The 57671-nt window shown below is 67.0% G+C and carries 46 protein-coding genes and 2 pseudogenes (2 of these 48 cut by a window edge); 20 read left to right on the forward strand and 28 right to left on the reverse strand.

Annotation, left to right across the window (positions count from 1 at the left end; all coding sequences use genetic code 11):
• Both ACYQ5L_RS26950 and ACYQ5L_RS26955 read right to left on the reverse strand, forming a co-directional pair.
• Positions 1-488, reverse strand: partial view of an NADAR family protein gene (locus ACYQ5L_RS26950; RefSeq protein WP_459961058.1) — the 5' portion only. It extends 67 nt beyond the left edge of the window; only the first 488 of its 555 coding nucleotides appear in the window; its start codon is at positions 486-488; its stop codon lies beyond the left edge, outside the window.
• 117 nt (positions 489-605) lie between these two features.
• Positions 606-1814: a DUF1444 domain-containing protein gene (locus ACYQ5L_RS26955; protein ID WP_459961059.1), complete on the reverse strand. Its 1209-nt coding sequence runs from the start codon at positions 1812-1814 to the stop codon at positions 606-608.
• Positions 1815-1952: 138 nt separating this feature from the next.
• Between ACYQ5L_RS26955 and ACYQ5L_RS26960 the strand changes: the two genes are divergently transcribed.
• From ACYQ5L_RS26960 to ACYQ5L_RS26970, 3 genes are all read left to right on the forward strand, one after another.
• The gene (locus tag ACYQ5L_RS26960; RefSeq protein WP_459961060.1) at positions 1953-3494 is read left to right on the forward strand and encodes an alkaline phosphatase D family protein; all 1542 of its coding nucleotides are present in this window, start codon (positions 1953-1955) and stop codon (positions 3492-3494) included.
• Between the two features lie 54 nt (positions 3495-3548).
• The gene (locus tag ACYQ5L_RS26965; RefSeq protein ID WP_459961061.1) at positions 3549-4808 is read left to right on the forward strand and encodes an FAD-binding oxidoreductase; all 1260 of its coding nucleotides are present in this window, start codon (positions 3549-3551) and stop codon (positions 4806-4808) included.
• Between the two features lie 135 nt (positions 4809-4943).
• Positions 4944-5747: an SDR family NAD(P)-dependent oxidoreductase gene (locus ACYQ5L_RS26970; RefSeq protein ID WP_459961062.1), complete on the forward strand. Its 804-nt coding sequence runs from the start codon at positions 4944-4946 to the stop codon at positions 5745-5747.
• Between the two features lie 343 nt (positions 5748-6090).
• Here ACYQ5L_RS26970 and ACYQ5L_RS26975 read toward each other — a convergent pair whose 3' ends face one another.
• Together ACYQ5L_RS26975 and ctaC are read right to left on the reverse strand one after the other, a co-directional pair.
• Complete coding sequence (locus tag ACYQ5L_RS26975; RefSeq protein ID WP_459961063.1) at positions 6091-6507, reverse strand: cytochrome c oxidase subunit 4; 417 nt, start codon at positions 6505-6507, stop codon at positions 6091-6093.
• Between the two features lie 13 nt (positions 6508-6520).
• Positions 6521-7519, reverse strand: a complete 999-nt coding sequence (ctaC, locus tag ACYQ5L_RS26980) for an aa3-type cytochrome oxidase subunit II (RefSeq protein WP_459961064.1) — start codon at positions 7517-7519, stop codon at positions 6521-6523.
• 437 nt (positions 7520-7956) lie between these two features.
• On the opposite strand from ctaC, the gene asnB reads away from it, so the two are divergent.
• Positions 7957-9924 carry an asparagine synthase (glutamine-hydrolyzing) gene (gene asnB, locus ACYQ5L_RS26985; protein WP_459961065.1) on the forward strand — a complete coding sequence of 656 codons (1968 nt, stop codon included), beginning with the start codon at positions 7957-7959 and terminating at the stop codon, positions 9922-9924.
• A gap of 74 nt (positions 9925-9998) precedes the next feature.
• Here asnB and ACYQ5L_RS26990 read toward each other — a convergent pair whose 3' ends face one another.
• A complete protein-coding gene (locus tag ACYQ5L_RS26990; protein WP_379204475.1) occupies positions 9999-10388 on the reverse strand; it encodes an ankyrin repeat domain-containing protein in 390 nt (129 codons plus the stop codon).
• Between the two features lie 180 nt (positions 10389-10568).
• Between ACYQ5L_RS26990 and ACYQ5L_RS26995 the strand changes: the two genes are divergently transcribed.
• The gene (locus ACYQ5L_RS26995) at positions 10569-12014 is read left to right on the forward strand and encodes an amino acid permease (protein WP_459961066.1); all 1446 of its coding nucleotides are present in this window, start codon (positions 10569-10571) and stop codon (positions 12012-12014) included.
• Here the strand turns inward: ACYQ5L_RS26995 and ACYQ5L_RS27000 are convergent.
• From ACYQ5L_RS27000 to ACYQ5L_RS27015, 4 genes and pseudogenes are all read right to left on the reverse strand, one after another.
• Positions 11989-12996, reverse strand: coding sequence for a DMT family transporter (locus tag ACYQ5L_RS27000; protein ID WP_459961067.1), 1008 nt, complete (start codon positions 12994-12996; stop codon positions 11989-11991). The two genes, ACYQ5L_RS26995 and ACYQ5L_RS27000, sit on opposite strands and share 26 nt — an antisense overlap.
• A gap of 272 nt (positions 12997-13268) precedes the next feature.
• Positions 13269-13946, reverse strand: coding sequence for a methionine ABC transporter permease (locus ACYQ5L_RS27005; RefSeq protein WP_459961068.1), 678 nt, complete (start codon positions 13944-13946; stop codon positions 13269-13271).
• Between the two features lie 401 nt (positions 13947-14347).
• A pseudogene (locus ACYQ5L_RS27010) lies at positions 14348-15355 on the reverse strand (methionine ABC transporter ATP-binding protein); the annotation flags it as partial.
• Positions 15352-16227, reverse strand: a complete 876-nt coding sequence (locus ACYQ5L_RS27015) for a MetQ/NlpA family ABC transporter substrate-binding protein (protein ID WP_459961069.1) — start codon at positions 16225-16227, stop codon at positions 15352-15354. The pseudogene ACYQ5L_RS27010 and the gene ACYQ5L_RS27015, both read right to left, overlap by 4 nt.
• A gap of 129 nt (positions 16228-16356) precedes the next feature.
• Between ACYQ5L_RS27015 and ACYQ5L_RS27020 the strand changes: the two genes are divergently transcribed.
• Positions 16357-17220 (forward strand): MetQ/NlpA family ABC transporter substrate-binding protein, encoded by an 864-nt coding sequence (locus ACYQ5L_RS27020; RefSeq protein WP_459961070.1) that lies wholly within the window; start codon positions 16357-16359, stop codon positions 17218-17220.
• Between the two features lie 7 nt (positions 17221-17227).
• On the opposite strand, the gene ACYQ5L_RS27025 is transcribed toward ACYQ5L_RS27020, so the two are convergent.
• The 8 genes and pseudogenes from ACYQ5L_RS27025 to ACYQ5L_RS27060 form a co-directional block, all read right to left on the reverse strand.
• Positions 17228-18106, reverse strand: a complete 879-nt coding sequence (locus tag ACYQ5L_RS27025; RefSeq protein WP_459961071.1) for a hypothetical protein — start codon at positions 18104-18106, stop codon at positions 17228-17230.
• A gap of 83 nt (positions 18107-18189) precedes the next feature.
• The gene (locus tag ACYQ5L_RS27030; protein ID WP_459961072.1) at positions 18190-18984 is read right to left on the reverse strand and encodes a bestrophin-like domain; all 795 of its coding nucleotides are present in this window, start codon (positions 18982-18984) and stop codon (positions 18190-18192) included.
• Positions 18985-19138: 154 nt separating this feature from the next.
• Positions 19139-19981, reverse strand: a complete 843-nt coding sequence (erm, locus tag ACYQ5L_RS27035) for an ErmE/ErmH/ErmO/ErmR family 23S rRNA (adenine(2058)-N(6))-methyltransferase (protein ID WP_459961073.1) — start codon at positions 19979-19981, stop codon at positions 19139-19141.
• 221 nt (positions 19982-20202) lie between these two features.
• Positions 20203-20949, reverse strand: a complete 747-nt coding sequence (locus tag ACYQ5L_RS27040) for an adenosylcobinamide-GDP ribazoletransferase (protein ID WP_459961074.1) — start codon at positions 20947-20949, stop codon at positions 20203-20205.
• Positions 20950-21450: 501 nt separating this feature from the next.
• Entirely contained in the window at positions 21451-22542 is a 1092-nt protein-coding gene (gene cobT, locus ACYQ5L_RS27045) for a nicotinate-nucleotide--dimethylbenzimidazole phosphoribosyltransferase (RefSeq protein WP_459963559.1), read from the reverse strand.
• Between the two features lie 684 nt (positions 22543-23226).
• A pseudogene (locus tag ACYQ5L_RS27050) lies at positions 23227-23748 on the reverse strand (bifunctional adenosylcobinamide kinase/adenosylcobinamide-phosphate guanylyltransferase); the annotation flags it as partial.
• A 54-nt stretch (positions 23749-23802) separates the two neighbouring features.
• The gene (locus tag ACYQ5L_RS27055) at positions 23803-24420 is read right to left on the reverse strand and encodes a LysE family translocator (protein WP_459961075.1); all 618 of its coding nucleotides are present in this window, start codon (positions 24418-24420) and stop codon (positions 23803-23805) included.
• A 315-nt stretch (positions 24421-24735) separates the two neighbouring features.
• Positions 24736-25713, reverse strand: coding sequence for a helix-turn-helix domain-containing protein (locus ACYQ5L_RS27060; RefSeq protein ID WP_459961076.1), 978 nt, complete (start codon positions 25711-25713; stop codon positions 24736-24738).
• A 203-nt stretch (positions 25714-25916) separates the two neighbouring features.
• Here ACYQ5L_RS27060 and ACYQ5L_RS27065 point away from each other — a divergent pair, with 203 nt between their 5' ends.
• Positions 25917-26192 (forward strand): hypothetical protein, encoded by a 276-nt coding sequence (locus ACYQ5L_RS27065; protein WP_459961077.1) that lies wholly within the window; start codon positions 25917-25919, stop codon positions 26190-26192.
• Between the two features lie 64 nt (positions 26193-26256).
• Positions 26257-26703, forward strand: a complete 447-nt coding sequence (locus ACYQ5L_RS27070) for an SgcJ/EcaC family oxidoreductase (protein WP_459961078.1) — start codon at positions 26257-26259, stop codon at positions 26701-26703.
• 417 nt (positions 26704-27120) lie between these two features.
• On the opposite strand, the gene ACYQ5L_RS27075 is transcribed toward ACYQ5L_RS27070, so the two are convergent.
• Positions 27121-27774 (reverse strand): DUF3043 domain-containing protein, encoded by a 654-nt coding sequence (locus tag ACYQ5L_RS27075; protein WP_459961079.1) that lies wholly within the window; start codon positions 27772-27774, stop codon positions 27121-27123.
• Between the two features lie 220 nt (positions 27775-27994).
• Between ACYQ5L_RS27075 and erpA the strand changes: the two genes are divergently transcribed.
• The 4 genes from erpA (at position 27995) to ACYQ5L_RS27095 (ending at position 32246) form a co-directional block, all read left to right on the forward strand.
• A complete protein-coding gene (gene erpA / locus ACYQ5L_RS27080) occupies positions 27995-28345 on the forward strand; it encodes an iron-sulfur cluster insertion protein ErpA (RefSeq protein ID WP_379204445.1) in 351 nt (116 codons plus the stop codon).
• A gap of 269 nt (positions 28346-28614) precedes the next feature.
• On the forward strand, positions 28615-29589 hold the full coding sequence (locus ACYQ5L_RS27085) for a carbohydrate kinase family protein (RefSeq protein WP_459961080.1): 975 nt from the start codon (positions 28615-28617) through the stop codon (positions 29587-29589).
• 493 nt (positions 29590-30082) lie between these two features.
• The gene (locus ACYQ5L_RS27090) at positions 30083-31351 is read left to right on the forward strand and encodes a homoserine O-acetyltransferase/O-succinyltransferase family protein (protein ID WP_459961081.1); all 1269 of its coding nucleotides are present in this window, start codon (positions 30083-30085) and stop codon (positions 31349-31351) included.
• A gap of 181 nt (positions 31352-31532) precedes the next feature.
• Positions 31533-32246, forward strand: coding sequence for an MBL fold metallo-hydrolase (locus ACYQ5L_RS27095; RefSeq protein ID WP_459961082.1), 714 nt, complete (start codon positions 31533-31535; stop codon positions 32244-32246).
• Positions 32247-32425: 179 nt separating this feature from the next.
• Here the strand turns inward: ACYQ5L_RS27095 and ACYQ5L_RS27100 are convergent, their stop codons facing one another.
• Complete coding sequence (locus ACYQ5L_RS27100) at positions 32426-33526, reverse strand: branched-chain amino acid aminotransferase (RefSeq protein WP_459961083.1); 1101 nt, start codon at positions 33524-33526, stop codon at positions 32426-32428.
• Between the two features lie 323 nt (positions 33527-33849).
• Positions 33850-34380: a cupin domain-containing protein gene (locus ACYQ5L_RS27105; RefSeq protein ID WP_459961084.1), complete on the reverse strand. Its 531-nt coding sequence runs from the start codon at positions 34378-34380 to the stop codon at positions 33850-33852.
• A 29-nt stretch (positions 34381-34409) separates the two neighbouring features.
• Here ACYQ5L_RS27105 and ACYQ5L_RS27110 point away from each other — a divergent pair, with 29 nt between their 5' ends.
• Positions 34410-34859, forward strand: coding sequence for a MarR family winged helix-turn-helix transcriptional regulator (locus ACYQ5L_RS27110; RefSeq protein ID WP_459961085.1), 450 nt, complete (start codon positions 34410-34412; stop codon positions 34857-34859).
• A gap of 4 nt (positions 34860-34863) precedes the next feature.
• Here ACYQ5L_RS27110 and gcvT read toward each other — a convergent pair whose 3' ends face one another.
• Positions 34864-35964 carry a glycine cleavage system aminomethyltransferase GcvT gene (gene gcvT / locus ACYQ5L_RS27115; RefSeq protein ID WP_459961086.1) on the reverse strand — a complete coding sequence of 367 codons (1101 nt, stop codon included), beginning with the start codon at positions 35962-35964 and terminating at the stop codon, positions 34864-34866.
• Positions 35965-36152: 188 nt separating this feature from the next.
• Here gcvT and ACYQ5L_RS27120 point away from each other — a divergent pair, with 188 nt between their 5' ends.
• The 5 genes from ACYQ5L_RS27120 (at position 36153) to ACYQ5L_RS27140 (ending at position 39393) form a co-directional block, all read left to right on the forward strand.
• Positions 36153-36440: a hypothetical protein gene (locus ACYQ5L_RS27120; protein ID WP_459961087.1), complete on the forward strand. Its 288-nt coding sequence runs from the start codon at positions 36153-36155 to the stop codon at positions 36438-36440.
• Complete coding sequence (locus ACYQ5L_RS27125) at positions 36437-38047, forward strand: hypothetical protein (protein WP_459961088.1); 1611 nt, start codon at positions 36437-36439, stop codon at positions 38045-38047. The genes ACYQ5L_RS27120 and ACYQ5L_RS27125 overlap by 4 nt, the downstream gene beginning before the upstream one ends.
• Positions 38044-38703 (forward strand): hypothetical protein, encoded by a 660-nt coding sequence (locus ACYQ5L_RS27130; RefSeq protein ID WP_459961089.1) that lies wholly within the window; start codon positions 38044-38046, stop codon positions 38701-38703. The genes ACYQ5L_RS27125 and ACYQ5L_RS27130 overlap by 4 nt, the downstream gene beginning before the upstream one ends.
• A 142-nt stretch (positions 38704-38845) precedes the next feature.
• Positions 38846-39091 (forward strand): hypothetical protein, encoded by a 246-nt coding sequence (locus tag ACYQ5L_RS27135; protein WP_459961090.1) that lies wholly within the window; start codon positions 38846-38848, stop codon positions 39089-39091.
• Entirely contained in the window at positions 39085-39393 is a 309-nt protein-coding gene (locus tag ACYQ5L_RS27140; protein WP_459961091.1) for a hypothetical protein, read from the forward strand. Before ACYQ5L_RS27135 ends, ACYQ5L_RS27140 begins: the two co-directional genes overlap by 7 nt.
• On the opposite strand, the gene ACYQ5L_RS27145 is transcribed toward ACYQ5L_RS27140, so the two are convergent.
• The gene (locus tag ACYQ5L_RS27145) at positions 39390-40361 is read right to left on the reverse strand and encodes an exonuclease domain-containing protein (RefSeq protein ID WP_459961092.1); all 972 of its coding nucleotides are present in this window, start codon (positions 40359-40361) and stop codon (positions 39390-39392) included. The two genes, ACYQ5L_RS27140 and ACYQ5L_RS27145, sit on opposite strands and share 4 nt — an antisense overlap.
• Positions 40362-40363: 2 nt before the next feature.
• On the reverse strand, positions 40364-40912 hold the full coding sequence (locus ACYQ5L_RS27150) for a hypothetical protein (protein ID WP_459961093.1): 549 nt from the start codon (positions 40910-40912) through the stop codon (positions 40364-40366).
• Positions 40913-41097: 185 nt separating this feature from the next.
• Between ACYQ5L_RS27150 and ACYQ5L_RS27155 the strand changes: the two genes are divergently transcribed.
• Complete coding sequence (locus ACYQ5L_RS27155; protein ID WP_459961094.1) at positions 41098-43416, forward strand: GmrSD restriction endonuclease domain-containing protein; 2319 nt, start codon at positions 41098-41100, stop codon at positions 43414-43416.
• 57 nt (positions 43417-43473) lie between these two features.
• Here ACYQ5L_RS27155 and ACYQ5L_RS27160 read toward each other — a convergent pair whose 3' ends face one another.
• Positions 43474-45444, reverse strand: a complete 1971-nt coding sequence (locus tag ACYQ5L_RS27160) for a P-loop NTPase family protein (RefSeq protein ID WP_459961095.1) — start codon at positions 45442-45444, stop codon at positions 43474-43476.
• A gap of 311 nt (positions 45445-45755) precedes the next feature.
• On the opposite strand from ACYQ5L_RS27160, the gene ACYQ5L_RS27165 reads away from it, so the two are divergent.
• Positions 45756-47954 (forward strand): DEAD/DEAH box helicase, encoded by a 2199-nt coding sequence (locus ACYQ5L_RS27165; RefSeq protein ID WP_459963560.1) that lies wholly within the window; start codon positions 45756-45758, stop codon positions 47952-47954.
• Between the two features lie 28 nt (positions 47955-47982).
• On the opposite strand, the gene ACYQ5L_RS27170 is transcribed toward ACYQ5L_RS27165, so the two are convergent.
• The 4 genes from ACYQ5L_RS27170 to ACYQ5L_RS27185 all read right to left on the reverse strand — a co-directional run.
• On the reverse strand, positions 47983-53577 hold the full coding sequence (locus ACYQ5L_RS27170) for an AAA domain-containing protein (protein ID WP_459961096.1): 5595 nt from the start codon (positions 53575-53577) through the stop codon (positions 47983-47985).
• Between the two features lie 115 nt (positions 53578-53692).
• Positions 53693-55156, reverse strand: coding sequence for a serine/threonine-protein kinase (locus tag ACYQ5L_RS27175; protein WP_459961097.1), 1464 nt, complete (start codon positions 55154-55156; stop codon positions 53693-53695).
• A gap of 41 nt (positions 55157-55197) precedes the next feature.
• On the reverse strand, positions 55198-56331 hold the full coding sequence (locus ACYQ5L_RS27180) for a hypothetical protein (RefSeq protein ID WP_459961098.1): 1134 nt from the start codon (positions 56329-56331) through the stop codon (positions 55198-55200).
• A gap of 115 nt (positions 56332-56446) precedes the next feature.
• On the reverse strand, positions 56447-57671 hold the 3' portion of the coding sequence (locus ACYQ5L_RS27185) for an N-6 DNA methylase (RefSeq protein WP_459961099.1). Its footprint extends 773 nt past the window's final position; the window shows 1225 of its 1998 coding nt (coding positions 774-1998); its start codon lies beyond the right edge, outside the window; the stop codon is at positions 56447-56449.

Raw genomic sequence — 57671 nt, forward strand, 5'->3', positions numbered from 1 at the left:
CCGCGCCACCGGGCGGGGTCCTGGGCGGCGGGATTGTCGGCGCCCAGGCCGATGCCCCAGATGGTGTCGCCGGGAGCGGCTTCCACCAGGACCTTGCCGGCGGTGGCGAGCAGGAAGTCCCGGAGTTCGTCGTGCTGGCCGAATTTGGCGATGCTGCCGCGGACCACGATGTCGTAGCGGTGCGCCACCCAGGCGTCCTGGTCGAAGCCGCGGACGGCGCGGCCGATGCGTTTGGCGTCGGCGGGGGTTTCGCTGTCCAGGACGCGGGCGCGCATCTCCTCGTCGCCGAAGAGGCGGGCCTTCTCGGCCATCATGAAATGCTCTGCGCTGCGGTAGGTCTGGCCGTCCACGGTGAACTCGACCGGCCACCACTGGCTCAGGACCCATTTGCCGACCGCGTGGCCGGGGGTGCGGGTGTGGCCCCAGAAGAAAAGGAACTCCGGTCTGGAACCGTCTGCCATCTCAGCTGTCAGCTGCGCCCTGTCCACGACTCCGGACGATAGCCCACACCTCTGACAGCGTCCGCTGATTATCCGGCGCGTCACACGACCCGCCGCGGGGCTGTGTCGCGCGGCCCGTCGGGTCGGCTCGACGGTCGCGGCCGGTCAGCTGGCCAGGTCCCGCAGGCGCGCCATGACCGACGGCGCGGGATGGTCGTCCACGCGATACCGCGGCGGATCGTATCCGGGTGCGGGCGTGAGGGTTACGAGCGCGGCCACATCGGACCAGGCGACGCGGAAGGCATTGGTTTCGGTGATGACGAACAGGATGTAGTCGGCGTGCGGAAGCAGCGTGGGCGTGCCGCCGGTCCAGGGCGTCATGGTGTGCTCGGTGCCGTCGGGCGCGCGCAGGTGCATGAGGGCGCTGATGGCCTCCTCGCGATTGTCGTCGGCGCGCAGCTTGTCGGTCTGCCCGCCGTAGACGGCGGCGGCCAGGCGCGTCTCGGCGTGCCGGATGGACTGCCAGGCCGGGTGCCCGGCGGGGACCCGGTAGGGAATGAGCTCGCCGTCGTCGTCAATGGTGTAGGGCACGGGTGAGAGCGGCCGCAACGCCTCGTCGTAGCGTTCCTCGGCCAGCGCGAGCACCTGGTCGAAGGTATCGGGATCGCCGCCCAGGATCACCAGCATCCCGGCATGCCCGGGCAGGAAAACCACTGGGCGCGTACCGCTCCGGGCCTCCGCGCCCGCCAGCCAGCCGCCGACCAGCGGTAGCGAACCGACATAGGAATCACCGTCCTCGTCGGCGAAATCGAGCACCTGGGCACCCGCGGCCGGTTCGAACGCCGACAGCGTGCTCATGGCGATATCGGACAGGTTGTAGTGCGCGGTGCTGAAGACCTCGTCGGCCTCCACACCCCAGGCGGTGAGGTCGGCGGTGGTGACGAAGCGCATGGTGGACGGATTGTCCACCACCACCATCTCGCTCAGGAACGGCAGCACGGGACGGGTGAGCAGCACATCGCGGGCGCGGATGCCCGCCATGCCGAACTGGCTCCGGTCCGCGGGCCGCAGCACCGGCCGCAGCCGTTTGGCCGCCTCCCCCCAGGGTTCGGCCTGCTGATCGGTCAGGAACGGCTCCACCAGATCCGCCACCCGCTGCACCCGCTCGTGCTCGGGCCGGCCCTCACACCGCTTGAACAGCGCCTCCAGGCTCAGTTTGGCGTAGCTGTCGCTGCCCCGCCGCCGCACCACGACCTCGAACGCCTCCTCGTCGAACTCTGCCGATTCCACGGCGTCGTACGCCAGCACCTGGGCAAGAACCTTGTTGCCGAACCGATTTCGCGCCGACCCGAAGACACCACCGAGAAAGCCCATGAATCGGACTATACGCACGGCGGATGACAGTCCGGCTACACCGAATGCGCATCCGACACACCGCGCTCGTACCCGGAATTCGCGGACGTGTCCGGCACAGTTCAGCTGATGTTGAGCTCGCTGATGAAAGGTCGGCGCATGGCTACATTCTCGCGACGCACCCTGTTGCGCACGTCCGCCGCCGGGCTGGTCATCGCCCCCGGCCTGGCGGCGTGCTCGTCCGATAACGGTCCCGGGCTGGTGCGCGAACGGCCGATAGTGACGCACGGGGTCGCGGTCGGCGATCCGCGCAGTGACGGCGCGCTGATCTGGGCGCGCTCGGACCGGCCCGCGAAGCTCATTGTCGAGACCGCCGCCACCGAATCCTTCAAGGACGCCAAGCGTTTCGAGGGCCCCATGCTCACCCCGGCCTCGGACGGCACCGGGCGGATTCGCGTCAACGGCCTGCCCGCCGGGCAGCAGGTGCACTACCGGGTGACCCTGGAAGGCGAGGGCGGGGCGGTCTCCGAGGCCGTCACCGGCGTCTTCCGCACCGTGCCCACCGCGAACTCGGATATCAAGCTGCTGTGGTCCGGCGATACGGCCGGGCAGGGTTTCGGCATCAACCCGGATCTGGGCGGTATGAAGATCTTCTCCGCCATGGCCGCGCGCGATCCGCACCTGTTCCTGCACTCCGGCGACTGCATCTACGCCGATAACGCCCTGAAGGAATCGGTCACCCTCCCGGACGGCCGGATCTGGCGCAATACCGTCACCGAGGCCAAGAGCGCCGTGGCGCAGACCCTCGACCAGTTCCGCGGCAACTACGCCTACAACCTCAGCGACGAGAACTACCGCCGCTTCAATGCCTCGGTCGCGCAGCTGGTGCAGTGGGACGACCACGAGACCGTGAACAACTGGTTCCCCGGCGGCACGGTCGCCGACGGCAAGGGCTACACCGAGCGCAGCATGGACACCCTCGCCCTGCGGTCCTGGCAGGCCTTCCACGAGTGGATGCCGGTGGAGCCCAAGGAGGCCGTGGACGGCCGCCTGTTCCGCAAGGTGTCCTACGGTCCCCTGCTGGACGTGTTCGTGCTCGATATGCGCACCTACAAGGACGCGAACAACGCCAATACCGCCCCGGACGGCCGCATCCTCGGCCAGGCGCAGACCCAGTGGCTCATCGACGGCCTGCGCGAGTCCCGGGCCACCTGGAAGATCGTCGCCAATGATCTGCCGCTGGGCCTGATCGTCAAGGACGGCGACACCGCCTTCGAAGGCGTCGCCAATGCCGACCCGGGCGCCCCCTCCGGCCGCGAATCCGAGATCGCCAAGGTGCTGTCCGCCATCAAGGCGAACAAGGTGACCGGCGTCGTCTGGCTGACCGCCGACGTGCATTACACCGCCGCGCACCGCTATTCGCCCGAGCGGGCCGCCTTCACCGATTTCGATGAATTCTGGGAGTTCGTCTCGGGCCCGCTGAACGCCGGCGCGTTCGGTCCGAACAATCTGGACGGAACCTTCGGCCCGGAGGCCGTTTTCGTGCACGCGCCGCCCGCGCAGAACACGTCTCCGCTGGATGCGGCGTACCAGCATTTCGGCGAATTGACCATCGACGGCAAGTCCCGCGAACTCACGGTGAACCTGTGCGACGCGACCGGAAACGTGCTGTTCACACAGCGTCTGAACCCCGCTCGCTGAGACGCCGGTCCAACCACGAGCACGATCGGCGCGACTGTGGTTAGCTGTAGCGCCATGAGCACGCCCGTCTCCACCCACCCGGATGAATTCCTGCCCCGCGACACCGCGGATGTCGTTCGTACCGTTCGGGATTCGCGCAAGTCGACGAAACCGCTGATCATCCGCGGTGGGGAGCGGCCGGACGAGGAGCTGGCGCCGCCCGAGCAGGGTGCGGTGCTGTCCATGCGGAAGATGAACCGCGTGCAGGTGGTCGACGCGGACGCCCGGACCGTCCGGGTGCAGGCGGGGGCGCGATTGTCCGATATCGACCGCACCCTCGCGGCGCACGGGCTGGGACTGCCCATTGTCGGCGACCATCGGGATATCACGGCGGGCGGATTCGCGGCGGTGGGCGGGCTCAGCGCCGCCTCACACCGGTTCGGCATGTTCTCCGACAATGTGGTGGAGCTCGAATACGTCGATCAGGACGGGCGATTCGGCACCTGCGGGCGCACCCATCACACCGAGCGGTTCCGGCGGATCCTGGGCGGGGGCGGGCGCACCGGGATCATCACCGCGCTCACCCTCGAGGTCGCGGATATGGACAAGGACCGCATCTGGCTGACCACCGACGCGCACCGGTTCCTGGATTTCGATACCTGGGTGGAGCATTCGTTCAAGGAGATCCAGTCGCCGGGCGATTCCATGCTCCAGGTGGGCCGCTGGGTGGATACCGCACCGCTGAAAGTGGCGCGACCGGTCGGTACGGGAACCGTCCAGCTGGGCACCGTCCGCTTCGGCCAGTGGTCGAGCCTGCACCCCACCACCCCGAACCTGTCGCTGCGCGCCCGCCGCGAGGTCGGCGCCCGCGCCCGAAAGTCCCTGGGCGCCATTGCCGCCTCCGCGGGCGGCCGCGCCGGTATGCCGGTCCGCAATGCCGCCGCCGGTGCGCTCATGTTCGCTCCGAAGGTGCTGACGCTGCGCGATGCGGAGTATCTGGCCGATACCGTCATCTCCTCCTCGGAACGCGGTCCGGCCTACCGCATCTCGGTGTTCGCGCCGCTGACGAACTACACCCGGGTCTTCCACGGCCTGCACGACCTGTTCGCCGGGCATCGGGAGAAGACCGGCTGCTTCACCGTCATCTCCGCCATGACCTATGGCGTGCGGTCCCGCTACCTGCACGAACTCGATAACGAGGACCACGGGTTCATTACCTTCACCTGCCGTTTGCGCCCGGCCGCGCTGCCGTCGGAGTTGTTGCGCGACATCGTGTCCGGAATCGACGAGATCTGCGTCGCCGAACGCGCCCGGCGTTATGACCCAACCGATTAGAATGTGTTCCGCCGCACTTCCAGCAACGGGCTAGCAGCCTGACCGGCCGCGAGCCCTGGGGAGTGCGGCGCAGTATCGGTACTGTCGGCGGGGCGCCGGTGCCATCATCGTTCGTGAGTGAAGGTTGCCTGTCCCATGATCGAATTCCGTGCTGCCCGCCGTCCCCGCCCCGCCGGCTCCATATCCGGAAAACGCATAGTCATCACCGATGCGTGCTCCGATATCGGTCGCGCCAGCGCCCGACTACTCGCCTCCCACGGCGCCGAGGTTCTGCTCGTCGCGCGCCGCGGGAGTCAACTCGTCGAAGACTGCGCCGCCATTATCGAATCCGGCGGCCGCGCCCACTGGCATCGCTGTGACATCTCCGCCCTCGGCGATGTCGACCAGCTGATCGAATGGCTGCTCACCGAATTCGACAGCATCGACGTCCTGATCAACAATGCCGGCCGCCCCGCCCGCCGCCCGGTCCTGCAATCGCTGGACCGCTTCGCCGACTACCAGCGCATGATGGCCGCCAACTACTTCGGCCCTCTGCGCCTCACCCTCGGCCTGCTCCCCGCCATGCTGGCCGGCGGCTCCGGTCACGTGGTCAATGTCGGCCCCTGGTCCCTGGCCACCGGCGCCGCCCCCAATTTCGCCTCCTACGCCAGCTCCCAAGCCGCCTGGACCACCTTCGGCCAATGCGCCGACGCCGAACTCTCCCCCCGCGGCATCCACATCACCGCCGTCCACTACCCCGCCTTCCGCATAGACCCCACCGCCCCCACCTACTACACCGAGAACCCCCTCCTCGACCCCGCCGAAGCCGCCCGCTGGATAGAAACCGCAATCCGCACCCGCCCCACCCAAATCCACCCCCGCTTCCCCCGAGCCCTCCTCGGCCTGGCCGGCATGGCCCCCCGCTCCACCACCCGCCTCAAACACGCCCTAGGCATCTGAACTCGCCCGCCGATGAGGGGAAGGCGGGGCCGTACCCCTTGCGGCCCCGCCTTTCACACCTGGACAAACGATCACCGGGAACTGGTGGCGGCATCGACCGAGTAGACCCCGCCACCAGTTCCCGGTCGATGGTGTTTCAAATTTGTGCTCGATGCGCGACCCGCCTCCGCTCCCCTCGCCTGCGGCGGCAGCCGTCATCTCCCCGGGGCGCCCCGTCTCCTTCCTCTCCTCTGCCTCCCGGCCCCTTCCTCTCCTCTGCCTCCCGGCCCCGCTGCCCTAGCAGCGGGGCCGGGCACAGCAAAGCGCCCCATCCAAATCCGGATGGGGCGCTTGGTTGCTCGGCTCAGTGCTTCTCGGGTCCGAGGTGGTACTCGAACACCAGACCGCCGGCGGCGATCAGCACGCAGATGACGCCGACGCCGATCAGCCACGGCTCGAAGAACGCGAAGCCGAGCGCGGTCACGGAGCCCGCGGCCGCCAGCGTGATGGGCCAGAACGAACCGGGCGAGAAGAAGCCCAGATCGCCGGCGCCGTCGACGATCTCCGCCTCCTCGTAGTCCTCCGGGCGGAGGTCGAGGCGGCGCGCCACGAAGCGGAAGTAGGTCGCCACGATGAGCGACAGACCCGCGGACAGCACGATGGCGGTGGTGCCCGCCCATTCGACGCCGGTGCGCGACTGGGCGGTGAAGTAGCCGTAGACCACAGCCACGATCACGAAGAAGACCGTGATCAGTTCGAAGATGCGAGCTTCGACCTTCATGTCAGTTCAGTCCTCACTTGGCGTACGACGCTTCGACCCCACGGCCGGTGCGGTCGGTGTTGAAGGGCTTGGTGGAGGTGGCCACCGGCGACTCGTTGATGGCCTCCAGCGCCTGGGCGTTGGTCCTGCCGGCCTCGCGAGCCTCCAGGTACGTGCGGAACTTCTCCGGGGAAACGACCCGGACCTCGAAGTTCATCATGGAGTGGAAGGTGCCGCACATTTCGGCGCAGCGGCCGACGAACGCGCCGGTCTTGTCGATCGGGCCGACCTGGAAGACGTTGTCGGAGTTGTTCTCCTTGGGGTTGGGCATGACGTCCCGCTTGAACAGGAACTCCGGCACCCAGAAGGAGTGGATGACGTCCGCGGCGGCGAGCTGGAACTCGACGATCTGGCCGGACGGGATGACCAGCACCGGGATCTCGTTGGAGGTGCCGACGGTCTCGACCTTGTCGTAGTTCAGGTACGAGATGTCATTGGCCGGCAGGCCGTTGTTCGGGCCGGGCTGCGGGTGGCCCTCCTCGTTCTTGCGCTCCTTGTACTCCTCGCGCAAGTCGGTGTTCATGGCCTGCCGGGTCTGGTCCACGCCGTCGTACTTCCAGCCGGACATGTCGACCTTCTGGTAACCGAACTTCCAGTTCCACTGGAATGCGGTCACGTCGACCACGACATTCGGGTTCTCCACCTTCTCGTGCACGTAGTTCTGCACGACCACGGTGAAGTAGAACAGCACCGCGATGATGACGAACGGCACGGCCGTGTAGGTCAGCTCAAGCGGCACGTTGTAGCCGGTCTGCCGGGGGAACTCCGGCGAGTTGGGCTTCTTGCGGTGGAAGGCCACGGTCCAGAAGGTCAGACCCCACACCAGCACGCCCATCGCCAGCGCGGCGACCACGGACCAGGTCCACAGCTCACGCATCCGGGTGGCCTGCGGCGTGATGCCCGAGGGCCAGCCGAACCGCAGCCACGGATTGTCGATCGAGCAGCCGGAGACGAGCATCGCGGTGATCCCCATGGACACCGCCAGCCCGGCCCGCCGAAGGATGCGGCCCCGCCGACCCTGGGCGGGTCGTGCCCCTATCGCTTCGCTCGCCTTGTGCGCCACGCTCAACGCCTTCCTGGTCGTCTCTCCGACTCGGCGCCGCCCGGACTCCCTTCCGCCGGACGACCCAATTTCAGCTCTTCTGGGCCCTCGGATCGACCGCGTGGGAACGCGTGATCAACCCTGAGAGTTTCCCAAGTACTACGGAGCGTAGACCAAACCGGGCGTCGCGTTGTGATCGGGTCGCATTCGACACTCCGGAAACTCCATAAGCCGTGGATACGGGCTCTCGCGCACGATCCGCGCGCGTGCGGCATACTCGGACAGAAGGTTTCGCGTTCCACGCGCCCGGCCGCTCACCGCGGGCCGGGCCGCCATCCCCCGACTCCGGAAACGAGGTTCTCCCCGCAGTGTGTGGTCTGCTCGGATTTCTGACAGCTGACACGGCTCCAAGCAAGGATGGGCGGACGGTCGAGACCACCGCGGCACAGGTCTACGAGGCCCTGCACTGCCAGCGGCACCGCGGCCCCGATGAGAAGGGGACCTGGCACGACGAGCGCATGATCTTCGGCTTCAACCGCCTGTCGATCATCGATATCGAGCATTCGCATCAGCCGCTGCGCTGGGGCCCGCCGGAGAACCGGGAGCGTTATGCGCTCACCTTCAACGGTGAGATCTACAACTACCTGGAGCTGCGCGAGGAGCTGCGGGCCGAGCACGGCGCGGAATTCGGCGACGAGCCCATGTTCGCGACCGAGGGCGACTCGGAGACCATTGTCGCGGCCTTCCACTACTGGGGAGCCAAGGTGCCCAGCCGTTTGCGCGGCATGTTCGCCTTCGCGATCTGGGACACCGAGCTGAACAAGCTGTTCATCGCGCGCGATCCGTTCGGCATCAAGCCGCTGTTCACGGCCACCGGTCCGGGCGGCACCGCCTTCTCCAGCGAGAAGAAGAGCCTGCTGGAACTGCTGCCGGAGCTGGAGCTTTCGGATGGGCTGGATCCGCGGGCGCTGGAGCACTACACGGTGCTGCAGTACGTGCCGGAGCCGGAGACGCTGCACAAGGACATCCGGCGGCTGGAGTCGGGCTGCTACGCCTGGATCGAGCCGGGACAGGCGCCGCAGATCACCCGGTATTTCAACCCGCAGTTCCGGGTGTCGCCGTTCGCGCCGGGCACCGCGGACAAGCGATACCGGGAGATCGCCGAGGCCCTGGAGGACTCGGTCGCCAAGCACATGCGCGCGGATGTGACCGTCGGCGCGTTCCTGTCCGGCGGCATCGATTCCACCGCCACCGCGGCGCTGGCCATGCGGCACAACCCGAACCTGATCACCTTCACCACCGGCTTCGAGCGCGAGGGCTATTCCGAGGTCGATGTGGCCGCGGAGAGCGCGGCCGCCATCGGCGCGCGGCACATCGTGCGCGTGGTCGGCCCGGAGGAGTACGCGGCCTCGATTCCCGAGATCATCTGGTACCTCGACGATCCCGTCGCCGACCCGGCGCTGGTGCCGCTGTACTTCGTGGCCAAGGAGGCCCGCAAGCACGTCAAGGTGGTGCTCTCCGGTGAGGGCGCCGACGAGCTGTTCGGCGGCTACACCATCTACCGGGAGCCGTTGTCGCTCAAGCCGTTCGAGTACCTGCCCAAGGGGCTGCGCAAGCTGGCCGGGAAGCTGTCGGAGCGGATTCCGGAGGGCACTCGCGGCAAGAGCCTGCTCAACCGCGGCTCGCTCACCCTGGAAGAGCGCTACTACGGCAATGCCCGCAGCTTCAACGACGCCCAATTGCGTTCGGTGCTGCGGGAATTCCGCCCCGAGTGGACCCATCGGGACGTGACCGGCCGCATCTACGGCATGCAGGGCAATCACTGGGATCCGGTGGCGCGCATGCAGCATCTGGACCTGTTCACCTGGCTGCGCGGCGACATCCTGGTCAAGGCCGACAAGATGACCATGGCCAACTCCCTGGAACTGCGCGTGCCGTTCCTGGATCCGGAGGTCTTCAAGGTGGCCGAGAAGCTGCCCTACGACCAGAAGATCACCAAGGAAACCACCAAATACGCGCTGCGCCAGGCCCTGGAGGGCATTGTTCCGCCGCATGTGCTGCACCGCGCCAAGCTCGGTTTCCCGGTCCCGCTGCGGCATTGGCTGCGCGGCCCGGAGCTCTACGACTGGGCCCGCACCCAGATCGCCGAATCCGGCACCGATCACCTCCTCGACAAGGCCGCCATCTCCGCCATGCTGGAGGCGCACCGCACCGGCCCGGTGGATCACAGCCGCCGGCTGTGGACGCTGCTGTGCTTCATGATCTGGCACGGCATCTTCGTCGAGCACCGCATCAAGCCGGAGATCCAGGAACCGGTCTACCCGGTCAACCTGTAACCCAAGGGTTTTCGACACAGCACGGCCCCCGCGCTCACCAGCGCGGGGGCCGTTCGGCATTCATCCGAGCCGGATCACTTCTCGTCGAAGATCTTCAGGGCCTCGGTCACATCGAACATGGTGGCGGTTTCCCGGGCCGAGGGCGAGCCCGCGTCCGGATCGGCGCCCGCCGCCAGCAGGGTGCGCAGGATACCGGGTTCGCCCTTGAAGACCGCGCCGGAGAGCGGGGTCTGACCGGCGGCATTGAGCAGGTTGGGGTCCGCGCCGTGCTGGAGCAGCGTGGCCACGGCGGGCTCGTGGCCGTAGTAGGCCGCGAGCATGAGGAGGGTGTCGCCGCGGCCATTGGTGAGGTTCGGCGGGACACCCTCGTCCAGGTAGGCGGCTAGTTGGTCGGCGTCGCCTTGGCGGGCCAGGTCGAAGACCTTGGTTGCCAGTTCGATGACCTTGTCGTCGTCAGCGTCCACGGTTCATTCCTACCAGGGTCGGCGGAGCGGCGATACGCGCGAACTTTATTTACAAAACTCCGCGAGATACACAAAACTCCGCGAGCCGATCGGCGGGCGTGGTCGGATTACCGGCATAGATCGACACTGTGGCCTGCGCCTCGGCCTCGGCTGCCGGGCGCGGCGGACGGGAGTACAGCGATGACACTGGCAGAGGTACGCGGCCAGATGTTACGGCGCAAGCCGATCACCGAGGTGGAGGAGGACGTCCGGCCGGATGAACGGCTGGCCAAACGCCTGGGTCTGTGGCAGCTGACGGCCATCGGCGTGGGCGGAATCATCGGCGCGGGGATCTTCGCGCTCGCGGGCAGCGTGGCGAATCAGACGACCGGGCCGGCGGTGCTGCTGTCGTTCCTGGTCGCCGGCATCGCCAGCGCGGCGGCGGCGCTGTGTTACGCGGAGTTCGCGGGCATGGTGCCCAAGGCCGGCTCGGCCTACACCTACGGGTACGTGTCGCTGGGCGAGATCGTCGGGTGGTTCATCGGATGGGATCTGCTGCTGGAGTACATCGCGGTGGCGGCGGTGGTGGCCATCGGCGTGTCCGGGTATTTCGGATTCCTGCTCGACCAGATCGGAATCACCTTGCCGCAGTGGATGCTCGGCGCGCCCGGCACCGGTGACGGGAATGTGGTGGACGTGTTCGCGGTGCTGTTCTGCCTGGGTTCGGCCTGGGTGCTGACGCGCGGCATCCGCAGCGTCGGGCGCTTCGAGATGGTGACCGTGGGCATCAAGGTGGCGCTGGTGCTGCTGATCATCGTGCTCGGCGTCTTCCACATCGACAGCGCCAACTACTCGCCGTATTTCCCGTACGGCACCGGCGCGGTCATGACCGGTGCCGCCACGGTGTTCTTCGCCGTGTTCGGTTACGACGCCATGAGCACCGCGGCCGAGGAGTCGGTGGACGGCAAGAAGCATCTGCCCAAGGCGATCATCTACTCGCTGGCGATTGCCATGGTGCTGTATGTCCTTGCGACACTGGTGCTCACGGGCATGCAGAAGTACACCGAGATCAATCCCAAGAGCGGTTTCTCCAGCGCCTTCGAGGCGGTCGGGATGCCGGGCATCGCGAATATCATTGCGGTGGGCGCGATTGTCGGCATCATCACCGTGGTGCTCACCTTCATGCTCGGCGTGACCCGCGTCTGGTACTCCATGAGCCGGGACGGGCTGCTGCCGGAGTGGTTCGCCAAAACCCATCCGGTGCGCAAGGTTCCGACCCGGGTCACCTGGATCGTGGGCGTGGCCTCGGCCGTGCTGGCCGGACTGCTGCCCATCAATACCGTTGCGGAGCTGACCAATATCGGCATTCTGAGCGCCTTCGTGGTGGTGTGCGTGGCGGTGCTGGTGTTCCGCTACACGCGTCCGGAGGTGCCGCGCACCTTCCGGATTCCGCTCATGCCGGTCATTCCGATCATCGGCGTCGTCTTCTCGGTATGGCTGATGCTGTCGCTGCAGGCCGCGACCTGGGTGCGCTTCGCGGCCTGGCTGGTGCTCGGCCTGATCGTGTACTTCGGCTACTCCCGGTTCCACTCCAAACTGCAACAGCCAGGCCCCGTCGCGCCTAGCGGCGGCCCGGTCGCGCAGTAAGCAGCGCCAGACCCCCGGCGAGCACGGCCAGTCCGCACCAGGACACGGCGGGCAGCCGTTCCCCGAGCACCGCGACGGCGAGCACCGCCGCCACCGCGGGCTCGGCCAGGGTCAGCGTGGTGGCGGTGGCGACGGTGGTGTGCCGCAGGCCGTATCCGAACATCCGGTAGGCCAGGAACGTGGTGAACACCGCGAGATGCAGGGCCACCGCCGCCCCGCGCAGACTGCCGAGCCACTCGCCGCCCGAGACCAGCACCACCGGCAGCACCAGCAGCCCCGCCATGCCGAACATCAGCCCCATGACCGAGCCGGACGGCTTGCCTTCGGCAATGAGCTCACCACCGATGAGCGAGTACACGACGTAGGCCAGGCCGCCGCAGAGGGCGAGCCCGATACCGAGCGGATCCACGGCGGCAGGTTGGCCGGTCAGTTCCGGGCCGAGTACCAGTGCGACACAACCCACTACGGCCGCCACGGTGGCCCACACCCACCGTGCGCTCGGCCGCGACCGCCCGGTCATCCAGGCGGCCAACCCGGTGAAGACCGGTGCGCTGCACAGGGCTACGACGGTGGCGACCGCAACTCCGGTGCGCGCCACCGCTGGATAGAAGGTGACCGGATACGCCGCGACCGCCACCGCCCCGGCGATCAGCAATCGCCATTGCGCCCAGGTATAGGTCGCCTTGGTCCGCCAGGTCGTGAGAAACAGCAGGAGGCCGCCGAGAGCCAGCCCCGCGGAACCGATCGCCGCGGCGGGCGCTCCCGCCGGTGCGAGGGAACTCGCGGTGCCGGTGCTACCCCACAGCACGGCAGCGCCGAGGATCGCCGCCGGACCGCGCAATGCACCCGCAGGCCGCGAAACAGCTTCTGCGGCAGCATTGTTCCTGCCCGCGGCAGCTGACGCGGACTGTTCAGTGGAAACCACCGCTCGCGGCGCGTGGCCTGCTGCCGCGCGCGAAGACTTGATGACGTGTTTGGACACGAAAAAACTTCCGTTCTCGAGTACGTGATCGGCGTATTCGGAACGGGCGCACGCTGAATCAGCCCTGGCCGTTCAGGATCGGCGGAGGCGGGAAGCGAGAATGCCGCTGGTGCGCCCGGTCAGGCGACCGGGGGCGGGGTGACAGCGTGCCAGTAAGTGCCCACGCGACGATGCTAGCGGTTCGCCGCCGACGAGAACAGCCGCACCCTGGTTCGGGTGCGGCCGTCCGTCTCGCGCGTGGTTTCCCGAAGCCTGCCGCTCCGGGGGGTGGCTCAGCGGCGCAATACCTTCCTGGCCAGCCAGTTGCCGAGGAACTGAATCCCCTGCACGCCCACGATGATGATCAGGGTCGCGACCAACGTGACTTCCCAATCGAACCGCTGATAGCCGTACACCAGCGCGAAATCTCCGAGGCCACCGCCGCCGACGGTGCCCGCCATGGCGGACATGTCGACAATGGCGATGACCACGAACGTGTACCCGAGCACCAGCGGGCCCAGCGCCTCGGGGATGAGCAGCGTCAGGATGATCCGCAACGGCCCCGCCCCCATGGCCCGGGCCGCCTCGATCACTCCCGGATCCACGGTCACCAGGTTCTGCTCGACGATCCGCGCGATGCCGAACGACGCGGCCACGATCATGACGAAGGCCGCCGCCTCGGTGCCGATCGTCGTCCCGACCACTTCGAGGGTGATCGGCCCGAGGGCCGCCAGCAGGATGATGAACGGGATCGGGCGGACCACGTTCACCAGCACATTGAGCACCACATTCACCGGCGCGTTGGCCAGCAGCCCGCCCTTGCGGGTGGTGTACAGCAGCGTGCCCAGCGTCAATCCGATCACCCCGCCGACCACGAAGGTCAGCAGCACCAGGTAGATCGTCGTCCCGACGGCCTCGCCGAGCACCGGCCGCAGCTTGTCCCAATCCGTCTGCACAGCAGCGAGATTCATGCGCTCCTCCGCTCGGTCCCGGTGCGACCGCCCGCGGCCTCGATTTCCGGTCCACGGTCGACTCGACCGGCCGCGTCCGCTTCGCCGGTCGCGGCACCGCCCGAACTCGAGAGTTCGGCGCCTTCCACCGCAGCACTCCTACTCCGCGACACCTCGCCGGCCGGGAAGGCACCCGGCTCGCGCGCATACGACTCGGACGAGTGCAGGTCCCTGCCGTCGAGCGCCGGATAGGCGGCAGGCGCGGACGCTTCCTCCACGGCGGCTTCCCTTGGCGCGACACCGGTCTCCGGCCAATCGGCCGTCAACCCCTGCTCCGGTGCGCTGCCGGTCGCCGGCAGGGCTGCCGCATCGACCGCACGGGTACCGCCCGCGGCTTCGGCAGCGACAGCGCTGCCAGGATGCGTCAGCTCATCGGCGACCTGCGCAACTGCGCCGTCCGGGCCGTCCAGCGCGAGGGTGATGCTGCCGAAGGTCTTGTCCTGCAACGAACTCACGCCGCCGTAGACGACCTCGACGCGGACACCGGCCTGTGCGGCCACGAGGAGGGCGTCCCCGATACCGCGGTCATCATCGATGTCGACGGTGACCAAGCGGCCAGAGTGTTTCTCCCCCAGCAGCTTCAGTTCCTCGGCGTTCGGGCGATTGTGCAGCACCGTTTCCACGAAGGAGCGGGTGGGTGCGGCCTGCGGTGCGGCGAAGACGTCGAATGTGGTTGCCAGTTCGACGATTCGGCCCTCGGCGAGCACCGCCACCCGGTCGGCGACGGCGCGGATGACATCCATTTCGTGGGTGATCACGATGATGGTGACGCCGAGTTCGCGGTTGACCTTCTTCAGCAGGCGCAGCACCTCTTGGGTGGTCTCCGGGTCCAGGGCCGAGGTCGCCTCGTCCGCCAGCAGCAGCGACGGCGAGGTGGCCAGGGCGCGGGCGATGCCGACCCGCTGCTTCTGGCCGCCGGAGAGCTGGTCCGGGTAGCTGCGGGCCTTGTCCGAAAGTCCCACGAACTCCAGCAGTTCCGCGACGCGGGCCTTGCGCTCGGCCCGCTTCCAGCCCGCGACCTTGAGCGGGTATTCGATATTCCCCGCCGCGGTGCGCGAGCGGAACAGATTGAACTGCTGGAACACCATGCCGATATCGCGGCGCAGCTGCCGCACCCGGGACTCCGGGACCCCGGTGATGGGGTTCCCGGAGATGAGCACGGCGCCGCTGGTCGGCTTCTCCAGGGCGTTGATCAGCCGCACCAGGGTCGACTTGCCCGCCCCGGAATAGCCGATCACGCCGAAGATCTCACCGCGTTCGATGCGCAGGTCCACCTCCCGCAGCGCGGTGTGGGTCTGCTTGCCGACCTGGAATTCCTTGGTGACCGACCGGAATTCGACCGCCGCGACCTGGGTGTCCTGCCCGCTCACTTCTTCTCGCGGATGGTCTGCTGCACCCGAGCCAGCACCTGCTCCAGATCCGGGCCGTCGCGCTTGACCTCGACCGCGGTGCCCTTGGAGGTCTCCTGAACAGCCTGCTGCACCTCTGCGCCGTGCCAGATCTCGACCAGCTTCAGGTAGGTCGGGTTGTTCTTGTCCTCGGCGCGCGTCACGAAGGCATTGATGTACGGCTCTGCGCCCGGGCTCTTCGGATCATCCTTGAACAGCGCGGATTTCGGGTCGATGCCGGACTTCTCCAGGAAGGTGTTGTTCACGATCGAGCCGTCCACCGAGGCCAGCGACAGCGCGGTCTGGGTGGCGTCGACCGGGGTCACCTTCACCTTGGAGGCGGCCTTGTCGACATCGGCGGGGGTGGGCTGGCGGACATCGCCGGACAGCTTCAGCAGTCCGGCCGACTGCAGCACGAACAGCGCCCGCGCCTGATTGGTCGGATCGTTGGGAATGGCGATCTCACCGCCGGCCGGGATATCGGCCACCGACTTGTGCTTCTGCGAGTACAGGCCCAGCGGCACCACCTGGGTCGCGCCGATCGGCGTCAGGGTGTCGTTATTGGCGACGTTGTACTGCCCCAGGAACTGCAGATGCTGGAACAGGTTGACGTCGACCTGCTTCTGCGAGAGCGCGGTATTGGGCTGCGAGTAGTCCGAGTAGTGGGTGATCTGCAGCGTGATCCCGTGCTCCTTGGCCTTCTCTTCGAAGACGTCCCACTGCCGGTCGGTCTCCGTGGTCCCGATGCGCACCACGGTGCCCGAGCTGTCGTCGCTGCTGCCGCAGGCCGTGAGGGTGAGGCCCGCTACCGCCGCTACCAGGACCGGGATCGCCAGTACCCGATTGAATTTCACTCGTGCTCCCGCAAATCGTTGAAACTGAACCCGGCAATGCAATCGTCCCGGTTACCCGCTGGCTATGGTTGCGATCCGGGCGATCCAAACCCTCGCGCCGCGGCCGAGTCCGCGCCTAGCTTGGCTGAAATGCGAAAACTGCGCCGTTACCTGGCGATTCCGCTCCTGTTCGCGCTGGCGATGACCGCCGCCTGTGGCAAGGAACACCGCGCCGACGTGGTGCGCATCGGTGTGAACGATCTCGCACTGCCGCACTGGGAGGTGTTCAAGAAGAAGGCGGCCGAGGCGGGCATCACCGTCGAGTTCGTCAACTTCAGCGATTACAACCAGCCGAACCCGGCGCTGAAGCAGGGGCAGATCGACCTCAACAAGTTCCAGCACGTCCGCTACCTGGCCAATTACAACGCGCGGAACAATGACACGCTGGTGCCGATCGGGGCGACGGAGATCTTCCCGCTGACGCTGTACTCGAAGAAGCACAAGTCGGTGAACGAGATCCCGCAGGGCGGTGAGATCACGCTGAGCAACAATCCCGCGAATCAGGTGCGGCCGCTGCTCGGACTGTCCGCGGCCGGGCTGATCGTCCTGAAGAACGGCGCGAGCTGGGATTCCAAGCTCGAGGATGTCGATACGGCCGCGTCCAAGGTGCGGTTGAAGACCATCGATCCGACCTTGACGGCGCAGTCCCTCGACAGCGTCGACGCCGCCTTCGTGGACGACACCTTCGCCGGACCGGCCGGGCTGACCAAGAACGAGATCATCTACACCGATGACCCGAATCGGCCCGAGTTGAAGCAGTACATCAATATTTTCGCCGCGCGCGCCGCCGACAAGGACAACCCGACCTACCTGCAGCTGACGCAGATCTACCACGATCCGGAGGTCGAGGCCGCCATCCAGGCCGAAGCCGATTACCAGGGCATCTTCAAGTACAACGATCCCGCTGACCTCCAGGCGACCCTCACCGAGCTGGAAAACAAGTTCCGCAAGTAAGCCGTCGCTACCGCCCGCGAACGACCTTGACGCGGGCGGCGGCGATGATCGCGATCAGCAGGACCGTCATCATCTGCAATGCGGTCCAATCCGTCGGCTCCACAACCGGTTCGGGGACTTCCCGAGCCTGATAGGGCGCCGGGACAACGGGGGCGGGCGGCACGATCTCCGGCTCGGGTACGTCGATGGGCTCCGGCACGGGCACGGGAGCCGGAACGGGAGCGGGCGCCGGAGCCGGAATCTCCAGCGATTCGGCGAATTCGGGCGGGCTGACCGGGAGCAGGAGCAGACAGGTCAGCAGCGCGCTGCCGGTCACCGCACTACCCGCGACCACGCTGCCCGCCCCCGACGAGCCGGGACCGACCAAACCGCTGGAACCCGGGACGAATCCGGGCCCGATCAGGCCGGAGCCGAAACCGCTGCCGGTGATCAGGCCGGCGAGTACGGCCGAGCCCCCGACCATCGCGCTGCCCGCGCAGGCAGTCAGCACGCTGCCGTTGTCCAGGCCGAAGGTTTCGCCGAGGGTGCTCGGCGCGGCGATCGGCTCCGCCTGGATGATCGGATCCGCCGGGGAGATCGGTTCCGCCGCAGCGGTTTCCGCCGGACCTGCCGTGGACCCGGTGGACAGGCCGAGACCCGCGCCCTCGCCGAGCCCCACGCTGCTGCCGGTGGATGCCCCCGCGCCGGTGCCGCCCGAACTTCCCGACAGCGCGCTGCCGCTGCCCAAGCCCAGCGAGCTTCCCGATGGCGCATCGACGAATTCGGCGGAATCAGCGGGCGAACCCGCACTCCCGCTGATGATGTCACCGATGCCCGGTATCCCGGGATCGGCCGGCGCCGGCCCGGCCTGCCCCGCCAGCAGCGCCGCCGCCAGCGGTACGGTCACGAATCCTCGTGTAGCCCTGCGCACTACCGGACCTCCGCGGGTCACCGTCATCTCCGGATGCCTTGTCGTGGGCGGTCGATGCCTCAGCGCGGCAGCGCATTCGACGCGGATTCGGCGGACGCGATCTGCTGGAATCGCGCCAAGGCCAGTTCATAGGCCTCCCGCGACACCACATTCCAGCCCGCGAACGGCCGATCCAGCTTGTAGATGGTCAGCACGATCGCCCCGACCACGAATCCGAACATGGCGGTCATCACCACGCTGCGCTTGGTGACCATCACACCGGAGAACACGCCGCCCGCCAGCAGCATGACGGTGCCGAACCACAGTGCGATGTACAGGAATACGGGCAGGCTGTACCCGGCGTCGAGCGCCCGGTCGTACCTGGCCTCCGCCACCGCATCGAGCGATTCGCCGATCGTCTGCCGCGCGTCCAGCACCGCCGGATCAGCGGACCGCACCGCCGCCACCGCCGCTCGCAGCTCGTCGAAGGTCTCCTGGGTGCCCCCGCTCAGGCTCTTCCGATCCCGCATGGCAACCCATTCCACGGTCACCACCTGCTCGGTGTACTCGCGCACCAGGCCCTGCACCCGGGAGCGATCGGAGTCCGGCAGATCGCCCGCCGTCTCATAGGCGACGACCAGCGCCTTGCCCTCGGCCACGGTGTGCGCGGTGGCATTGTCGTACTGCTGCCACAGGATCACCACCACGAAGGCGACAATGGCCGCGAAGAACATATTGACCATATCCAGCACCATGCCGTGCGCGCCCTCATCGTCCTCGCGCTGCCAGGACACCGGCCGGAACCGGTCGCCGACGAGGAATACGGCCACCGCTACGACCGCGAACAGCATGAGTACACCAAGCTGCAATGCCATGCGCGACTCCGTCTCCTCGACGAGGGGCAAATCGATCATGAGATATTCGCCGCCGCACCGAGGCCGGATGACTCGCAAACAATCTGCTACCGGGCTCCGGCGGATACGTCGGGGCCGCGTCGATTCGTAGTCGAATCGGCACGGCCCCTTGCGATTACGCGTCGCCGAGCAGCGCGTGGTACACGGCCACCCACTGATCCGGGTGCACGTATCCGACCACCGTGTCCGGTGCGATGCCCGCGGCCGCCAGCGCCCGGTCCACGCCCTGATAGCGCGTGCGCAGCGAGGCCCGGACCGATCCGCCCACACCGGTGAAGCCGAGTTCCACCAGTTCCCGGAACGCGCGCCGATCCGCCACCAGCGGTTCGAGTCGCCGCCGGATGCGCAGGATCGCCGAATCCACCGCCGGCACCGGCCGGAAGCTCTCGCGGCCGATCCGCCCGCACAACTCCCAGTCGAACCACGGCCAGCTCGCGACGGTCACCAGACTCCACCGCCCGTAATCACCGGTCCGCTTGCGCGCGTACTCCGCTTGCGTGAGCAGTGTCGCCGAGGTGAGCATCGGCGCGTTCAAGCACCAGTCCACGATCCCGGCGGTCACCGAGAACGGAATATTGCCCACCACCGCGAACGGTTCCCGCGGCGCCCTGGCCTTGGTGAAATCGCCTCGTACCACCCGTATTCCAGCGATTCCCCGAGTCCGTGCCGAGAGCTTGCCCGCCAGCAGCGGGTCGATCTCGTACGCCGTCACCCGCGCCCCGCGCTCGGCCAGCTCTCGCGTCAGCGCGCCTTCCCCGGCCCCGGGCTCGAGGATGAGCCCCACCGGATCGGCCGCCTTCACGATCAGATCGACCGCATGCCGATCCACCAGGAAATTCTGCGACAACTCCCGCCTGGCCCGGTCCCGCGGAGTTCTCCCTCCCCCGCCCCCGACCTTGCCCTGGGTATGCGAGAAGTTCCCGTAACCGGATTTGTGAGATGAAAGATTCTTCGCCACTGCAGTTGCCCTTCCGGGTCTTCGAGATGAACAGGTCTCGAAGGGCCCTGGGCGCGCCTGCAGACGCGTCTACGTACCTGCGCCTGCTAGCGGGCCAGAGCCCGAGCAGAACGCAGCCGCATGAAACAGCAACATGACATGACCGCCACCCTAGAAACCCCCGCCCCGCCAACGCAAACCATTTATCCCGCACCGCCGCGACTGCGGCCGCCGGTGCGCGGTCATACCCAGAAGGTCAGCACGGCCGCGCCGACGGTGACGGCGATCTCGAGCGCCGCACCGAGCACATCCCCGTTCAGCCCGCCGAACCGGCGCACACAATGGCGCACCAACACCATCGAGACAACGAGCGCCACACCGACGGCGATCGGCCCCAGCCACCAGCTACTGACCACGAAACCCGCTGCCCCCAGCGCGATTCCAACCCAAAGCAGCCGAACTACCACCCCTTGCGTGCCCGCCACCAACGCCCCGAACCCCGCACCCGCCGCCGCCCTGATCCCCCGCCGACAGGCCAGCACCACCGCCACCCGCCCCACCGCGACAGCCATCCCCACCGCCGCCCACCGCCCGGCCTCCGCCAGCGCCGCGAACGAAACAGCCTGAATCCCAAGCCCGAACACCAGCGCCGCCACCCCGAACGGCCCCACCCCGCCACTCTTCATGATCTCGCGAGCCCGCTCCGGCGGCCCATAACTCCCCAGCCCATCGAACGTGTCCGCCAACCCGTCGATATGCATCCCCCGCGTAATCAACGCCAACCCCGCCACACCAAGAAACCCGGCCAACAACCACGATCCCCCCAGCGCCACAACACCCCACATCAACCCCGCCGCCCCAGCCCCCAGCAGCACCCCCACCACAGGCGCCCACCCGATCGCCCGCCCGGCCACCGCCCGATCAACCTCCCCCAGCCCTCGAACAGGCAGCACCGTCAACCACGAAACCGCCAACCGCACCCCGTTCACGCGCCGACCACCATGAGACCTCCCGCCACACCGACCCGAGCCGCAAACACCCCGTCGAGCCGCGTCGAAGGAATGCCGGGTCCCACCACCATGTCCGAGATGCCTTGCACCACCGACGGTTCCGTGATCGAACTCGGCGAGTTCACTGCCGGCCGGCTCGGCGCAGTCGTAACCAATGCGGCGGCGAGCATCGGCGCGGCCCGCCTCGTGTGCCGTGTGCACCACACGTATGGCGCGATGCGCGATGCCGAGGTCAATGCGAACCGTCGTGACGGACTGGCTCCTGCTGGCCCGCGGCCTGTGCTTGCGGTGAGCCGTGCGGCGGCATACTCCAGTGCCGCTGTCCGGCTGCCCGCGCCGACGATGAACCGTGCGGCGGAGAGCTCCAGTGATTCGGGCGACCGAGTCCGCATCGGTGTTGCCGGGCCGTGGATGGGCCCGGGTCGCTGCGGCAAGGGCTCAGGTGCCGGGCGGCTCGGGCCGGAGGTCGGTGGCGCGATGTCAGACACCAGCGTCTTCGGTGACCGCGTCGGCGGTGCTCACTCCCGCTTCCGCGAAGGTCGCCATCTCGGCGAGGGCGGCGACCGCGGCGCGAAGGATGGGCAGGGCGGTGAGAGCGCCGGAGCCTTCGCCGAGGCGCATCTGCATGTCCAGCAGGGGTTCCAACTGGAGGCGGTCCAGGGCGATCTTGTGGGACGGCTCGCTGGAGAGATGGCCCGCGACCCACCAGGCGCGCGCGCCGGGCGATAGGCGGTCGGCCACCAGGGCGGCGGCGGTCACCACCACACCGTCGAGGATCACCGGGGTGCGGCGAGCGGCGGCACGAGCCAGGAAGCCCGCCATGGCGGCGATATCAGCGCCGGATGCGGTGCGCAGCAAGGCAACCGGATCGTACACCAGGGGCCGGGCCCGCCACATGGCGTCGCGGATGGCGGCGGTCTTGCGGATCCACCCGGCGTCGTCCACGCCGGTGCCACGTCCCACGGCAACGACGGGTTCGGTATCGGTGATGGCAGCGATCAGCACCGTCGCGGGCGTGGTGTTGCCGATGCCCATATCTCCGGCAATGAGAAGGTCTGCGCCGGAATCGATTTCCTCGTCGGCGATAGCGGCGCCCGCAGCGAGCGCGGCCTGCACCTCATCCTCGGTGAGCGCATCCTCGCGATCAATGGACCCGCAGGCCCGCCGCACCTTGTACTTCGAGATCTCCGGCGCCGTATCCCCATCCACCGCAAGGTCTTCCACCCGCACAGTGGCATCCGCCAACCGCGCCAGCACATTCACCGCCGCCCCACCGTTCAGGAAGTTGGCAACCATCTGCCCGGTCACCTCACTGGGATACGCCGACACCCCGTGCCGCGCCACCCCGTGATCCCCCGCGAACACCACCACCCGGGCCCGCTCGAACTGCTTCGGCGGACACACCCCCTGACAGGCCGCCACCCAATTCCCCAACGCCTCCAACCGCCCCAACGCCCCCGCCGGCTTCGTCAACTGCAACTGCCGCTCCCCCGCGGCCCCCCGCACCCCGGCATCCGGCCCAGCCACCGGCCCGAACTCCGCCTTCTCCAAAGCCTTCTTCGAAAGCTCCAGCGCGCCACCGCCATTGCCCCCGTCACCCGATGCCGCAGCGCCAACAGCAGCACCCGCGATGGCAGACGCGGCACCAACAGTCTTGCCGCCCGAACCGGCCACTGCGCCAGCAGCCGCATCGCGGCCGGCGGTACTCGAGGCCTCCGCCAGCGGGTTCCCAACAGCGGCAGCATCGCCCGCCGTGCCAGCCGATTCGGCTGCTGCGGCGGTAGCCCTACCGGGGTCGGCGGCTGCGGCCGCACCACCTGCCGAAGAGGGCCTCGGAAGCGAGACCGGTCGAGCGGTCGGTTGATCCGCCGCGGTGGTGCCAGTGGCTGCGGCCGCGGCGGCCGAATCCGATGCCACGTGGGCCGAACCGGCCGCCGCGTCGATGGCCTTGCCGGGGTCGGTGGCACTCGAAGCAGTGCGGGCCACCAGTGGATCGGCGGCGTCACCGCCTGTCGAAAGGGTCGTGGCACGCGAGACTTGCTGGGCGGCCGGTTGATCGGCCGCGCTGGTCGCTGTTGCGGCGAGTGCACCGACGGCAGCCGACGTCGCGTGTACGTCCGTGGCGGGTGTCGCGGTCCCAGACTGCAAGTCGCCGTGCCCGGCGGTCGAGGCGGCGAGGCTGCCGGTGGCGACCGCCGCGTTGGAGAGGGCGGCGGCCGAGGCGGTGGCGTGGTCGGGCTTCACTTGGATCGCCTGGCCGGCGACGATCAGGTAGACCTCGTCGCATACCTGCGCGAGGCGCTGGTTGAGGGTGCCGAGTTCGTCGCGGAAGAGGCGGCCGGAGTGGGTGGCCGGGATGACGCCCAGGCCGGTTTCCGGGCTGACGATGACCAGGCGGTGCCGGTAGCCGGCGACGGCGTCGACGAGGGCGTCGAAGTCGGGGGCCAGGGTGCCGCGGGGGGATTCCCAGACGGCGCGGGCGTCCATGCGGGCGGTCAGCCAGGTGCCGAGGTCGTCGATGAGGGTAGCGGGGGCCGGGGCGGACAGAGCCGCGACCGGGTCGCCTTCGACGACGGTCCAGGTCGCGGGCCGCCGGGCGCGGTGCGCCGCAATGCGTTCGGCGAAATCGGTGTCGGCCGGGTCGGGGACCGCGGTGGCGACGTATCGCACCGTCTCGGCGGCGAGCAACTGTTCCGCGTAGGCCGATTTCCCGGAGCGGGCCCCGCCGAGCACCAGCGTCCGCAGTGGCCGATCGGTTGTCTGAGCAGTGTGCGACACGCCAGAACGGTATCAACCGCGCCCGTCGCCCCGCCGCCTAGGCACGGTCTCCCGCTACTGGTTCTGCACCGCGAGCCGCCCGGCCAGCGCGAGGAACGACGCGCCGAACACCCGCCGCACCCAGTTCACCACCGCGGGCCGCGAGATCACATGGTTGCGCACGGCCGCCGCGCACACCCCGTACACCGCGAACACGACGAATGTCGCCAGCCCGAACAGCGCGCTCAGCTCCAGCATGCGCACGGTGGCATTGGTCGACCCGGTGGGCACGAACTGCGGCAGGAACGCGAAGAAGAAGATCGTCAGCTTCGGATTCAGCACGTTCAGCAGCACGGCCGACAGGATCACCCGCCCGGCCGACGGCGCCGCCCCCGCGCTCTCCTCCGGCACCGCGAGAGCCCCCTTGTCCCGCAAGGTCATCCACGCCATGTACACCAGATACGCGACACCCAGATACTTCAACGTCTGAAACGCGACCGCACTCGCATTCAACAGCGCCGCCAACCCGGTAATCGCCGCCACCATGTGCGGCACGATCCCGAGCGTGCACCCGAATGCCGCCACCACACTGGCCCGCACCCCCCGCGACAACCCCGCGGCCAGCGTGAACAGCACCCCCGTGCCCGGCGTCGCCACAATGACGAGCGTCGTCAGCAGAAACTCAATGCTCATCCCCCACACGCTAACCGGACAAAGCCCCAGACAACACCCTCGATTTCACCGGCTGGCGCCAGGACTCCTACGCCGTCCCGACCTATGCGAGCACACGATTCGGCCTCCCGCGAGTGCGACCTCACTCGCGGTTCCGCGGAACCGGTGCCCAAGCGCGAACACGCCGGCCCGACGCACCGATACCAAGCTGGACGTGCGATCACCGGGAACTGGTGGCGGCATCGCCCGAGAAGCCCCCGCCACCAGTTCCCGGTCGATGTCGTTTCAGACCGCGGTCTAGGGGCCGCGTACCGGAGGGGCGGCGCGCGCAGCCGGTCAGTGGGCGGGGGTCGGCACGCGCGCGCCGAATCGGCGGCGGTATTCGACCGGGGCGATTCCTACGAGGCGCTGGAAGTGGTGGCGCAGGAGGGCTCCGGAGCCGAAGCCGCAGCGGTGGGCCAGGGTCTCCAGGTCGATGTCGGTGTCTTCGAGGAGGTGCTTGGCGAGCAGGATGCGCTGGCCGGTCAGCCATTTCACCGGTGTGGTGCCGGTTTCGGCGGCGAAGCGGCGGGCGAAGGTGCGGGTGGACATGGCCGTGCGGGCGGCGAGTGATTCGACGGTGTGCGGGAGTTCGAGGTTCTCGCCCATCCAGTGCAGGGTTTCGCTGAGGCTGTCGGAGCTGCATTCGACGACGGGGCGCTCGATGAACTGCCGCTGCCCGCCGTCGCGCTGCGGGGGCACCACCATGCGGCGGGCGATGCCATTGGCGGCGGCGCTGCCGAGTTCGCGCCGCACCAGGTGCAGGCAGGCATCGATGCCGGCGGCGGTGCCGGCGCTGGTGATGAGGTTGCCCTCGTCGACGAACAGCACATCCGGATCGACCGTGGCCAGCGGATACCGTTGCGCCAGTTGCTCGACATAGCGCCAGTGCGTGGTGCACTTGCGCCCGTCCAGTAGTCCGGCTTCACCGGCGAGGAAAGCCCCGGAACACACGGTGAGCACAGTGGCCCCGCGCTGCGAGGCATCGCGCACGGCGTCGACCACGCGCTCGTCGAGATTCTTGCCCGCCGCGAACGGAAAGGCCGGAATCGCCACCAGATCCGCGTCCCGCAGCTCTTCCAGACCGTATTCCGGAGTCAGCGTGATCCCGGGAGACGTGCTGTTCAGCGGCTTGCCCGGCTCGGCCCCGCACACCCGGAAGTCGAAGCCCGGCAGCCCGTCCCCGGTCCGGTCCAGACCGAAAACCTCACAGACGACGCCGAATTCGAACATGGCGAGGCGGTCGTTCAACACGACGGCGACCTTCGACAACATAGGTCTCACCATACCTGGCTGAATCTTTGCGATCAATGTCAGAACAGCCACTGTTGGCAGGAACTGTTCTAGAGAAAACTTACTGCCATGCAAGGCATCACCGCAATCGTCACCGCCGGGACGTTCATGAGCGCGCTCGGCTACCTCACCTACGCCGCCATGGCGTGGGGCACAACCGAATCCCATGAAGGCGAGGCCTGATCATGACCACCATCACCGCCCCCGCGTCCCTCGTACGCGGCAGCACCGAAGACCACACCGAAACCGAAGCCACCACCGTATTCACCCGATTCGTCGCCCTCCTGGCCGCGGCTGGACGGGCCATTCCGTTCCACCACGACAGCATCCGCTGGAACCTGGCCGGATCCACCAACGTCTTCGACCGCGATCACGACCGCGCCGCCGGGGAACTGCGCGCCATCGCCTCGATGCGCTCGAGCATCGAAGAACTCGACTACCTGTTCGGCAAGCGCGGCTGAGCATGATCCGCCGCACACCGAAACAGCTTGACCTGAACCGTTGTTGAGGATTCAAGATCGTTTCATGAGCACAGCGAGCACCCAGGCGCCGACCGTCGTGGACACCACCGTCGACCACGAGGACGACATCCGCGCCATCGAACAGATCATCACCAATGTCGAAACCGCCTACAACACCAATGACGCCGAGCTCATGACCGCCGACTTCACCGCCAACGCGGCGGTCGTCAACGCCATGGGCACTCTGATGGTTGGCCGCGAGGCCCTGCTCGCGGCCAACCAAGCCGGCCTCGCCGGCTTCCTGAAGGACGAGTACGCCCGCTACGACGTCCTGGACATCACCTTCCTGCGCCCCGACGTCGCCATCGCCCACAAGGTCGCCCGCGCCACCACCCCCGACGGCGCCCTCATCGACCAGGACCCGGCCATGATCGCCCTCTACGTCCTCACCAAACAGGACGGCCGCTGGTGGACCGCCGCCCGCCAGAACACCCTCATCCCGCAGAAGTAGCGCACGGCATTGCCGGTAGACCGGCGAATGCCCGATGCGCAACTCGCGTTTCGACAACAGCCCAGACCGTACGGCCTACCGTGCCAAGTCACAGCCCACAACGCGATGATGGCCCGCAGTATCTAGCTGCGGGCCATCGCACGTATCCAGCGCGGGCCGCTTCACACGTTCTCAGCACAGCACAGCCAGCGCTTTCCAGTGCGCGTGCCGCGCGTTTCAAGCCGCACACCGGAAAACATGGCCAGGAACCTTACCTGCGGCTGTTGGCTGCGAGCCGCGAACGAGACTTGGGCCATGAACCCGGATCTCGAGTCATCGCATTCACACGCGAACCGTGGCCCGCGAGCCGCGAGCGCGGGCCGCTTGTCATAGCCAAAGCTGACGGGCCGGGGCCCGTTTGCCGTGGCGGGAGTTGAATCAAACGCTGTCGCCCGGGCTGACGCGGGGCTTCGGGGCACGCATGCGGCGGACCTGCGAGGCGCGGACGAAGGCGTACCAGCCGAGCGAGAAGCTCGAATCGGTGGCATCCGGGAAGCGTTCGCGCACGCGGTTGTTCACGATGCGGCCGAGGATGATGCCCTCGATGATCATGAACAGCATCATGACCAGCATGCCGAGGGTGACGATGGCCTGCAGGGCGGGCGTCAGGATCATGCTGACGATGAGCACCAGCGCGAGCGGCATGAACAGGCCGAGCAGATTGCGGCGCGCGTCCACGATGTCACGCACGTAACCCTTCACCGGCCCCTTGTCGCGCGGCAGCAGGTACTGCTCCTCGCCGGCGAGCATGCGGGCCCGGCGATCCTGCACATCGGCGCGGCGCTGGGCCGAGGCGGCCTTGCGCTCCTCCTTGTTCCCGCGCAGCGCCTTGCGACGCGCCCGGGCCTCCTTGGAGGTTTTGGGTGCGGGCGCGACCGGCCCGCGACGGCGGCCTTCGGCCTCGCGGCGCTTCGGGGTCGGACGCCCCTTTCCGGCGGTGACCGGCCGCTCCGCGACCGTCGCCGCACCACCGGAATCGGCGGTGGAGGTGTCGGAGGTGGGGGTGGACTCGCCACGGCGCAGGAACTTCACGCCGACCAGGCTATTCGATGACGCGTCCGCCTGAAAAACCTGGTCCGTCCGATTGTGCCCCCGGCCGCCGTCCGCGCTACTCTCCGGCGACCCCAATCCCTGCTCCTGGCGGCGCAAACTCCGCCGCGTAGGATTGGGAATAGCCACGAGCGAAGTGGCGTTGACAGCCAGCGAGCCGTGCGTCTCTCACGGGTTGACTATTGGTCCTTTAGGAGAGTTCATGACTGTGCAGAACGAGACCACCACTCACGGTGTGACTCTGACCGACGCTGCCGCCTCGAAGGCGAAGGCGCTGCTGGATCAGGAAGGCCGTGACGACCTGGCCCTGCGCATCGCCGTGCAGCCGGGTGGCTGCGCCGGCCTGCGCTACCAGCTCTTCTTCGACGACCGCAACCTCGATGGCGATCTGACCGTCGAATTCGGCGGCGTCAAGCTGATCGTCGACCGCATGTCCGCCCCCTACGTGCAGGGCGCGTCGATCGACTTCGTCGACACCATCGAGAAGCAGGGTTTCACCATCGACAACCCGAACGCCACCGGCTCCTGCGCCTGCGGCGACAGCTTCAACTGAGATAGCGCCATCAGCGCGGAACATCCCTTGCGGAGGTTCCGCGCTGTTGTGTGCCCGGGCCCGGCTCTCGGGCGCTGCGCCACCGAACTTTCGGAAAGGGTGACAGCGCCCCGGAGAGTGGGGTCAACCCCGTCTCGGACAGTGTATTTTTTAGGTGCGATCTCTGCCCATAACGGGCACTGCGGTCGCATCTCCCCCGTCCACCGGCCCCGCGTCTGCCGTTCCGCATACAGGTGTGTGCAGCGCACGTCATCGAAGGATCGACGCTCGTGACCATCGCCGTGTCCGCTTCCATTGCGACCGACCACCTGATGCGCTTCCCCGGCAAGTTCTCCGATGCGCTGCTGGCTGATCAGCTGCAGCACGTCTCACTCAGTTTCCTCGTCGACGATCTGGTGATCCGGCGCGGCGGCGTGGCGGGCAATATCGCCTACGCCATGGGCCTGCTGGGCCGGCGCCCGCTGCTGGTCGGCGCGGTCGGCCCCGATTTCGGCGAATACCGCAGCTGGCTGGAGGACAACGGCGTCGACTGCTCGGCGGTGCGGGTCTCCAGCACCGCGCATACCGCACGGTTCGTGTGCACGACCGACGAGACCATGGCGCAGATCGCCTCCTTCTACCCCGGCGCCATGAGCGAGGCGCGCGATATCTCCATCGGCGACCTGGCGCAGGGCCGCGACCTGTCGCTGGTCCTGGTCGGCGCGAACGATCCGGACGCCATGGTGCTGCACACCGAGCAGAGCCGCGCCGCGGGCATCCCCTTCGCCGCCGACCCCTCCCAGCAGCTGGCGCGCCTGGACAGCGAACAGGCGCTCTCGCTCATCGACGGCGCCGCCTACCTGTTCACCAATGAGTACGAGTGGGGCCTGCTGCTGCAGAAGACCGGCCTCACCGAGGCGGAAATCGGTGAGCGCGTTGGCATTCGCGTCACCACCCTGGGCGCCAAGGGCGCCAAGATCGTCGACCGCGATGGCACCGAACTGCATGTCGACGTGGTCCCCGACACCGCCAAGGTCGACCCCACCGGCGTCGGTGACGGCTTCCGCGCGGGCTTCCTCACCGGCCACACCGCCGGCCTGTCCCTGGAACGCTCCGCCCAGCTCGGTTCGCTCATCGCAGTCCTCATCCTGGAAACCGTCGGCACCCAGGAATGGACCCTCGACCATGACGTCGCCATGAAGCGCCTGCGCGCCGCTTACGGCGCCGAAGCAGCGGCCGAGATCGAAGCGATTCTGCGGCCCTGAGTCGATTCCCTTGCCACACAGCTGAATCAACCACTGTCCGGCCGGTTCATCCGCGCCGGATCGGCTGACAGCCACCCGCAGATCCGCGCCGCGCTGAGCACTATCCAGCGCGGCGCGGCCTTGTACGCGACACCTCGATTGCGCGGCCTTGCCGCGCTCCTCGGACAGGCCGGAGCCGTCCTGGATCTCGATCGTGTTCCCCGTGCCGGCGACCTTGTCCTTGAGGCGGACGCCCGCAGGCGGTGGGTGCGACGGGGTGGAGCAGGTGTGCGAGGGCCGCTGAGAGGCGACGCAGCCGGGGTTCGACCATTGGGCATCTGACCTGCAAACTTCTCGTCGAGAGTTGTCGATTCGGCGCGCTGATTTCGTAACCTGGCCGACTTTTTCGTCCGTCACACTGACCGCGTGATCAACGGTCGGAACCTCGTGCCGCCAGGGTGATCACTGCGGTCCTGGACCGCGCTTTGTATGACAGCACGTTTCGAAGGACCTGATGATGGTGGTACGAGTCGGCCTCGTCGACTTGATCTCGATGTCGCCGGACAGCATGACGCGGCGGGTGTTCCTGGCTGCGGTCGCAGGCTCGGAAGCCCGCACCGATCCCCCGGCCGGTCTCGCATCCGGCATGGGGACAACAGCTTTCGCCGACCCCGAGGTGAAGGTTCTCGCCGACCCCGAGGCAACGGTTTTCACCGACCGCGAGAAAACGCCCTTTGCCACGCCCTCGGGTTCCGCCTATCTCGAGGCCGGCTCCGCCGGGGCCGCGACAGCAGTCCGCACCGATGTCCCCTCGATCGCTTCCGCAGACGTGTCGACGGCCAGTTTCTCCGAGGCCGGCGCCTCGGCCGCCCGATTCCCCGAAGTCGAGACGACAGTATTCGGCATCGACCCGAGCACCCCCACCGACGAGATCGACTGGCCGGCCCTGACCGCCATGGACGCCCTGATCGTCAGCGGCAGCGAACCGCTCGGCACCACCATCGGCACCGAACCGAGTCTGCGCATCATCGCCCGCATTCTCCAGGAGTGCTCCGCCGCGACCTCACTGCTCTTCTCCTGCCAGTCCGCCCACGCGGCACTGCATCTGCTGTACGGCTTGGAGCGCCACCGCCTTCCCCACCGCCGCCACGGGCTCTTCGCGCATACGGTGGAATCCGGCCGCGCCGGCGCGCGGGCCGTCGCCGAGCCGCCTCTTGTCCTTGCCGACAGTGTTCTCGCGGACAGCGAATCGGTGCACCCGCTCAACGCTTTCGACCCCACCGCCACCGATGTGGGCGCACGCCTCACCACGGGCATGTCCGGACCGATCCTGGTCCCCCATTCCCGCTGGAACGAAATGACTTCCGCAGATCTCCGCGCCGCGGGCGTCCCCATCCTGCTGGACTCCCCCGAGGCCCAATGGCAGCTGGCGACCTCACCCGATGGTCTCCGCCACGTCTTCCTCCAGGGCCACCCGGAGTACTTCGCCGACACGATGGCCCGCGAATACCGCCGCGACCTCCGCCGCTGGCTGGCCGACCCGACCCGCCCCTTCCCTCGGATCCCCGTCGGCTACTTCCCCGCCGCCACCCACGCCGAGTTGGTCCGGCACGCCGAACTCGTTCGCACCCAACGCGACCCAGCCCTCCTCGACAACTTCCCGCTGCCATCGGGCTACGCCGACACGGCTCGAGACTGGTCCGCCCATTCCCGCCAGTTCTTCGCCAACTGGCTCCAGGCAGTCTACGAGCAGTGCAACCCCGACGAGCTCCTCGCCGCCTGACCGCCCCTCACATCTGAAACAGCGCCGACCGGGAACTGGTGGCGGCGGCTTCTCGACCGATGCCGCCACCAATTCCCGGTGATCACTCGTCCAGTCCGAGTGCCCGGGATGTCGCGACTCGACCGCGTTTCGCGCGGATCCGAGTGTGGTGGCGGGGCCGACGCGCAATAGGCTGTGCCCCATGGCCTCGGACCGTTTGTATTTTCGCCAGTTGCTCTCCGGCCGCGACTGGGCCGTCGGCGATCCCATCGCCACGCAGATGCGCAACTTCGCCTACCTGATCGGCGACCGCGAAACCGGCGAATGCGTGGTCGTGGACCCGGCCTACGAGGCCGCCCAACTCGTCGACGTCGCCGAGGCCGACGGCATGCGCCTCACCGGCGTCCTGGCCACCCACCACCACCCCGACCACGTCGGCGGCACCATGCTCGGCTTCACCCTCCGCGGCGTCAAGGAACTCCTCGAGAAAACCGACGTAGCAGTCCACGTCAACACCGAGGAACTCCCCTGGGTAGCCAACGTCACCGGCATCGCCCCCAGCGAACTCACCGGCCACTCCCACGGCGACAAGGTCCCGGTAGGCACCTTCGAAATAGAACTCCTCCACACCCCCGGCCACACCCCCGGCTCCCAGTGCTTCTTATTCGAAAACCGCCTGATCGCCGGCGACACCCTCTTCGTAGACGGCTGCGGCCGCACCGACTTCCCCGGCGGCGACTCCGACGCCATGTTCCGCAGCCTCCGCTACCTGGCCGACCTGAAGAGTGACCCCGTCGTCTACCCCGGCCACTGGTACTCCGAAGAACCCAGCGCCACCCTCTCCCACATCCGCGACCACAACTACGTCATGCGCCCCAAAACCCTCGACCAATGGCGCATGTTCATGCCGAGCTGAGCACTCGCGGGGGACCGGGCGGCCCGCTCCCGTGAAACAGACGCGTTGCGCACCTTGCGGCCCAACGCGATCGCAGCTCGGCTAGCTCGCTACCTCGAGGGGTGCGCCGCCCACTCCACCAAATGTAAACGCGCCCGCCCCGAATTCTCTCGGGGCGGGCGCTTTTCGGTATTCCGAGATCAGGCGAGGGTGCGCATCCAGTTGTGGGTGTCGGCGAAGGTGCCGCGTTGGATGCCGGTGAGGGTTTCGCGGAGGGCCATGGTGACTTCGCCGGGTTCGCCGCCGCCGATGGTGAATTCGCCGTCGGCGGAGTTGACGGAGCCGACCGGGATGACGACGGCGGCGGTGCCACAGCCGAAAACCTCGGTGATTTCACCGGATTCGACGCCCTTGCGCCATTCCTCGACGGAGATCTTGCGCTCTTCGACGGGGTAGCCGGCGTCGGCGGCGAGGGTGATGAGGGAGTCGCGGGTGATGCCGGGGAGGAGGGAGCCGGATAGTTCGGGGGTGACCAGGCGGGCGTCGGAGCCGGAGCCGAAGACGAAGAACAGGTTGTTGGTGCCCATTTCCTCGACGTAGGCGTGGTCGCAGGCGTCGAGCCAGACGACCTGGTCGCAGCCCTTTTCGGCGGCTTGCTGCTGGGCGAGGAGGGAGGCGGCGTAGTTGCCGGCCACCTTGGCTTCGCCGGTGCCGCCGGGGGCGGCGCGAACGTATTCGGTGGAGAGCCAGACGCGGACGGGCTTGAGGCCGCCGGAGAAGTAGGCGCCGGCGGGGGAACCGAGCAGCAGGTACTTGTAGGCGTTGGCGGGCTTCACGCCGAGGCCGGACTCGGTGGAGAACATGAACGGGCGCAGGTAGAGCGACTCCTCGCCGCCGGCCTGCGGGACCCAGTCCGCGTCCGCCTCGAGCAGTTGGCGGATGGATTCGATGAACAGCTCGTCCGGGAGCTCGGCCATGGCCATGCGGGCGGCGGAGCGGCGGAAGCGGGCGGCGTTGGCGTCGACGCGGAAGGTGGCGATGCTGCCGTCGGACTGGCGGTAGGCCTTGAGGCCCTCGAAGATGGCCTGGCCGTAGTGGAAGACCATGGTCGCGGGATCCATGGACAGCGGGCCGTAGGGCTCGACGCGGGGGTTGATCCACTCGCCGTCGACGTAGTCGATCGACACCATGTGGTCGGTGAAGAACCGCCCGAACCCGGGCTCCGCGAGAATCTCCTGCCGCCGGTCCACGGGGACGGGTGCGGGGTGCGGGGTGCGCGTGAACTGGGCGGCAACTGTCATGTTCGGGAGTCTAATTCGCCCGGCTCGACACGCCCTTGCCGCCTACCCAACTTTCTCGGGTCGAATCGCACATCGGTGCGGTTTTCTGGCAGGAGAGACCAGGAAAGCCGGGCCAGCTTGCCGCCTATAGCGCAACCTGCCGGCCAGGACGCTCGAACCGGCGAAGAGGACGAACCCGGTGGCTTCGGATCGGGTGCGCTTCAGGCCGCCGGTCGTGGGCCGCTCCTGCTCGCCAGCAGGGATGACGGCGGGTTGAGGGCGACCGGTCCCGCGCGGCTCATACCCGGCGCGGCAGCCAATTCATGCCCGGCTCGGTAGCCAGGTCATACCCGGCTCGGCAGCCAGCGTTCTTCGTAGCCGAGGCGGCGAGCCAGGCCGGCCAGTCCGCCGAGCACCACCCGCTGCACCGGAGCGGGGATACCGGCCAGGTAGCCGTCCTGGTAGTCCCACAGCAGCGCGAGGGCCAGCGGGTTGCGGGGCGTGCCCCCGCGCGTGGTGCGACCGGCGGCGTCGAGGGCCTGCCAGAGCCGGAACATCTCCCAGTGCCGCAGGGGCGGGCGGATTTCATGGTCGATGACGGTGTCGGGCAATTCGCTCGCGAACCGGTGCACCGTACCGGCTGGCGCAAAGTGCGAATCACCCTCCTCAGCAACGATTTCCGATCCATTGATCCGGAATCGCAGCCGCCCTTGCCGCACCGTCCACCGCTCGGTCAGCACCGGATGCCAGTGCGGTCCGGCCTGCCGCCCGGGTTCCGGCAGGAGATGCCGCAGCCGCAGGTACGGCCCGCGCTCGTCGGATCCGCGCTCGACCAGCGTCACCTGGTGACCATTGCGGAAGGTGAGAGTTTCCATATCCCAGATATAAAGGTAACCTTCATATCGTGTCAACAGTCGATCCCAGCCTTCTGAAACTGCTCGTGCAGGTAACCCACGCGTTCGAGCAGGAGCTGAACCACGAGCTACGCCTGGAGCTGGACGAGAGCCTCCGGCCCGCCCACTACGCGGTGTTCCGGCACCTGGCCCCGGAGGGATCGCGCGTCACGGCACTGGCCGAGTCCGCCGGCATGACCCAGCAGTCGATGGGCGAGCTGGTGACACACCTGGAGAACTGCGGTTACGTAGAACGCCGCGTCGACCCGGAGGATCGGCGCGCCCGGCTGGTGGTCGCCACCGAATCCGGGCACGCCGCACTGACTTTCGCCGCGCGGCAAATCAAGTCCATCGAGGACGGACTGCGCGCGGAGCTGGGCGAGGACGGCATCGCGGAACTGCGGCGCCTGCTGAGCAGGTCGCAATCCGCCCTCGCACAGCGGGTTTCGAACCGTTCGTGAACGGTCAGGCGGTGCGCGCCTCCACGAACGGCGGCCGCACGACCTCGCAGCGCAACCGACGACCGCGCACATCGACCTCCACCTCGTCACCGGGCGCGATCCCGGACGCGGTATCGATCAGAGCCAGTGCGATACCGATCTTGAGCGTGGGAGAGAAAGTCCCGGAAGTGGTTTCACCAACCTGTTCGCCCCCGCGCAACACGGCCTGCCCCTGCCGCAGCACGCCGCGATCCTTGGCCTTCAGCCCGAGCAGCAGCCGCCGCGGCCCCTCCGCCTTCTCCTTCTCCAGCGCGTCCTTCCCCCAGAACTCCGCCTTCTTCCAGCCGACCGCCCACCCACAGCGCGCCTGCACCGGCGAAATATCCACGGACAGTTCATGTCCGTGCAACGGATACCCCATCTCGGTGCGCAGCGTATCGCGCGCCCCCAGCCCCGCCGGCTGCCCACCGGCCGCCTGCACCTGCGCCACCAGCGCCCGGAACACGGCCTCCGCGTCCTCCCACCGCGGCAGCAACTCATACCCGTGCTCACCCGTATACCCGGTGCGGCACACCCGAACCGGCCGCCCCTCCCATTCGGCATCGGCGTAAGCCATGTACTCCATATCGGTCGGCAAACCCAGCGCCGCAAGCACTTCCGCCGACTTCGGCCCCTGCACCGCGAACACCGCATAACTCCGATGCTCGTCGGTGACGGTCACCCCCTCCGGCGCCACCTGCTGCAGCTCTGCCACCACGGTCGCGGTATTCGCCGCATTCGGCACCAGGAAGACCTCGTCATCGCTCACGTAGTAGGCGATCAAATCATCGATCACCCCACCCTCGGGCGTGCAGCACAAGGTGTACTGCGCCTTCCCCGGCCGAATCCGATTCAAATCATTGGTCAACGCCGAGTTCACGAACTCCGCCGCACCGGCCCCCTTCACGGTGGCCTTGCCGAGGTGACTCACATCGAACACACCCACCGTGGTCCGCACGGCCGTGTGCTCACCCACCGTCCCCGCATAGGAAACAGGCATCTCCCACCCACCGAAGGGGGCAAAAGTAGCGCCGAGCTCGACATGGACAGCGTGGATAGGGCCTTGCAGCAGCTTCTCGTCGGTCACCCCAGGGAGCTTATCGGTCGACCCGATTGCGTGTGATTCGCCCGACCGGATTCGACGGCCCGATCCGAGCGGAACCTTCACGACCTGACCTGCGTCGATAGTGATGGCAGACAGCTATCAAGGTCATGATCTGCGATAGAGTCTGCGGAAAGTTAGCTGACCGCACATCCGGGGAGGGAGATTCCACGATGTACGTCGATATCGAACTCCTGCACCGGCTGGAAAAAGCATGGCTGGAGACCTCCCGCGAGATCAAGACCGTGCCCAGGGAAGGCATCGCCGACTTGGAAGGCGAAATGCCGGGGTCCCTGTCCGAGGCGGCTCTGCGCGATATGGGCACCGACGTCTACGAGGCGTACCTGGAAGTCGCCTATCACTTCGACAGCCTCGGAAAGCTGACGCGCGGCGCCAACGACACCTATCAGGTCACCGACCAGCAATGGGCCGAACAGCTGGCCAAAATGGGGCGGCGATGACGTACACGGTCGGCGCGGTACGCCGCTGGCGCCCGGAATCACTGTCGGATCGCGCCGCAATCCTCGCCAAGGGCGCCGACCACACGGTCCAGACCCTGGACGCGGCCTGGCGCGAAGCCGACCAGATCGCCGCGGGTGGCTGGACCGGCGCGGCCGGCACCCAGGCGTATCAGCGAATCGAACGCGAGCACCGAATGGGCATGCGCATCGTGGGCGCGGTCCGAGACCTGGTGAATGCACTCGAGAGCGCGGCAGGCCAGCTGCGGTCCGTCCGCGATCACGCGATCGGCGCAGTCGATACAGCGATCGGCGACGGCTTCACTGTCGGCGACGACTGGCAGGTCGGACCAACCCCGGACGGCAAGGACGAGGAACGACGCAGCTATCACATCGCGCAGATCTCCGGCGCGCTCCGGCAGTTGACCGATGTGGACCGAGCGGTGTCCGTCTTGCTGGACGCCAAGACCGACGAGATCCGCGCGTCGAAAGACGATGCGGCCTCGGGACGCGAGTACACACCACCATCCACCACAGCACAGATGTCCGCCGACGAAGTCCAAGCGTTGATCAATGACCCGCGATTCCGGGAATGGGTCGAGCATCATCCCGATGCTGCCAAGACGCTGCTCGACAGCGCCGTAGATTCCGGCAAGCTCGACCCGACCAAGAAGTTCTACAAGACGTTCCTCCAGCATTACTGGCAACGAGAGGCGTTGGAGCAGGCCGGAATCGACCCGGCCACATGGCGGCCGGAATTGGGCGCGGAGGCCAACAAGGACACCATCGTCAAGGTCTATCAGTACTATGGCCGCCTGTTCCTGGACCACCCCGAGCTCCAGTGGGCCGGCATGGCGAACATGATCGGCCCCTCGTTCGCGGGTGGGTTCTTCGATCTCGATATGCTGAAAGACGCTGCTCGCGAGGCGAATTGGCCGACTCCGGGCGAGAATCCGCTCGGTCATCTCACCGCCGAGGAGATCCGCTTCTACGAAACCACTCTGCTCGGGATGCAGAAGAACATCTTCAACGATCAGGCTGCCATGCACGAGGCCTACCTCACGGGCGGCATGGCCGAAATCGAACGGATGTCGGACGCCGGACTACTGGATCCCCGTGCGGAGAAGGCTTGGCAGAATATTCACGACGGATACGTCCGAGACGATTCGGCGCTGATCGCGCTGGGCAACAAGGATCTGCTGTGGCGTGAACAGTGGCAGATCATCGCCGATGACTACGACGTAATGCGTGAACGCCCGAATACCGGCGGATTCGTGACCTGGGGCATGACGACAGTCGGCGCTCCGTCGATACCCGGAGCCCACACGTTCCCCGATGAGTTTCCCCGGACGATCGACCTGCCCGGCCCGATCCCCGGGGAAGTCGTGACCCCATTCCCGGACGGAAACATCTCCTACCGCGACCAGAGATGGGCGCTGATCGAGCAGGACACCCTTCCGGCATACCAGCGACTGCTGACCGAGGATCCGGCTCGAGCACGCGAAATCATCGCCTCCGACTTCGGGACTCGGATGGACGACCAGCGACTGGCGAACCGATGGGACGAAATCTTGACCCACTTCAATTGGCATTGGGGATACCGCCCATGACCTTTTCCGCCACCCTCACCCGCTCGATAGCCGCTGCGGCGATGCTTTTCCTCACCGCCACTGCGTGTTCCACCCCTTCCAGCAAGGAGGAGCCGATGCCGCCGAGCTCGGAGTTCTCACAACTGACCGATGCCGGGGTCGCACAGATCAAAAGAACCCGTCACGCACGATTCGACTTGCGCAACCATGAACTCACCAAGGCAGCAGTCGGTCTCGAAGGCCAGGACCGCGGTCCGATCATCGGCGGCGCCGACCAGCCCATGATCAGCCTCGAACTCCTGGGTCCGGATCAAGCCGAGACAGTTGAGACGAGCACGATCATGTTCCTCTCTCCGAGCGCCGACAAACCCTACGCCGGCATCGTCTACTGGCGATCGTTCGAAACTCCGCAGGAGTGCCTGGAGGAATTGCGCGACGACATCACTCGTTGGGGGCTCAATGCCAAGCGCGTCGACATGTGGGAGGAAAACAGCCAAGGCGAGTCCGATTATCAGCAGGTCGTATCCATGGGTGTCGGTCGAAGCGGTCTCGTCATCAGCGTCGAGGCATACCTGAAGCGCGGGAAGCCCCTGCTGAAATACGACATCTACTTGGAGCCCGAGTACTACACACCCGAGGTCCAGCAAACCATCCGAGCAACCGGCTTCTCGAAGTAGCAAGGCCGACAACGCGATGCCCGAGCCAACGTGGGCCAGCTTCGAACCGATACCTCCGTGCACCGAGAAGCCCTCGAAGCCAGCACGATTCACGGATGAGCAGCGATTCTGGGTCGCATCGACGTGGAGTGTCCCGGCGCTGTTGCTCCTGGAAACGCTCGTCTTCTGGCGAATCGCGGCGTCGATCGACGTGGACGAACACTGGCTGCCACTTCGCCCCTTCATGCTCACCGCGGCAATCAGTGCGGCGCTGGCAGCGGTCCTACTCTGGCGAACCAGAGGAACATGGCGCGCCCTGGCGTGGGCAATGGCCGCGACCAGCGGAGTGTGGACTGCGGGCGTCGTGTTCTATCTGCTCGTACTCGGCGGCGTCGGGATCACATGGTGATGTCTGCCGAAGGTGAGACGAGTCGGCTCGGGCGAGGTCCCTGGTTCGGGCGGCAATCGTTCATGTGGGCGGCCGTCGGCGGATTCGTGAACGTGGTCCTACCGATCACGCTCCATCTGTTCTTCTTGTTCTTCCTGTTCCTCGGCCCATTGCTGTATGCAGTCGAACTCCTTGTCGTGGCCGTTCTTTGGGCAATTGGCGGGCGAGCACGTCAAGCAGGAACCGGCATCGCTATCTCGACTGCCGGGGCGCTGGTAACCCTCGTCGTGGTCGGCGTTCTGGTCTCAACCACCGGTCGCTAGTTGTAATCGGGCGCAGCGACGAGGGCTGATGCGGGCTGAGCCGTCGCTGTTCGGTCGAGGTGCGCGAGGAAGCGCTGCTCATCGAGGACTTCGATCCGTTGGCCTCGGGTTTGGAGCTCGGCGGCGCGACGGGCCTTGGTGGTAGTGAAGGCGGTGGGATCGTGGCCGGTGAAGCCGTCACCGATTACCAGGCATGTGGTGCGGCGGGTGACGTTTTTCGCAGGGGTAGCACCGTGAGCCGCGATGGCGTTCCACGCTTCCTGGCGAGTAAGGGAGGCGAGTTCGCCTGTGAAGACAACGGTTTGGTTGTAGAGCGGGTGGGTCGGGTCCGCGCCGGTCACCTCAGGGGCGATCAATTCCTCACGGGGGAAGAAGGATCGGCGTGGGCGGCGGTTCGGCCGGTGTGCGCGGTAGGGCCGGTCTACACCTGATTGCTCGAGCTCGGCCAGGGAATTCACCCCGGCTCGGGCTGCGAGAGCCAGCACGATGTCGGCTGCCGCGGCAGCGTCGGCGGCCGCATTGTGGTGGGTGAGCAACTCGATGCCGAGGGCGTCTGCGACGTTCGGAAGTCGATAGCTCTCGAGGTCGAGATGCCGCCGCGAGATATACAGGCTGCAGCTGAATTCCCAGGCGGGAACTTCGATTCCGCTGTGGGTGCACGCTTCTCGGATGGCACCGCTGTCGAATCCCGCGTTGTGTGCGACCAGCGGCAGCTCAGCGACCACACTCCGAATCTCCGGCCAACGCTGCGCGAACCCGGGTTCGTCCGCGACCGCGGCAGAGGAAATGCCGTGTATGCGAACATTGCGGCGCGCGAAGAAGTCCACAGCTGCGGGTGGGCGACACAGCCAGGAATGGGTCTCCAACCGCACACCCTCACGAACCACCGTGACACCCACGGCGCAAATGCTGCCGCGAGCGGAGTTGGCGGTCTCGACATCGATGGCGGCGAACGACAGGCCCGCCATGGTCACCGAACCGTCAGAGGCAGGGGGCGTGCGACGGGACCGCCGTGATCGATGAGGAACGACCGTGCGAGGCGCAAGGATTCAAGAGAGGACCAGGCTTCGGCCAGATCCGCGATGCCCCGCGCCAAGAGCAGTGCCGGTCGAACTTCGTCGCTGACATCATGTACCGGCTGTCTCGCATCGGAAGGGTGCACGAACTCCGGCCATTGCGGACGAATCAGTTTGTTCGCGACCGTGGACTGATGGGCGGTGAACAACTCGTCGATCTCGGCCACCTCTGCTTGCAAGGTACGCACGGTCGCGTCAACGTCGACAATGCCCGAAACCGAGATCCCCTCCGGCACTGTGATTTCACCATCACAGCGAACAATCCGATGCCCGGCAACCAGCGTGGTGATCGCCTCCGATTCGTCCCGTTCGAGCACCCACGCGCCGGACAACCGCGAAAGGCCAATGGCCTGCCCGACATTCACATGCCAGACGACAAGGCGGCTGCCCACCTCGTTCAGCACGACCACCAGTGAGAGAACAGTCGCTGCGGGGGTGCTCATCAAGCTCCGTTCGATAGCGGACGGTGTGCAACCAGACACGGTAGAGCATGGCACCGACAGGCTCGCACGCAACGCCATATGAGCAGGTCATGAATGAAATGCCCACTGCGGGAGCATGATTAGACTTGACGGTCTGATTCTGGGGGAATCAGACACAACAGGGATTCGGATCGAGGTGACTCGGATTGCATCCGGCAGACGCGGTGACCAGACCGTCAGAACGCACGATCCGAGGTATCCCTTTCGAACTCCCCGTCGCCTCCCAGGTTGATAAGGTCACGCAGCGAGACTTGGTGTCTCCCTGTTGTTCCCGCGTGAAAGTGACATCATTGAGCGTCGAGTCCTTCGAGATCGAGAAACCGTTCCTCCTGGATCTGCTGAATCAGGCCCGGGATGGCCGAATTCAACTGCCGGAGTTCCAGCGTGGCTGGGTGTGGCCGGAACCGAACATTCGTGGCCTCCTGAGTTCCATCTCGCTGGGCTTTCCGGTCGGGACCTTGATGATGCTGCGCGCCGGTGGTGAGACACGGTTCAAGCAGCGCCCGCTCGAGGGCGTCGAACTACCGGCAACGGTATCGGCAGAGCGGTTGTTGCTCGATGGCCAGCAGCGACTCACTTCGATGTATCAAGCCCTCATGCTGGACCGGCCCATTCTCACCCTCGACGAGAAGAAGAAGCCCATCGAGGGCTGGTTCTACGTGGATATGCGAGCCGCATTGGACGACGGCACCGACCGGGAAGAAGCGTTTCGCTTCGTCCCCACCGACCGGCGAGTGACCTCCAATTTCGGCCGCACCGTGGACATCGATCTTTCCACGCTCGACGGAGAGTGCCGAGCGGCATGGTTCCCGATGACCCGCGCATTCGACGCCGATGATTGGGCAGAGCATTTCCGCGAGTTGCACAACTACTCCCCCGAAGCGCGCGAACTGTGGCGCAACTTCAATCGCCAGATCCTCAAGCGGTTCGAGCAGTATCTGATCCCGGTGCTGGACCTGGCCGCAGCCACACCACGGGAAGCGGTGTGCCAAGTCTTCGAGAAGGTCAATACCGGCGGTGTCACGCTGACGGTGTTCGAACTGCTCACCGCCACCTATGCGGCCGACGAATTCGATCTGCGGAAGGATTGGGAACGCTGCCGCGAGACCTGGGGAGACGGCAAGTACCGGGTGCTGGAGCAGGTATCGGAAACCGACTTCCTACAGGCTGTCACCCTGCTGGCGACATTTCGCCGCCGCGAGACCGCCGGACTCGTCGATCCGAACAGCGGGCCTCGCGTGGGCTGCCGCCGCGCCGACATCCTGCGGCTACCGCTCGATGAGTATCGGATCTACAGCAAGCAGATTGTGGAGGGTCTGCTGGCTGCCGCGAAATTCCTGCACGAGCAGCACATCTTCGATACCCGATTCGTTCCGTACGGTACGCAGTTGATTCCGCTGGCCGCGATCCTGAGCGTGCTGGGTTCGGAGTGGAACGCGCACTCCGCCCGGCAGAAGGTGGCACGCTGGTTCTGGTCCGGCGTCTTTGGCGAACTGTACGGCTCGACGACCGAAACCCGTTTTGCCCGTGATCTTCCCGATGTCGTCGACTGGGCACTGTGCGTAACCGATGCCGAACCCCGCACGGTCGTCGACGCCCAGTTCACCGCGGGACGGCTACGCGCCCTGCGGAGTCGGAACAGTGCCGCTTACAAGGGCATCTACGCGTTGCTGCTGCGGACGGGCGCACGGGACTGGCTCAGTGGGAATTCGATCAATGGCGCGACCTACTTCGACGAGGCCGTGGATATCCACCATGTCTTCCCGAAGGCCTGGTGCGCCCGGCAGGGCATCGACCGCACCGTGGGCGATTCGATCCTCAACAAGACTCCGCTGTCTGCCTACACCAACCGCTCGATCGGCGGCGCGGCGCCATCCAGCTACCTGTCCACTCTGGCCAAGAACGGCGGGGTCGACAAGCAGAGTCTGCATACGCATGTCGAGTCCCATCTGATCGATCCGGAAACCCTGCGCCGCGATGATTTTCAGCGGTTCATCGGTGAGCGCGAAAAGGCGTTGATGGCGCTCGTCACCGAGGCCATGAGCGGAACCGGGACACCGCAGTCATCGCCGGCACCCGGGATGCCGGGCACACAGCCCGCACAAACGCCGCGATCCGCACCGGCCACCGCGAGGGTCAACGCCGCACAGGGGCGTCGCCGCCCCTGGACACCGGCGGATGCGGTTCTGGCAGAAGAGGTGTGGGACCTGTTGACCGCACGGGCGCGGGGGCTGTTCTCGATTCTGATCGACAATCCGGGCCGTCAGTACTCCGGCGCTGAACTGGCCGAGCTATTGAACCTGCCGAACAGTCAATCGACAGCCGCCGTGCTGAGCCGGCCTGGAACGCTGTGCGCCGAGGTGCAGCGCCACTACATGTGGTCCTGGGAGTACCTGGGCGATGGCAAATGCTACTACTGGATGGATGACGAGAAGGCCGCGCTGTTCCGAAAGGCGCGTGGCTGAGCGCACTTCGAAGGTTCCGGCGGAACCGGTGCGAGCGCCGAGTGTTCGCCGGCCGACCTATTCGAAGACAACCCCCGCCCGCCGCGCCGCCGAGGTGACGATCTCCGTCACCTCGGCGAGGAGCCGGCCGGAAGCAACGTAGGTTTCGAACACCTCACCGTCGATGGTGCGCGCACGCTTGGTCACCGATCCGCTCCCGGAGATCGCGTACGCGCGAATCCATGCTTCGCGCGCATCCTTCGTGAGCAGCTGGGAGGTCAGTTCGAGCAGCGGCGTGGCGACGACATTGGCGATCTGATCGATGAGAACGTGCTGTTCGCTCGGATTCGGCGTGCCGCCCACCCAGCGGGCGGGCTGCTGGAGTAGCCCGTAGATCCGGTGCTGGAGCCCTTCGCGCAGATCGGCGACCGGCTGCAGGTGCTCGTAGTGGTCGTCCATCGCGAATGCGAAGCGCCGGGTCAGCGCCTTGACCTGACTCCAGTGCGCGGGCGACACGCCTTCCTCAAAATCCAGCGACAGCATGGCCTTCCACATCGCCTGGAAGTCCGAGGTGGCCGCGGTGATGCCGTCCACGAGTTGAACGGTGCGATAGACCGGCCGTCCCTCGCCGGTGTCGTCTGCCAGGTCGGGGTGCGCGATCAACTCCAGCAGCGCATTGAGCTGCTGAATGGATCGTTTACCGGCTTTCTTGTCGCTGAGCTGCTTGTCGATTCCACCGACGAAATAGGCCGCACGATCCAATCGCTGCCGTAGGACTCGTTCGGCGGCTTCCAACGCCTGGTCACCGTGCTGCGCTTCGGCACGGAACAGGGCGAGCACATTGGCGACCGATTCGCGGACGTGCTCCTCGCGGGCACTGAAGGTATCGAGATTGTCACCCCTGACCTGGTCGAAATGCGTGAAGAGGAAGTGAAGTTTCGCGGCGTGCCCGGACATCGCGATGCTCTTCAGCGCGGCAACGGCGGCGGCTTGCATCGGTTGTTCCGCATTGTCCACGAGCAGCACCGCGTCCACCTCATCGAGTCGGCGTGCGACGTGCGTGGACAAGGTGGCCGCGGATTTGGCGGTGTGGCCGAGCCCCTCACCGTCGATCAAAACCAGCTTCGGTCGCGTGGTCGCCCAGCCGGGTACGAAGGGACCGCTGACGCGCACCGCGTTCACGAGTGGCGTCAGCAAGCGACCGAACAACTTGGCATTGTTGCTGGAAAATCGCGATACCACGGTGAGAAAGTGGCGGCGGTCGTCGCTGCTCCAGGACCAGCTGATCGGCCAGCCATCGACATCGCAATGCAGATCACCGACTTCCAGCGCATCGAAACGCTTTTCCATTTCGGCCAGCAGTCGATCGACGATGTCATGGAACTCCGGGTACTCGCGCAGGTCGGCGTCGGCGTTCAACTCGACGAATCGCTGGAGGTCGGCGTCATCGACAGGGGAACGCGCCTCGGTGGCATACCGATTCATCAGCGCCCGGATTGCGCTCACCGCGCCGGTGAGCGCGTGGGCGGTGCTTTCTGAGTCGACGTCGCCGTATTCGGCGGGATCCGGTTCGCTGTCCTCGGGCCCATCGTCATCGTCATCGATGTCGTCGGCCGCCGGATCGACGATCCGGCCGAGCACGTAGCTGAAGCGGAAGCGCTGGTTGACATGATCGAGCAGGGACCGCCCGATCTTCTCCACCGACTTGCCCTCGAATGCCGCCAGCGCGGCAGCCACCACATTCTCTTGTAGATGGGTTTCGATAACGGCGCGCGGTGCGAAAGTGATCGCCGTGCGAAAAACCGGCTGCTCGCTGACGATCAATTCCATATCCGCGACGGTGGTCTTGGCCGTGGACGTGGACGGAAATCGTTCGGTCCGGGGATGCGTTCCCAGCAGCTGCCGGACCACCGTCGTCTTTCCCGCACCCGTGGTCCCGAGCAGCAGCACGCGCTGGTAGCCGTCGTCGGCACCCGGGATGGGGAGGATCTCGTCGCGCAGGGCCGCGAACTCGGAGCCGATGTATTCGACGCCGGATTGAGCTGTCACTTTCACCTTCTGTGGCAGATCGATGGGTTACGGCCAAAGGCGACCTCTCGGATGGTCGCAGCGCCACTGCGAGTCGGGCAACTCCGTGAATCCGTCGCCGAATCGGTCAAGCGCTGGACAAGTTAGGCTTCCGCGATTGTCCTCGGGTGGGGAAAGGATTGTCAGTGGTGCATCAGATCAAACTGCGGCACGCGGCCGGCAATGGACCGAAGGCCATATTGATTCGGCGTATTGCCGTGATCTTGGCCGAAACTCCGTTTCAATCCGCCCAGCAGATCAGCCCGCGGCTGGGCGTCCCGGATGCGACGGCAATGGTGGTGCTACGACTCCTGCAGAGCGAGCCGGATCTGTTCGAAATCTGCGGGCCCGAACAGCCGCCGATCTGGGCCGTGCGAGTCGAGGCGGAAGCACAGGTCGAATCCTGGCGTGCGGCGGCGGACGACACCGGCGAGGATCGGCATGACGATCAGATACCGAGCGCGCCAGCGGACCCGAAGACCTGTTATGCCGGACCGTCGCTGCGCGCCTGGCAGTCCGAGGCGCTGTATGCCTGGATGGATCATGGGCGTCGTGGTCTGGTCGAGGCGGTGACCGGATCCGGTAAGACCACGGTCGGGGCTCGGGCAATCGCCATGGCTCTGGACGAGGGCCGCCCCGCGGTTGTCCTGGTGCCGGGCATCGACCTGCAGAATCAATGGTTCGAGCGCCTGCGCAGCGCATTGCCGTCCCACCGCATCGACCGGCTCGGCGGCAATGGCCCCGCCCGGCCGCCCGCCCACTGGGACGTCCTCGTCGCGACCGTCCAAACCGCCTCGCGCACCCCGATTCCCACGCCTGCGGGTGCACTGCTGGTGGCCGACGAGGTCCATCGCTACGGTGCGGGAACCTTCGCCCAAGCGCTGCTGGCTCAATATGAGTGGCGGCTCGGGCTCACCGCGACCTTGGAGCGCTCCGACAATGCGGTGGAGGAGATCCTGCTGCCGTACTTCGGCACACTGGTGCCCGGATGCGACTACGCCCGCGCCCAATCCGACGCCATCCTGGCCCCGGTCAAGGTCGCCCTGGTCGGCGTGCACTTCACCGCGCGCGAACGAGCGCGCTACGACCGCGCCGACGAAGTGGCCCGGAAAGCCCGAAACCTACTGGTGGAATGGTATGGCGCGCCGGAAGAACCGTTCGGCGAATTCATGAAGTACACCCAGCTGCTCGCCAAGGACGACGGCGGCGACGGCTCACGTCACGCCCAGCGTTTTCTGAAGTACTTCGCCGAGCGCCGCGAAGTACTGGCCGACTGCGCCGGGAAACTGGAATTGGTGCGATCGCTTCCGATCGCCGACTTGGCCGCGACACAGTCGATTGTCTTCACCGAACGGACGGGCACCGCCGAGACAGTGAGCGCGACCCTGCTGGAGTCGGGCCTGGCTTGCGGCTACGTCGGCTCGACCTTGAAGTCCGGAGAACGCGCCGAGGTGCTCGACGAGTTCAGAAGCGGCGCTCTGCGCGCGCTCGCCGCCCCACGGGTGCTGGACGAGGGGATCGATGTTCCTGATGCCCAGGTCGGCGTTGTGCTCGCAGCCAGCCGCACGCGGCGACAGATGATTCAGCGGATGGGCCGGGTGGTGCGTCCCAAATCCGATGGCAGGACGGCGATTTTCGTGATTGCGTACGTCTACGGAACCCCGGAGGATCCCGCGCTCGGCGCACATGAGGCGTTCCTGGAGGACCTCGAATTCATCGCCGATGAGCGGCGAACAGTCGATGCGGCAGAGCTGGGCCCGCTCCTGCGCTCGTGGTTGACATCGCCCCCTACGAGTCCTATGCCAGCCGCACCGAACCGTCCGGCAACTGTTGTGCCACAGCCGGATTCCCGTGCGGGCTTACCGACGCCACTGGAGATGATGGCGCGCATACCCACGCGCGTGATAGTGCCTCCCAGCCACCCCTCACCCCAGGACGATAACGCGCCTGCGCAGCAGCCGATCACGGATCCGCCCAGCAGCGAAGCAGCCGACCAAGCCGATCCGAGCGTTCCTCATAGCGCCGAAATCAGTGGGCCGGAATCCGATACGCCGCTGAGTGACCTCCTTCCCACACCGGTCGCGACCACCACGAACGCGGACGATGCGCCACCTGTGGTCGGTTCGACACCCGCTGCGCAAGCCCTCGAGCCCGCCGTCACCGAACCCACGACGAACTTGGCCCAGCTCGGAACGAAACTCGGTCTCGCTGACGCGTCCGCATTGTGGGCGCAGGCCAAGACAGCCCGCCCGTGGCTGGACCCGGAGTGGGAAGCGTCTCGGCTACTGTCGCTGGCGCGTTCCCGCGGTCGCGATGACTTGGAAGAACGAGCGGCGCTGCGCGTCGTGGTCGACTACGCCACCGAGTCACCCGATCCGATCGGCCAGTTCGCCGAGCTGACCCGCAGATTGGGCCTGATCGGCCCGAACCGCACGGAGTTGCTCGTGCTCGTCGCGACCATGCGCGGAGTGGATCCGGTGGATCTGCTGTAGTCACCGGATCCGGTGACTACAGCAGTTTTCAGTTCGCGACGCTGACCTGCCTGGCAAGCGGCAACACCAGCGCGAGCATCGCAATGGTGTTCTCGGTCAGCCGAGTCTGGCCGACGGCATTGATCACCGCCCGGAAAAGAGCCGCCCGATCGTCCCAACCGAGCGCTTCGGCATGATGCGCCATCATCTCGGCTAGCTCCCGGGGCGGCATCTGCTCGATCTTGCGCGGTCCCAGGTCTCGCCACGACGTGGCGGGCTGCTCGGGCATGCGGTAGGTGAACAGCGCCGGATCCCCGGCATCCAGATCATCGCTGACGAGCAGCTTTCCGGTGGCGACGGCGGCTTGCAACGCGATATCGAGCTTCCTGCGCACATTGTCGCGTTCCCGGGTGCGCGCCGCGGTGACGTAGGCGGCGCGCAGCCGCGCGGCTGTCACCGGCCCCTCGGCCGCCACGATTCGAACGAAATCCGCCACGATGGTGGAATGTCCTGCCGTCGTCGGGCTTTCGAGGGATCCGCTGAAGGCCGAGTACGCCTCGATGGTGCGGGTAGTCGTCACCGCGGGGCTGGCCGTCGCCGCGGCTGCGCCACTGGCGTCGACGCCTGCGCCAGCAGCGGCTCGCGGTGCGGCATGCCCGTTCCGCCACGGGTCATCCTCATGCACTGCGATTTCGCCGTGACCATTCGACGCGGGCGCGCGATCGTCGGTAGCGGATCGCACGACAAAGGGCTCGATCACCGAGGCGGGGGGCTCGGCGTCCGTCATCGCCGGATCGACGACCACCTCGGCCACCGTCGACGCCGGTTCACGGTCTTCCCCGCCGCTCCGTGCTTCTCGCTCCAGAGTTTCCGGCACACGCGGCGTCTCGTGTCGCTCGGTCGCAGTATCGTCGACGACGACATCGACCGGCGTGTGTGCGCCCGAACCGGCCGCTTCCGGCAATACGGCGGCATCACCCATCAGCTCTAATTCATCACGCCCGCTGCCGATTTCACCGTCCAGCAGCTCGGTCTGCGCCTCCGACGCAGTCGGCCGGGCGACCTCCTCGCCGAGCTCGGCGCGTGCACTCAGACGCACCTCGCCGATGTCTGCCGGGTCCTGATCCTCATCGACCAGCACCTGTTCGACACGGTGGCGCAGCTCCGGGCTGTCCGGCCGAACCGGGACGGGCTCGTCGCGGGTCGCGAACAGCTGCGCCAACCGGCGGTTCTCCTCCTCGGCGCGGGTGTAGATCCCGTTGTGCTCCAGCAGTTCCCAGAGTTCGGCCAGGCACCGGTCCGGATCGGCGATGAATTCGGCGGCACGGATGCGATGGATCGGCCAGCCGCAGCGTTCCAGGTCGCGCTGACGGGCGAGATCGCCACGGTAGTGGTCCGGGCCTTCCCATCGGTCGCCATCGCATTGGATCGCGACCTGTCCCCCGCTGCCGGTCACGACCATGTCGATGTCATACCCGGTTTCGGTGTGGTGCGGGCTGATCCGGTAGCCACGATCCGCTATCCGGTTGAAAATCCGCTGCTCGAACAGCGATTCGAAGGGTTCGACCAGGCGGTCGTCGGGGAACTGCCGGGGCAGTTCGTCATCGACGGTGGCCTGCTCGACACCGAGGCAGTAGTCGAGCAGCCGGAAACGTAAGTCCTCGGCGTTGGTGAGCTGGTCGGCGGTGACCGAGTGGAACAGCCACAGCTGATCGCGCGCACGCGATACGGCGACGTTGTAGCGCTGGACGACACCGTCGGCCGTCTGCGCGGACAGCCGACGATCCGGACCGGGAGCCGCCACCAGCGACAGGAAGACGATATCGCGTTCGGCGCCCTGGAAGTCGGCGGCGTCACCACAGTGCAGCTGGCGACCGTCCAGCTCCTCCGGGGGAATCCGGATCATGAGCTGTTGCCGAATGTATTTCGCCTGAGCCGTGCCGAGCAGCGAGATGACTCCGAAGGTCTTCCCGTCGTATCGGGGATCGGCCAGGCACTGTTCGATCCGGTCGACTATGCGGTCGGCTTCCACCGGGTTGACCTTGCTCGACGATTCGTAGCCGTCGGCGACGTGCACCGTTCGAATCGGTGGAAGCCGATCGCTGCCGTAGCGACGCACCGGTATGAGCCGCACCCCCTCCGGCTCGTAAGCGATCTTGTTGGAGAATCCGATGATCTCCGGGACGCAGCGCCGGTGCTCGACGAGGGTGAGCCGCGCCGGATATCGCATGACGGCGTCGTCGAACAGGCTGCGCTTGGGGTTCTTCCAGGAGTCCCGATACCGGTCGTCGTACAGATACTGCCCGGCCAGCCGCTCCAATTCGGATTCGTCCACGCCGACCGCGGCGGGCGAGACCTGTTTGTCGTCGCCGATCACCACGATGCTCGGCGCGAGATACTGCAGGAACACGGCCTCCACCCCGGCCTGCGAGGCTTCGTCGACCACCACGACGTCGAACATGTCGGCCGTGATGGCGAACTGTTCGACGACGCGGTAGATCGGCATGATCCACACGGGCACGGCGGATCGGCAGTTGCCTAGCGCCCGCTGGATATCGGCGCGTTTGCGTTCTGCGTACTGACCGGTGCCCTTGCCGAGGCTCTTGACCAACTGCGCGTACTGCCGCAGATCGGCCTGGGCGCGATTGGTGAGCCGGCCGACCGCGCGTTCCCAGGCACGCCGGTCCGCGAGAACCGTGGCCTGCTCGCGCAGTCGGTCTTCGACGGCATCGAGACGCCGGCACAACTCGTTGACGCCGCCGGCATTGTGCACCGACAGCCACCCGCCGACGGCCGCCCAGGCCCACGCCGGCTCGAATGCCCGCAACCGTGGCGCCCATTCCGGGTCGGCGGGACGCTCGACAATGGCATCGCGCAGGTGCGGCACCGCGGCCATGAGGGCGGTGAGCTCGACGCGCCGCGCGTGCGCGCGCCGCAGTGCATGCAGTTCGCCGAGCCGCTGTCGAGCGTCCGCGTAGGCCATGCTGTCGCGCTCCCGCACCGCCTGGCCGAGCCGGTGCAGATTGGCGGTGGCGCGCGGGTCGCGGCCGAGGTCGTCGAGTCTCGCGGCGAGTTCGTCGAGTGGCGTGGCGGCCCGTCGCCGAGCTTCCTCGGCGGCGACGGCGTCGAAGGCTTCGAGCACCGCCCGCACCGCGATGACATCACCCCAATCAGGAACGGGCAGACCGGCTTCCCGCAGTCGAGTGGTGCCGTAGTCCAGTCGGGAGCCGTAATCGAGGATCTGCAGCAGGAGTTCATGGGCGACCCGATGGCGATCCCGGCGTTCCCGCGGGGTCCCGCTCGTGACGCCGAAAAGCTCTGCCGGCCAGGAGGCATCGAGCTGATGGAGGATGCGGTTGCCGCGATCCGCGTTCAGGAGCTGGGTCAGCTGCTCGGCGCCGGTGGGGATGCGGCCGTCGACTCGGACGTGCTCGAACAGCGGTCCGGCATCCTTGACAACGCGCGGGCTCATGATCCCGACCTTCGGACTGCCGTCGGCCTGGATCTTGATCGGACCGTGCGCATCGATGTGCGCCAGGAGCTTCTCGGCCAGCGATACCAATGATCCGGAATCCTCCACGGCGACCCGGACATCGACATAGCCGAGCGCCTCGATCGTCTCATCCGCGCGCTGGAGCAGATCACCGAGAACGGCTGCGCGGGTCTGCCATTCCAGCGCGTGCCCGGCGTGCACATCGCCGAGGGCGGCCGGGACCCATGACTCGGATCGGCGTCGCAGATCGCGGGCAAGGCCGGCGATGTCACCGAGCATTCCCTGGATCTGATTCCGGTCGGCGAGCAGCAGCTCCGGTATGCGGGCGACGGCGGGATCGCCGTCGTAGCGCGCGAAGCTCGCCCGATGCCGCGCGGCCGCGAGCTCCTCGTCGCACAGTCGGGTAAACAACTCGGCATCGGGCACCTCGGATGCCGAAACAAGGTCGGGGGCAGCGGTTTCCGGGTCGGCGAGGGTCTCGTCGAGCAGCAGCGTCCGCCATTCCTCGAGCAACGCGCCCGACACCGGGCTCTGCTCATCAGGGGCGGGGGCTACCAGGTCGGCGATCCACCCGTACTCGAAGCGTTCTGCGCGCCAACCGGTCGCGATCTCGGCAATCGTTCCGGAGCGGCCCGCCACGGTGTGCGTGACGACATCGTGTTCGCGCAGACGCAGCAGCTCCGCCTGCAGCCCGGCGCGCTCGCCGCGCAACTTCTCGACGGCATGCTCGGCCGCCGCGATGATCCGCTGATTGTGCGCTGGGTCGAATTCGGCGGCCTCGTGTGAGATCCGGTTGACCGATGCTTTCAGATCCTCGAGTTCCCGCCGCGAGTCGCCGACGACCGCGACACACAGATCTTTGATCTCCTCGGGCAGCTTGTTGCGGACCTCGTGCAGCGCACGATCGGTGTGGGCAGTGATGAGTACCCGTTTGCCCTGGGCGAGCAGATGGGTGATGAGCGCGGCGGCCGTATGGGTCTTGCCGGTGCCGGGCGGACCCTGAACGAGGGTGTGCGCGCGGCGGTCGACATGATCGATGATTCGCAGCTGAACCTCGTTGAGCGGCAAGGGCAGAAACTGATCGTCGCCGTCCGCCACGATCGCGCCCGCGCTGTCCCGCGCAATCGGAACCGGTTCATGGTCCGGATCGATCAGATTGCGGATACCGCCGGGCAGTTCACCGGTATCGCGGATGGTGTCGGCAATCGTGCGCAGCGCCGTCACCATCCCGCGGTTACCGCGTTTGCGCAGGATGATCGCGGGCGCGTAGGCGGCGGTGGGATGTGCCGTCGGGCTACCCGGCCGCATCTCGTCGGCGTACTCCGCGTCGGGATTGATGCAGTTGACGAACATACGCACCAGCGCGCCGACGTTCTCGCGGTCGAAGGGTTCGATATCGCCGGAGCGGGCCTCGCTTTCGGCCTTCATCAGCTCGCCGGCGGCGGCCATATGCGTCGGATCGATGATCTCCTGCAGCTCGGCGCTGTATCCCGTCGCGGCCGGATCGATCGATACCGAGATGGCGCCGTAGCCGGAGTCGAAGCGGATGTCGACGGGCATGGTCAGGACATGCCGCTTCACGGTTCCGATGCTCGCCGCTTTCCAGCTCAGGAAGCCCAGTGCGAAAACGAGTTCGAGCGTCTCCGTCGCGCCCTCGTAGCGCGTGTACATCTCGTACATCGTCTGATACAGCCGGTGCACAGCGGCTTTGGGTCGCGCGTCGGTCGCCCACTCCCGCCACGCCGGCAGCCATTCGTCGAAGGCCGCCGATACCTCGGCGTGGTCGGCGAGGCGGATGTGCTGTCCCGCGGCATCGGTACGGATGGCCCGTAGGGTGGGCTCGTCATCTGGTTCATTCCAGCCCTTGTCGAGCCAGGGCCGGAGATTCGGCCCGGGCTCCGGTGCGGCGGGCACGCTGACCTTCTGCACCATGAGGAATGGGCTGCCGGGATCGGCCCGCCGGTATTCGACGGCCGCGTGCTCCGGCAATTCGGCGATCCACAGGACTTCGCCCTCGCTCTTGTAAGCGGCGATGTCCTGGATCCGGGATGTTCGAAGGGCTTGCACCTTCGCCAGATATTCGAACAGGCGGGCGCCGCGATCCGCGAGCTCACTCGCCATGGGCGTCCGATCCCCACCCGTGCTCGGCACGCAATCCTCCATACTTCTCGGCACGACAGCCACGGCAGGCTATCGGTCCGGCTCCTGCATGTGCTACTCGGCAAAGCCGCTCACCTGCGGTTTTGCCCTGTTCATCCGAAATTTGTCACGTTGCCTTGATGTGTGTGATCTGCGCTGCCAGGTCGATTACCCGTTTGTCCTGTTCGCCGTAGCGGACCGCCATCTGGCTGTGCAGGCGCTTGAGCCGGGTCAACGCAGCCCGGGTATCGCCGATGTGCACATGGCAGGTGGCGAGTTGCCGCTGGCAGTACATGACGTCGTCGTCATACGGACCACGCTCGGCGGTGAGATCGTCGATGAGGGTGCGATACAGGTCGGCGGCCCCGGCGTAATCGGCGCTCTCGAATCGCAAATCCGCGAGTTTCAGGCGGGCCTCGACCACATCGGCATCGCGTGAACCCAGCAGCGGCACGGCCTTGTCCACGACCGTCTTCAATTCGTGAATGGCCGGGCTGTAGCGGGAATCGTCGGCGAGATCGCGCGCGCGGCGAATTGCCCGGTCGATATCGCCGCGACTGAAATCGGTGGGCTCGTGATTCGGAACTACTTGCTCCCCACCGGAATTCCCGCTCGGGCTGCCGACCGGCCCGGGGATCACCCGCGTTGGAGCCACCACGGTCGGGGCGGTCCGCGCTCCCGGAGTCACACCGACCGCAAGGGAGTACATGCGCGCGGGGCTGTGCGTGTCGTTCACTTCGGGCAGCGAGTCCAGACCGGTCGCGTACCGGAGCAGCACCGTATGCACGGTCGCGGCATCCTCCGGACGCTGGTCCGGAGACTTGGCGAGCATGCTCATGATCAAACGAGCCATCTCCACGGGGACATCGCGGCGCTCGTGCCGGATATCGGGCGGCGGAAGATGAACCTGGTTCTGCCACACCACATAAGGCGATGTACCCGTCATCACCCGGTCGCCGGTGAGCAGCTCGTGCAGCACCAGCCCCAGGGCGTAGAGGTCGGTTTGCGGGACGATCGTCTTGCCCTCGACCTGCTCGGGCGCCATGAACGCGGGCGTACCGAGCGTGTGGCCGGTATTGGTGTATCGGGTCATATCGGCGTCCAGGGCTATGGCGAGACCGAAGTCGAGCACCTTCACCGTCCCGTCGTCACACACCATGAGGTTGGACGGTTTCAGATCCCGGTGGTAGATGCGGTTGCGGTGCGTAGCTGCCAGCACGGCCGCCGTCTGCGCGCCCAGGGCGGCCACCACCCCGATCGGTAGTGGACCGCGATTGTCGAGGAGTTTGTCGAGGGTGATCCCAACGACGAATTCCATGACCAGATAGGGCCGTTCGGGTCGTCCCGGCACCGTCGCGGTCCCGGCGTCGAAGATCGTCGGCATGCCGGGATGATTGAGCTGCGCCATGAGCTCGGCCTCCCGGAAGAAGCGTTTGCTCCAGTCCGGATCCTGGTCGAGATTCGGGTGGGTGAACTTCACGGCGACCCGGCGCTTGAGGTGGCTGTCGAAGCCCTCGTACACCTGGCCCATGCCACCGGAGCCGATTTCTTTGATCAGCTTGTACCGGCCGTCGACGACCTGCGGTTGCACCGCCGCTACCTCCGTGAGTCCAGAAAAACCGACACGCAAACCTACTCGGTGACGCCGACGGGACGGAGTCGCCCCTGCGCCAGTCCGCCGAATCCGACTCGCACCAGGCGCTCGATGCTCGCGCGCTGCCGATGCCAGTGTGCCTCCAGCTCGCTCAGTTCTTCGAAGGCGGCGGCATAGCGCCGCTGTTCGGCGAGTGGTATGCGCGCAATCGCCACCTGATAGAGGTCGAGGTGATTCCCGTCGACGGCGTCGACTGCGGCGCGCAGCACACCCGCCAGAAAACGCGGATCGATCGCCGGTGAGGTGACACGGACGAGCTGGATGCCCGATCCGAGCAGGACGCCGTCCTGGTCGCAGACCCGGACCGCCTTCTCGGTGCCGCTCACCACGGCGATATCGCCGCTGCGCACGGTTACCGCGCCGGGAACTCCGTCCTTGCCCCACCGCGACGGCGGGCGGCCGAGACGAACATCCTTCGCGGTCAACATGGGCAGGTCAGCGCCGTGTGAGCCGACGATGATCGGCGCCTCGTGAATAACGATGGCTTCGGCGTCGACCAGCTCCTCCAGCGTGAGCGTTCCGTGCGCGGCCGGATCCGGTCGCAGTTCGGGTGGCGCCCAGGCCGGTTGCCCGAGAATGTCGGCGCGCAACGCGGGATAGTCGGGGATCCGGTCGACGAGGCTGCCGCGCGGGCTCAGATCGATTCTGTCGTCGAGGAGGTCGACGATACGCACGGCATAGGGCGCCGAGGCACGGTCGACCGGATCCGCGTCGAAGGCTCGCCAGACCAGCAAAGCACCCTGCGTCTCACCGGCGGCATCGAGCAGCAGCACGTGCGTGGGCGGCCTATCGCACGGCCGACGCAACAGCCACAGGTCCGGAGCGTCGGCAATGCCGGAGATGATCGCGCGCAGCACACCATTGCGCAACAACGTACTTCGGAGCATGCGAGCGTCCGGGCTCGTGGCCGCGGTCGCGGGCATGGTGACCGCGACGAGACTGCCGGGCTCGGCGTGGCGCAGGCAGCTGTCGATCCACGCGCCCGCACCGTCCACCGTGGACCAGCGGCGATCACCATTGACGTCCAGATGGCCGGGATCGTAGACCACAGCGTCGAATTCGCGTTCGGCCAGCGCGCGATGCTCGTGCCGCGCGGGATCGTTCGTCGTCACGATCGGTTGCCTCCCCCCATGGTTCGAACCCCCGCCGCAATGGCGGCCGAGTGGAACGGTAGCAGCGCCGCGCCGAATGCGACGCCCGAACGAGCATGTGCGGTAACGGCTTCGATCATTCGTGTTCGCTCGCTTCGGCCGAGTCGTCATCGGGCGCGAGCGCACCGGCGGTCAGTCCGGTCGTCACCAGTTCCGCGGTGTGCTCGGCGGCATAGGTGGCGCGCCGCGCGGCCGTACGCACGTTGAACAGGAGGCGGAACAATTGACCGTAACGTTGCTGTTCGGCCAGGGCGAGCACGGGAATCCGCAGTCGGCTCGGATCGAATCGAACGGTGGATGTTCTTGTCGCCGAGACATTCTCGGCGCCCGTAAGGAAGCCCGCGAGGAACCAGGGGTCGAGGCTTTCGTGCGCGACGCGGAGCGTGTGCACATGGGGGCCGAGAATGGCTCCCGCGTCGTCCGGACCGGCGACCCGTGCGCTCCGGCCGCCGGTCCGGTCACTGCGCACCGCTGGGATGAGCACATCGCCGAGGGCGACCTCGCGGATCACCGAGGGCGCCGACGAGGCCAAAGTTCCCGAGGCAGGACTGCCCGTCGCAATGTCCGGCGCGGTGAGAACGCGCCGGGGATCACCCGCCCGCTGTTGGTCCGTGCTCGGTGGCTCGGATCGAATCCACTGCAACTGTTCGTGATTCAGCATCTCCCCGATGGTCCTGAAGCGCCAGGAGACCCCTGGCGACTCCGACCATCCGCCCAATGCGTCCGCCGCGGAGAGCAACTCGGTCGCGGCGCGGGTGAGCCTGTGGACGGCCGCGCCGACTTCGTCCGACACCGTGCCCGAATCCAGGGCGGAGCGGACGTACCGGGCGGGAGTGAGGTCGACATCGTCGTCGAGGACTTCCACCAACCGGACCGAGGCGGCCACACCGGAGACGATGGCGTCCTCGGGGACAGGCCCGTCGAAGGCCCGCCACGCCCGCAACACCGCATCGGCGACGGCGTCCCACCCGTCCGTCTCGGCCGACAGCGCGGTGGTGTCGACGAACAGCATCGAATCGGGCGCGGGTATCCCCGGCTGCGGGCGTCGCAGCACCCAGATTTGGAGTCCGACATGCCAGGGTTGCGCGGTGCCGGGCGCCAACCCGATCACGGCCCGGAGAGCGCCTTTTCGAACCAGGTTGGCGCGGATCCTGCGGCCCGACGGCCGGGTCGCCACGGCGGGCGGGAGCAGCAGGACCGCAGTACCGCCCGGGCGCAGATGCGCGATCCCGTGCTGTACCCAGGCCAGCTCCGATTCGAGGCGCGGCGGTGTGCCGTAATCCCAGCGAGTGTCCATGGAC

The organism is Nocardia sp. IFM 10818 (assembly GCF_054655275.1).

Bases quoted from the DNA above. Each gene is read 5' to 3' on its own strand.
- ACYQ5L_RS26955 (WP_459961059.1), bottom strand. From the start codon at position 1,814: ATGGGCTTTCTCGGTGGTGTCTTCGGGTCGGCGCGAAATCGGTTCGGC.
- ACYQ5L_RS26960 (WP_459961060.1), top strand. From the start codon at position 1,953: ATGGCTACATTCTCGCGACGCACCCTGTTGCGCACGTCCGCCGCCGGG.
- ACYQ5L_RS26965 (WP_459961061.1), top strand. From the start codon at position 3,549: ATGAGCACGCCCGTCTCCACCCACCCGGATGAATTCCTGCCCCGCGAC.
- ACYQ5L_RS26970 (WP_459961062.1), top strand. From the start codon at position 4,944: ATGATCGAATTCCGTGCTGCCCGCCGTCCCCGCCCCGCCGGCTCCATA.
- ACYQ5L_RS26975 (WP_459961063.1), bottom strand. From the start codon at position 6,507: ATGAAGGTCGAAGCTCGCATCTTCGAACTGATCACGGTCTTCTTCGTG.
- ctaC (WP_459961064.1), bottom strand. From the start codon at position 7,519: ATGGGGATCACCGCGATGCTCGTCTCCGGCTGCTCGATCGACAATCCG.
- ACYQ5L_RS26995 (WP_459961066.1), top strand. From the start codon at position 10,569: ATGACACTGGCAGAGGTACGCGGCCAGATGTTACGGCGCAAGCCGATC.
- ACYQ5L_RS27005 (WP_459961068.1), bottom strand. From the start codon at position 13,946: ATGAATCTCGCTGCTGTGCAGACGGATTGGGACAAGCTGCGGCCGGTG.
- ACYQ5L_RS27020 (WP_459961070.1), top strand. From the start codon at position 16,357: ATGCGAAAACTGCGCCGTTACCTGGCGATTCCGCTCCTGTTCGCGCTG.
- ACYQ5L_RS27030 (WP_459961072.1), bottom strand. From the start codon at position 18,984: ATGGCATTGCAGCTTGGTGTACTCATGCTGTTCGCGGTCGTAGCGGTG.
- ACYQ5L_RS27055 (WP_459961075.1), bottom strand. From the start codon at position 24,420: ATGAGCATTGAGTTTCTGCTGACGACGCTCGTCATTGTGGCGACGCCG.
- ACYQ5L_RS27060 (WP_459961076.1), bottom strand. From the start codon at position 25,713: ATGTTGTCGAAGGTCGCCGTCGTGTTGAACGACCGCCTCGCCATGTTC.
- ACYQ5L_RS27065 (WP_459961077.1), top strand. From the start codon at position 25,917: ATGACCACCATCACCGCCCCCGCGTCCCTCGTACGCGGCAGCACCGAA.
- ACYQ5L_RS27070 (WP_459961078.1), top strand. From the start codon at position 26,257: ATGAGCACAGCGAGCACCCAGGCGCCGACCGTCGTGGACACCACCGTC.
- erpA (WP_379204445.1), top strand. From the start codon at position 27,995: ATGACTGTGCAGAACGAGACCACCACTCACGGTGTGACTCTGACCGAC.
- ACYQ5L_RS27090 (WP_459961081.1), top strand. From the start codon at position 30,083: ATGATGGTGGTACGAGTCGGCCTCGTCGACTTGATCTCGATGTCGCCG.
- ACYQ5L_RS27095 (WP_459961082.1), top strand. From the start codon at position 31,533: ATGGCCTCGGACCGTTTGTATTTTCGCCAGTTGCTCTCCGGCCGCGAC.
- ACYQ5L_RS27100 (WP_459961083.1), bottom strand. From the start codon at position 33,526: ATGACAGTTGCCGCCCAGTTCACGCGCACCCCGCACCCCGCACCCGTC.
- ACYQ5L_RS27105 (WP_459961084.1), bottom strand. From the start codon at position 34,380: ATGGAAACTCTCACCTTCCGCAATGGTCACCAGGTGACGCTGGTCGAG.
- ACYQ5L_RS27120 (WP_459961087.1), top strand. From the start codon at position 36,153: ATGTACGTCGATATCGAACTCCTGCACCGGCTGGAAAAAGCATGGCTG.
- ACYQ5L_RS27125 (WP_459961088.1), top strand. From the start codon at position 36,437: ATGACGTACACGGTCGGCGCGGTACGCCGCTGGCGCCCGGAATCACTG.
- ACYQ5L_RS27130 (WP_459961089.1), top strand. From the start codon at position 38,044: ATGACCTTTTCCGCCACCCTCACCCGCTCGATAGCCGCTGCGGCGATG.
- ACYQ5L_RS27140 (WP_459961091.1), top strand. From the start codon at position 39,085: ATGGTGATGTCTGCCGAAGGTGAGACGAGTCGGCTCGGGCGAGGTCCC.
- ACYQ5L_RS27145 (WP_459961092.1), bottom strand. From the start codon at position 40,361: ATGGCGGGCCTGTCGTTCGCCGCCATCGATGTCGAGACCGCCAACTCC.
- ACYQ5L_RS27150 (WP_459961093.1), bottom strand. From the start codon at position 40,912: ATGAGCACCCCCGCAGCGACTGTTCTCTCACTGGTGGTCGTGCTGAAC.
- ACYQ5L_RS27165 (WP_459963560.1), top strand. From the start codon at position 45,756: ATGGTGGTGCTACGACTCCTGCAGAGCGAGCCGGATCTGTTCGAAATC.